Below are 56155 nucleotides of genomic sequence, written 5' to 3'. Positions count from 1 at the left end.
AACAAATGTCCGAAACTATTGAAAGACATGGCGCGGCCTCATGGTTGGCCGCTTTCTAGGCAGCGCAGCCCGGCAGGTCAATCGAGCCAGTTCTCCACCCGCAGATTTGGCACCCGGGCGAACTCGCGGACATTGGCAGTGATGAGGGTCAGGTCGAGCGAAAGCGCGTGTGCGGCGATCAGCAGATCGTGCGATCCAATCGGCGTCCCCCGCGCGTTCCAGCCCGGCTCGAAGCCGCCCATAGTGGTAATCCGCCGGTCCCCCGAATGGGAGAATAGTCAGGCTGCCGAGCAGCAATTCAAGATTGCGCTCAAGGCGCGACGAAGGTCTCTTGGCAAAGCCAAACTGAATTTCCGCAGATGTGATGATACTGATGCAAGCCCGGTCGACTCCATAGCCCACCAGCCGGGTGCGCGCTTTGCCTTCCTGCGGGCTGCGGATCAGGTCCGAGACGATATTGGTATCAAGCATGGCCTTTATCAGGCTCAAAGGATTACATCTCGCAATGGCGGAAGATCGTCATCGGTGATGTCAGGCCACTCCTCTATGGTGAGGGGCTCCATCTCATCGAGAGCCTCAAGCAACGACTTCCTTGGCTCGACGATGAGTCTGTCTCCATCGCGGCGGATATTCACTTCGCCCAAGGGCAACTCGAAACCTGGCGGCAAGACAACGATCTGCGCACCATCGTCCGTACGCTCCAGCCGCGCAATTGCCGACATTACTGGCTTGATCTCGTTCACTGGGCGCCTCCATCAGGCAGATGCCCAAATATAGGCCCGATGGCCGCCCCTCACAAGCTGGGTGCGCAGCGACCGCCCCCTACCCCCGCAGCAATTCCATCTTCCCCGGGGTAAAATGCATGATCGCGTCCTGCGGCGGGGCCCAGTTGATCACGTCGAGGATCGGCGCATGTTCGATCAGCACACGCAATGTGCGGGCGATGCCGCCATGGGCCACCACCACCGACGGGCCCTTGAGCACGGCGGCAAATTCGGCCAGCCGAGCTTCCACGTCGCGGTAGTTCTCGCCGTCCTGGGGACGATAGTCCCAATAGTCGGCGGTGCGCTCGCCCGGCGCGATGGCCATATTGGCCGGCAATTGCTCGAACAATTCGCCTTCCAGCACGCCGAAGGAAATCTCCATCAGCCGCACGTCATACTGAACATCGGGGAGATGGGTGGTGAAGCCGGCGCGCACCCGGTCCATGGTCTCGCGCGTCCGCCCCAGCGGCGAAGCGTGCCATTCGAACGCATTGGGGTCGAGCCCGCGTTCGGCGAACAGGGCGGCCAGGGCCACCCCGTTCTGGCTGGCCTGGCCACGGCCCTTGTCGTTGAGCGGAATATCCTTGCGCCCCTGATAGCGGCGTTCGGCATTCCAGGGCGTTTCACCATGCCGGATGAAGTAGATTTCCGGCCAGACCAGGGCTGTCATTGCACATTCCCGCGCCGCTGCCGACGCGTCCTATCGAAAGAGAGGGCCTATTCGTTGGCTGCAGGCTCGACATTGTCCAGCAGCTTCATGCCGACGACATTAAAGCCGGCGTCGACATAGTGGATTTCGCCGGTGACGCCGCTGGCCAGGTCGCTCAGCAGATACAGCGCCGAGCCACCGACATCGTCGGTCGAGACGTTCTTGCGCATGGCCGAATTGGCTTCCTGCCAGTGCAGCATGTCGCGCAAGCCCGAAATGCCCGAGGCGGCGAGGGTCTTGATGGCGCCGGCCGAGATGGCGTTGACGCGAATGCCATTCTTGCCCATGTCGACGGCGAGATAGCGCACCGAGGCCTCAAGCGCTGCCTTGGCCACGCCCATCACGTTGTAGTTCGGCACATACTTCACCGCGCCATAATAGGTCAGCGTCAGCAGCGCCCCGCCCGGCTTCATCAACGCTTCGGCGCGCTTGGCGACGGCGGTGAAGGAATAGACCGAGATATTCATGGTCATGGCGAAGTTGGCGGCGCTGGTGTCGATATAGCGGCCTTCCAGCTCGTTCTTGTCGGAAAAGCCGATGGCGTGGACGACGAAATCGAGTTCGCCCCACTTGTCCTTGATCTGGCGGAAGGTCTCGTCCATCGCCGCGTCGTCGGTCACGTCGCATTCGACGAGGAAATCCGAGCCGACTTCGGCGGCCAGCGGCTCGACGCGGCGCTTCAGCGCTTCGCCCTGATAGGAGAAGCACATTTCCGCGCCCTGCGCATGCAGCGCCTTGGCGATGCCCCAGGCGATCGAGCGGTTGTTGGCGAGGCCCATGATCAAGCCGCGCTTGCCTGCCATCAATCCAGTGGCCATTGTTGTGTTATCCCTTGCTGGAGTCGTTGCGCCGGTTGTGGCACATGGCGGCCCGTTGGGGCAAGTTCGCCGCCCGCAATAGCCCGCCAAACTCCGGTTTTTCCATGACAGTTTCCGCCGCCGAGATCGTTACCCAGCTCACCGCGCTCTTGGGGAGCAATGCCGTGATCGGCGAGCTCGGGCAGATGGGCGCCTATCTCGAGGAGCCGCGCAAGCGCTTCCACCAGAAAGCCGCCGCCATCGCCCTGCCGGCCAGTGTGGAACAGGTGCAGACCATCGTCCGCTGGGCTGCCGAACATGGCGTTGGCCTCATCCCCCAGGGCGGCAATACCGGGCTGGTCGGGGCGCAGGTGCCCTTGCGCGGCGACGAAGTGATCGTCAGCCTGTCCAAGCTAAATCGCATCCGCACCATCGATGTCGCCGCCGGCACCATGACCGCCGAAGCCGGCGTCATCCTCGAACATGCCCACGCGGCGGCCGAAGCCGAAGGGTGCATTTTCCCGCTCTGGCTGGCCTCGCAGGGGTCTGCGCGCATTGGCGGCGTGTTGTCGTCCAATGCCGGCGGGGTCAATGTGCTGGCCTATGGTAATGCCCGCGAGCTCACCATGGGCGTCGAGGCGGTGCTGGCCGATGGGCGGCTGTATCAGGGCCTCAATTCGCTCAAAAAAGACAATACCGGCTACGATCTCAAGGATCTGCTGGTCGGGGCCGAGGGCACGCTGGGCATAATCACCGCCGCCACCCTCAAAATCTTCGCCAAGCCGGAGGAGTATGAGACAGCGCTGGTCAACATCACCGGCCCCGAGGCGGCACTCACCCTGTTCCAGCTGCTGCGCGCCCGCATCGGCAGCCGCCTCAATGCCTTCGAGATCGTCCCGGAGCTGGGTCTCGAGATGCAGTTGCGCCACGGCATGCTCGACCGCGACCCCAGCGCCGGCCCCTCCCCCTGGTATGCGCTGATCGAAGTCTCGCGCATGGCGGGCGGTCAGCCCGGCACGCTGCAAGCCGCCATCGAAGCCGCTTTTGAGCAGGGCCTGCTCGACAATGCCGTGTTCGCCGCCTCGCTGGCAGAGCGCAACCGCATGTGGGCATTTCGCGAACAGATGAGCGAAGTCCAGTCCAAGGAAGGCGCTTCCATCAAGCATGACGTCTCGGTGCCTATCGCCGCCGTACCACAGCTGATCGCCGAAGGTAGCGCCGCCGCTATGCGCCTGGTGCCCGGCATCCGCCCGGTGCCGTTCGGCCATATGGGCGACGGAAATATCCACTTCAATTTCAGCCAGCCCATCGGCGCCGACGCCAAGGCCTTCATGGCCGCCTCCGACGAAAAACTGCATGAGGCCATCTACGAGATCGTGCTGAAACTCGGCGGTTCCGTCTCCGCCGAACACGGCATCGGCCAGCTCAAGGTCGACTTGCTCAAGCAGGTGAAAGACCCGGTGGCGCTGGACATGATGCGCGCCATCAAGGCCGCGCTCGACCCCCAGGGCATCCTCAACCCGGGCAAGATGCTGGGCTAGTTGGCCGTCCCACAGTCACAACCATGTGCCGTCTTGCACCCGGCCCTCACCACCGCCATCTATGCGCCATGCTGCTCAACATTGCTTTTCTCGACGACGCCACGCGTCCCCCGGTGCAAAAACTTGAAGGTCTGACCGACGCCCAGCGTGGCCCCGGCCTGCACCTCAAGCAGATTCACGACCATCTGCGCCACAATATGAAAACCCTTAGCGCGCTGATCGAACGCGCCAATGCCGGCACGGTCACGCCCGCCGAAGTCGCCGCCGAAACCGGCGATCTGGCGATGATCGCCAATTACCGACGCTTCGGAAACCTCTGCGGCCAGTATTGCCAGGTGGTCAACACCCACCATTCCATCGAGGATCACCACCTGTTCCCGGTGCTCGCACAAAAGGGCGACGCCTTCCGCAAAATCGCCGAACGCCTGCAGGCCGAACACGTCGTGGTGCATGAATTGCTGGTCCGGCTGGTCGACGCGCTGAATGCTTTGGCGCGCGAACCTGGCCCCGACAATTTCATCGCCGCCCGCACCGTCTATGAGGCGCTGGAACGCGTGCTGCTGTCCCATCTCGGCTACGAAGAAGACGCCATCGGCGACGCGCTGGGCTATTTCGAGATCATGTAGGGCAATTACCGCCTCTCCCAACCACCGGCCTCACCCTCCCCCTTGCGGGGAGGGAGAGCGAGATAGGACTTAGCCCTTCGCTAAGTCCGTCATCGAGCCGGGAGGGGGGCGGGAGCCCCAATGATCGTGGCTAAACACCCCCACCCTTGATCCCTCCCCGCAAGGGGGAGGGTGTCGACTGAGAGTTCAGTCCCTCAAAACAAGCTCAGCTGCCGCGTCGCCTTTTTCGGCGCCGGCTTCTCCAGCGTCGCCGGCTCGATCAGCCCGGGATCATCTTCCCGGGCCGAATTCACCCGCGTCGACACCGGATGAAATTTCAGCGCTCCATCAGCCAGCGGCAGCGCCAGTTGCTGGGCGTCGGCGGCCCGGATTTCGCGCACATTGAGCCAGTCATCAATCGCCGCACCATCCAAAATCACCGGCATGCGGTGATGGATTTCCGATAATTGCTGATTGGCCGGCACAGTGATCGTCGCCACGCTGTCGATTTCCTCGCCATTCGGCCCCATCCAGCTGGCGTAAAGCCCGGCCAGCGCCATCGGCCGGTCGTCTTCCATGGTGATGTAATAGGGCTGCTTGGATTTATCGGGATTGGTGTGCCACTCGTAATAGCCACTGGCCGGGACGATGCAGCGGCCATGCTTGAGCGTATCGCGAAACGCCGGCTTGTTGGCCATCGATTCGGCGCGGGCATTGACCAGCAGCGAAAATTCGCGCGGATCCTTCACCCAGCCGGGCACCAGCCCCCAGCGGGCAAAATGGCCTTCGCGCCGGCCATGAGCTTCCCAGATCGCGGTAATCGGCTGGGTCGGCGCGATATTATAACGCGGCACCACCGGCACCGAGCCGAGCAGCTTAAACAATTCCGCCATCATTTCGGGGGGAAGCGTTGAAGCATAGCGTCCGCACATGGTCCTGCCTCCTGAATCAGTGCAGTAGAGGTAGTCTCTGCGGGATCGAATCGCAAATGAGTCCCAAGTGACTGATGAAACTCCAAATGCGGCCAGCGTGGCCATCGTTCGGGACGGCAAGGTCCTGCTGATCAAGCGCGCCTATGCGCCCTACCAGAATCTGTGGACCCTGCCCGGCGGCCGCCTCGAGCCCGGTGAAACCATCGAGCAATGCGCCATCCGCGAAATCTCCGAGGAGGTGGGGCTGGTCATTCGCAATCCGCGCCCGGTGATGGTGCAGGCCCTGGGCCGTGACAGCACTTTTCGCCTCGCGGTGTTTGCCACCGGCGATTTCACCGGCCAGGTCCGCGCCTCCGATGAGGTGGCCGACCATATGTGGATGGACCCCGTCGCGCTGATTGCCCTGCGCACCACCACGCGGCTCGATGACGTCTTGGCGAAGGCCTTCGCAGTTCTGGCGCAAAACTGATAAGAACAGGCACCACGCTGCGGACCGCCATCTTGACCCTGTTTCGTCCTGCCCTCCTCGCCCTGCTCTTCGTCCTGACTGCCGGGCCGAGCCTGGCCATCGATCCGCCCTATCAGCGGCGGATGGAGCGGCTGGCCGAGATCATGGGGAGCCTGTATTTCCTGCAACCGCTCTGCGCCGCCGGCACCGAGGATTGGCGCGCCCAGATGGCCGAGCTGATCACGCTCGATGAGCCCGACGAAGACCGCCGCCAGCGCCTCGCCGGGGCCTTCAATGTCGGCTACACCGCCTATTCGCGCTCGCACCGCGCCTGCACGCCCGCCGCGCGCGAAGCCCTGACGCGCCTGCTGAATGAGGCCGAGCGCACCGCCCGCGACATCCATACGCGCTTCGCCGAATAGGCCCGCCTGGGGGCCACTCGCTACAATCCCCTACGTGCCGTTAACCTTCGGGTTACTTCCTGCGCGCCTGTCAAATAACAGCGTGCTAATTCCAGATTCATGACTTCCAGCAAAACCATGTTTGAGCCCGCCTCCGGGCGTGGCGTCTTCGACCGTGATCAGGGCGAGCGGCAGCTGGCGCTCGAATATCTGGCCGAGGCGTGGAATCATGCCGAAGATGATGGCGTGCAGAGCGCCGCCTTGGCCCATGCCTCGCTGTTTGCCGCGCTCGCCACCTTCGTCAAAATGCATGGCGACGAAGCCACCGCCGACCTCATCGCCCTCCTCCCCGACCGCATCCGCTCGGGCGAATACAATCTAGACCGCATCTTGCAGTAACCCCCTTCTTCCCCTCGCCCCTTGTGGGAGAGGGACAGACCTGACGCGTTCAGCGGAAGGTCAGGGTGAGGGGTGCTGCGCCCGCCTATGCTTCAATGCTCGTGGCCCCACCCCACCCTCATTCCCTCCCCATCGAAGGGGAGGGAGGCGCAGGTTGCGATGGTAGTGTTCATCGTCTCCCTCCCCCTTGTGGGGAGGGATCAAGGGTGGGGGTGTCACACCCACCGGCCTCAGGGGAGAGGGAAGCGCCTTACGCTTCCGCCAGCGCCTCGAGAAACCGCATCGGCTGCCCCACCGACGGCGTCACCAGCTCCCCCTGCCACATCACCCGATGGCCGCGCACCACCGTACCCACCGGCCAACCGGTCACCGTCACCCCATCATAGGGCGTCCAGCCGGCGCGCGACTTCACCCACTCATTGGTAATCGTCTCGCGGCGCTTCATGTCCACGATGGTCAGATCGGCGTCATAACCCACCGCGATGCGCCCCTTATTGGCGATACCGAACAGCCGGTTCGGCCCGGCGCTGGTCATATCCACGAAACGAGCCAGGCTCAGTTTCCCCGCATTCACATGGTCCAGCATGGTCGGCACCAGCGTCTGCACCCCGGTCATGCCGGAATGGCTGTCGGGATAGGGATGGTCCTTTTCCTCGCGCGTATGCGGCGCGTGGTCCGAGCCCAGAATGTCGGCCACGCCATTGGCCACCCCGCCCCAGATCGCCGCGCGATGCTTGGCATCGCGCACCGGCGGGTTCATCTGCGCATAGGTGCCCAGTTTCGTATAAGCCGTCTCGTCCAGCGTCAGATGATGCGGCGTCACTTCGACACTCGCCACATCCTTGTGGTCGGCCAGATAGGCGATTTCCTCGCCGGTTGAGATATGCAGCACATGGATGCGCTTGCCGGTCTTGTGGGCCAGCCCGACCAGGCGCTTGGTGCAATTGAGCGCCACCTCGGGCGAGCGCCACACCGGATGGCTCGACGGATCGCCCGGCACCCGCAAATGCTTGCGCTCCTCGAGCATGAATTCATCTTCCGAGTGGAAGGCGGCGCGGCGTGAGATCGCCCGCAAAATGGCTTCCACGCCATCATCATCCGCCACCAGCAGCGAGCCGGTGGACGAGCCCATGAACACCTTGATGCCGGCGCAGCCCGGCAGCTTTTCCAGTTCGGCCAGCTCGCCGACATTCTCATGCGTGCCGCCGATATAGAAGGCGAAGTCGCAATGCATGCGGTTGGTGCCGGCGGCGATCTTGGCCTCGAAGGTCTCGCGCGTCGTGGTCAGCGGATTGGTGTTGGGCATTTCAAACACCCCGGTCACGCCGCCCATCACTGCCGACAGCGAGCCCGATTCCAGGTCTTCCTTATGGGTCAGCCCCGGCTCGCGGAAATGCACCTGCGTATCGATGACGCCGGGCAGGATATGCAGCCCGGTGCAGTCCACTATTTCAGTCGCCGAGTCGCCAACATTGCCCAGCGCCACGATCCTTCCGTCACGCACCGCGATATCGGCCAAGCCCTCGCCGTCCTGGTTGACCAGGGTCGCGTTCTTGAAAATAGTGTCGTACTGCGCCATGTCTGGTCCCCGCCTGTCTATCTCTCAGGCCGGTTTAGCGGACGCTCCGTCCGGGAAGCAAGTAGATCATGACCATCCATCTCCGCGCCGATCGTGCCGTGTTCCGTTTCTCCGGGCCCGATGCGCACAAGCTGCTTAATGATGTGGTGACCGGGCATATCCCCACCGCCGACGAAATCGGCACCGCTGCCGCCTGGGCACTGCTCTCGCCACAGGGCAAGATCCTGGCCGAGGGGCTGGCCGGCCAGGCCGAGGACGCCATCTGGGTCGATGTCCACCAATCGGTCGCCGATGATTTCTTCAAGCGGATGAAAATGTACCGCCTGCGCGCGCAGGCCGTGATCGACGATCTGCGCGACAGCCACCGCGTCGGCTTCGCCACCACGGCCGAACCCGCTCTGGTCAGCCACGCCGACAGGCTTGGCCCAGTCCAGCTCGGCTGGCGCGTCATCGCCCCGGTGGCGGCCAGCGCAAGCTGGATGCAGGACGATCACGCCTATCAGGCTGCCCGCATCGCCGCCGGCATCCCGGTTCAGGGCAATGACTTCCCCGCCAATGACGCCTTCGCCCATGATCTGGGCCTCGACATCACCGAGGGCATCGACTTCGTCAAAGGCTGCTATGTCGGCCAGGAAGTGGTCAGCCGGATGAAGCATCGCGGCACCGCCCGCCGCCGTCCGGTCATCGTCTCGGGCATCACCGCCCCCGCCGGCAGTGCCGTTACCGCCGGCAGCCGCGACGCCGGCACGATCGGGCAAGTGGTCGATGGCAGCGCCGTCGCCATCCTCCGCCTCGACCGCCTCACCGATCTGGATGCCGTCACCGTCGACGGCAAACCGGTCACCGTCACCCTGCCCGCCTGGGCCAGCTACGCCTTCGGCGAGACCACCCCGGCTGAGGACTGATCACCTAGTCAGCTTTGGCGTATCGGTTCCTGCGCCTCCCTCCCCCCTGAGGGGAGGGATTGAGGGTGGGGGTCGTCCAGTTAGCCACGATGCCACCCCCTCCCCGGCCCTCCCCTCAAGGGGGAGGGAGGAAAAGAGCCGATTGTCTCAGACAGACATGACGTCGCTTTAGGGGCGAAAGTGTCAGTGAACACGCCCCCTTCCGCCGATTACGTTTTAGCGAATCGTGTGCTTTGGCTACTCTCGGCGCTGACTGTCCGTTAGCATTTGGGATCCCATGACACGCAATTCCACGCGCGCCTGGCAACGCATGTTGTCTGGCCGCCGGCTCGATATTCTCGATCCTTCACCGATGGATGTCGAACTCTCCGACATCGCCCATGGCCTCGCCCGCGTTGCCCGCTGGAATGGCCAGACGCATGGGGATTACCCGTTTTCGGTGGCCCAGCATTCGGTGCTGGTGCTCGAGCTGTTCCGCGCCCACAATCCCGATTGCGAGCCGGCGGCGCAGGCCCAGGCGCTGCTGCATGACGCCCCCGAATATGTGATGGGCGACATCATCTCCCCGTTCAAGGCGGCGATGGGCGGCAATTACAAGGACGTGGAAAATCGTCTGCTCTCGGCGATCTATCTGCGCTTTTCGCTGCCTGCCAGCATGCCCGCGACCCTGGCCAAGCAGGTCAAGAAAGCCGACCGCGAAGCCGCGTTTTTCGAGGCCATCCATCTGGCCGGTTTCGCCGAAGCCGAGGCCCGCAAATTCTTCGGCGCCCCCAGCCTGCCGGCTTTCGATGTCGACGCCTTCGACCGGCTGATCCGCCCCTGGCCGACCCGCGAAGCCCATGACCGCTTCATCGCCGCCTTCGAGGCCATTGCCGCCTGACCGTCGCCGTCGGCGCTGGGGACATTAACCTTAACAAGCAATTAACTTTGCCCGGTTCAGGCCATTATGGTTTCTGAGTGGTTAAGACAATGCCGCCATACGCTTCATTTCGGGACGGACCGCCATGAATCTGCCAGATCGCCATCTATTGCTCGGCATGACCTTGGGGGCCGTCTGCGCCACCGCCCTGGCCGCCGTCGGTCCCGGCGTGGTGCTGCAGGCCTTCGGCGATGAATCAGCCATCCATGGCGTCGACCCCTCGCGCCTGGTGCGCTTCGAGGAGCGCGACTATCTCGTTGATTATGAGGACTGGGTGGCCACCGACCCGCTGGCCACCGCGCGCGTCAAAAAGGTCGAAGCCGGCAAGGTCAGCTATGTGACCATCACCACCACCGATACCGGCACCTATTCCTCCGACGCCATGTTCTCCCGCCACGTCCAGTATCCGGGCATCAGCGTGCAAAGCGCCGAGCCGGACCGGAATTTCTTCCGCTACTGGAGCCACGGCGCCTGGTCAGGCTTCAGCACCGGCGTCGCCGGGTCCTTCACCTATTACCAATCCAGCCGGAACTAGCCGAACAGCCAGCCGCTCTTGAACTTGTAGAACACGTGCAGCCCGATCTGGGTGACCTTGGTCATGCGCGGGGCCCAGGCTGGGCGCACGTAAGTGGCATGGTAATGCGTCGCGTCGGCCACTTCGGTCAGATAGAGCGAACCGGCGGTGAAGCGCTGCGCAATATCTTCGGCCTGCGCCCAGGACTCGCGGTCATTGATGGTTTCGGGGATGCCGTCGCAGGCAAAGGAGAACTGGCAGGCATTGCGCTGGGCCTGGTTCTGAAACACCACGCCGCAGATGGTGCTGGGATAGCGATGATCCTTGACGCGGTTGAGCACGACCTGCGCCACCGCCACCTGACCGCGATAGCTCTCGCCGCGCGCTTCAAAATAGATCGCCGTCGCCAGGCACCAGAGTTCCTTGTCGGACACCTGCATGGCGCTGCCGGTCGAAAAGCCCCCGGTGACCGGGTTATTGGCCCTGGCATAAGCCAGCTGTTCGGAAGCCATGGCCGGCAGCGGCAGCGCCGCTGCGGTGGGGGCAATCCCGGCAATGGCGTCAAGCGCCGCAGCCGTCGAGGGGTTGATGGACGCCACCGACATGCGCGGCCCGATTTCCACATCGCCCGTCGCCGGAATGGCCGCCAGTCGCGACTGGCCCAGATCGGTCGGATCGAGCGGGGCGCCACGCAAGGCGGCGAGCCTGGTGCGGACTTCCTGAAAGCTGCGTGAAATGGCCAGCACGTCAGCCTTGGGGCGCAGCCGGTCGGTCTTGGCGGCGCGGTTGGGGCCGGTAAAGCTGGCGGTCTGGAACAGATGATCGACCGAGCCGGTGATCACCGGATCAGCGCCGGAATAGGAAATCGAGGCAGCTACGAGATCGACGTCGGACGGCAAAGCATCGCCAAGCTCGGCCGCAGGGCCAAACGCGCCATTGGTGAGCCCGGCATAACCGAGACCACAAAAAATCCCGACAGCCAGCAACCTGGTGAAGGGATGGCGGCGAACCGCTCGGGCCGGGCGCGAACGCACCGACCGGTGGGAAGAAGCCATTAAACGCTACTCAACGCTACGCAACAAAACTACTGATCGGCGAAAGTGACGCTAGAATGCCGACAAAGGTGATGATGTCTGATTAGGGTTAGCAGCCGGTAAACAGGCATTGCGGCACGGCCATGGGTTAACCATGGCCAGCTTCGGGCAGGATTGTGATTGGCGGATTTGTCGCAGGGATGTCTAGCGGAACACGCGATGTCATTCCACACTCGATGTCATCCCGGCCTTGAGCCGGGACCCATCCTGAGATCTCGAGATGGGCCCCGGGTCGAGCCCGGGGTGACACCGTGGTTGGGACTGGGTTAGCGAACGACCCGGCTAACTACACGCCGCAACCACGGGCGCGACTTCCTCGACGAAGCTATCGACCCGGAACCGCACGCTCAGCGAGCGTGAATTGACCGGGGTCACCCGCACCGTGAGATTGGTGGCGCCGTTGAGGCCATCGAGGAAAGTGGCCGCGTCCGCCGTGGTGTTGAGCAGGATGGCGGTGTTCTCGGGATTGACCGGCAGCGTGCGGCTGCGCCCGGCCTGCAGATCATATTGCAGGGTAATGCCCGCATCGCGCCCCAGCGCCGACATGGTGTTGCCGGCAAAGCTGAACGCCACCCGCAGCACGCCATCATCGCCGCAGGAGACGGTCATGGTGGCCGGGGCTCGCCCGCTGGGCCGCGCCGGAATCAGTTGCTCGGATTGCAGCGAGACGCTGAGCGCATTGGCCCCGCCATCGCCGCTCAGGAAGATCGCATCATAGCAGGCCAGCCGCTCGCCATCGGTGGCGATAGCGGTGCATTGGGCGACGCCCGATTGGGCCAGCACGGCGGTTGAGGGCATGGCAAACAGTGGCAGCAGCGCTAGAACCGGCAATAATTTCACGTCGGTATCGTCCCCATCCCATTGCGCCGGCATATAATTCCGGCCTGTCCCCTGCATATAGGGATCGTCACGTCGTTGTTTAAGCCGAAGCCTGCGCCAGCGCCAGCCGCGCCACCGGCACACGATAGGGTGCGCAACTCACATAGTCGACGCCCAAGCCGGCAAAGAATTTCAGCGAGGCCGGATCGCCGGCATGTTCGCCGCAAATCCCGATCTTGAGATTGGGGTTGGCCGCCCGGCCCCGCTGGATGGCGATGGCGATCATTTCCCCGACCCCCTTCTCGTCGATCGAGACGAAGGGGTCGCGTTCATAAACGCCCTTGCGCTGATATTCGGCGAGGAAGGTCGGCGCATCGTCGCGCGAAATGCCGAAAGTGGTCTGGGTCAGATCATTGGTGCCGAAGGAGAAGAAATCGACCAATTGGGCGATATCGCCGGCCCGCAGGCAGGCGCGCGGCAGCTCGATCATGGTGCCGAAGGAAAATTTGGCCCGCTCGCTGCGCAACAGCCCCGAATTGGTGGCGATCTGCATCACCCGCTCGCGCACAAACGCGACTTCGGTGGCGGTCGACACGAACGGCACCATCACTTCGACGGCCACCGGCGCGTTCTGCGTCTCGCTGGCGGCGCGCACGCCGGCCATCAGCGCCTGCATCTGCATCGAGAGGATTTCGGGATAGGTGATGGCCAGCCGCACCCCGCGATGGCCCAGCATCGGATTGCTTTCGGCCAGCCGCTCCAGCCGCAGCCGCAGCGTCCGCACCGCCAGCCCCAGCGAAGCGGCGGTTTCTTGGATATCTTCCTCGGTGCGTGGCAAAAACTCATGCAACGGCGGATCAAACAGCCGCACCGTCACCGGCAGCCCCTGCATCGCCGAAAACAGCGCCGAATAATCCCCGGTCTGATAATCCACCAGCCCGGCGATGGCCCGGCTGCGGTCCGCCTCGTCCTCGCTCAGGATCATGCGGCGCAGCGCCACCATGCGTTCGGTGGAAAAGAACATATGCTCGCTACGCGCCAGCCCGATGCCCTCGGCGCCAAAGCTCAGCGCCGTCATCGCCGATTCGACGGTTTCGGCATTGGTGCGCACCGAGATGGTGCGGCTGGCGTCCGACCAGCCCAAGAGCTTCCCGATAGCGCCGCCAATATGGGGCTGGGCCAGCGGCAGCATGCCGACATAGACCGCGCCGTCGCTGCCATCGATGGTGATCCGGTCGCCGCTGCGGAATTCGCGGTCGCCGATGCGGCAGGTCATTTCCGCCGCATCGACCGTCAGGGTGCGCACCCCGGCGACGCAGGGCTTGCCGGTGATACGGGCGATCACCCCGGCATGGCTGGTCATGCCGCCGCGCGCCGTCAGAATGCCGGTTGCGGCCTTCATGCCCTCGATGTCAGTCGGGCCGGTTTCGGTGACCACCAGAATGCAATGCTTGCCTCGTGCCCGCAGCCGCGCCGCGTCCTCGGGGGTAAAGACGATGGCCCCGCTGGCCGCGCCGGGCGATACGCCCAGCCCCATGGCGATGGGCGCCACGCCTTCGGCTGAACGGAGCCTGGGGTGCAGCAATTGCGCCATGCGGGTGGGGTCGATGCGGCTGACGGCATTCTGCGCCGACCACACCTTGCGGTTGACCCGATCCACCGCCGCTTCAAGGTCGGCCGCCGCCGAGACCTGCGACGGACGAGCGGAGATAAACACCACCTGGCCGCGCTGGATGGCGACACTGCAGCACATATGCCTTCCAGCCTTGGCATCCATCAGCGCCACTAGCGCCTGCACCGACTCGGGCAGTCGGGGCAGCGGCGAGACATCCACCGGGGCTGGCCCCATGGCGCCCGTCGTCGCGTTGCGGGTGAGAAACTGCTCGATCGCGCCAGCGGCCAGCGCCTGCACCAGCACGATCTGCTTGCCGCGATCTTCGTCCTGCCGCCCGGTCCAGCCGGGACCGAAGCCATAGGAGTCGAAGGCATTCTTGATCGCCTTGGCCAGCGGCTTGGTCGGATCGACCGAATCTTCGGGATTGGCGGGCGCAGCAATGCCCAGCTTGGCCGACATCAGCCCGCCATTATGCTGGGCGGCGGAAGTCCGCACCACCAGCGCCGGCGGCGTGCCATCCTTGCCGACGAGGCGGAACAGGCAACCGACCCAATGGGTGCGCAGCCTTGCATCCTTGCGCAGGCGTTCGGCCTGCAAAGCCTCCCAGGCCGCCCTTGTGATGGCGATGGTCGGCACGGTGGGAAAGCCGGCTTCACCGACGCGGAAAATCCAGCGTGCCTTGCCGGCCAGCAGCTTAAGCTGGCTGGCGGACAGGTTCGCCTCCCCCAGAGCCGGGGCAATCGCGAACATTTCCTGCGCCAAACTCACCGTTAAGTCCTTGCCATATTTGAAGGGCCATATTGCCTATGACCTCGTGCGACCGCAACAAGGCTTGACTTGCTGCACCAGCGAAAGCATCTGACTGATATGGAAAAGCGGCCACAACTAGACATTCTGCTCTGCGCTCCGCGCGGATTTTGCGCCGGCGTCGACCGGGCGATCCAGATCGTTGAGCTTGCGCTCGAAAAATATGGCGCGCCGGTCTATGTGCGCCACGCCATCGTTCATAACAAATATGTGGTCGATGGCCTCCGCGACAAAGGTGCTATCTTTGTCGAGGAACTGAGCGAGATCCCCGAAACCGGGGCGCCGGTGGTGTTCTCGGCCCATGGCGTGCCCAAATCGGTGCCGGCCGAGGCCAAGACCCGCAACATGTTCTTTCTCGACGCCACCTGCCCGCTGGTGAGCAAGGTTCACGTCGAGGCCCAGCGTCATTTTGCCGAAGGTCACGAGATCGTGCTGATCGGCCATAAGGGTCACCCCGAAGTGGTCGGCACCATGGGCCAGTTGCCCTCTGGCTCGATCACCCTGATCGAAACCGTGGCCGATGTCGCCAGTTTCACCCCGCGCGACGCACAGAACCTCGCCTTCGTCACCCAGACCACTTTGTCGGTCGATGACACCCGCGAGATCGTCACCGCCCTGCAGCAGCGCTTCCCGGCGATCACCGCGCCGCACAAGGAAGACATCTGCTACGCCACCACCAACCGGCAGGAAGCGGTCAAGGCCGTCGCCCCCGAAGTCGACGCCATGATCGTGGTGGGCTCGTCCAATTCCTCCAATTCCCTGCGCCTGGTGGAAGTCGCCGAGCGCGCCGGCTGCAAAATCGCCATGCTGGTTGACCGGGCGTCCGAGATCGACTGGAGCCGGCTTGAGGGCATCAAGAGCCTCGGCGTGTCGGCCGGCGCTTCCGCCCCGGAAAAGCTGGTGGATGAGGTGATCGAGGCCTTTGCCCAGCGCTACGACATCAAGGTCGAAGCCCGGGTGACGGCCAAGGAAAACATCGCCTTCAACATCCCGCGCGAACTCCGCACCATCGAAGCCGCCGTTCCCCGCTAGGCACTTATCCCCGCATTGCCCAAGCCCCTAGTGTTGGCCAGCAGCACGATTCCGGAAATTTCCATGACCGATACAGTCATCATCCACACCGACGGCGCCTGTTCGGGCAATCCCGGCCCCGGCGGCTGGGGCGCCATCCTGCAATATGGCGACAAGACCAAGGAACTCTGTGGCGGCGAACAGCTGACCACCAATAACAAGATGGAGCTGACCGCCGCCATCGAAGCGCTCAACGCCCTCAAGCGCCCCTGCACCGTCGAACTCCACACTGATAGCCAATATGTCAAAAACGGCGTCCAGAGCTGGATGCATGGCTGGAAAAAGAACGGCTGGCGCACTGCCGACAAGAAGCCGGTGAAAAACCTCGAACTCTGGCAAGCCCTGGACGAAGCCACCAAGCGCCACACCATCACCTGGAAATGGGTCAAGGGCCACGCCGGCCACGAACTCAACGAACGCGCTGACCAACTCGCCAACGAGGGCATGGCCCCCTACAAGACGAAGCGCCGCGATCCCCTGATGCCGCCGGTGTAGCCTTCATCTCTCCCAAAACTCGATGTCACCCCGGCCTTGAGCCGGGACCCATCCTGAGATCGTCCCACCGGCGCGATCGGGGGATGGGTCCCGGCTCAAGGCCGGGGTGACACTGTGGGTGGGGTGCGCTCTAGGAAAGCCCCCGCTTCGGCAACAACCCCTTCATCCCATGCCAAGCCGGCACGATCACATGCTCCACCAGCGGGATCAGCAGCGCGCCGACCACAATGCCGACAACGAGATCCTGCGCCGCCTGAGCGGTCCAGTGGGTGATGCCCGCCATCCCGGCCGGCACCAGCCCCACCACCCATTCCGCATTATGCTCGATAAAATGCTCGACATGGTCGAGGCCAAAACTGGCCAGCCCATGGATCACAATCGACCCACCCACCCAGATCATCGCCGCCGTACCGACCACCGCCAGCGTGCTCATGAAACGCGGCATGGCCCGCACCAAAAACCGCCCAAACGCCCGCCCAGTATGGGTCCGGCCCTTGCGCGCCAGCGCCAGTCCGACATCATCGGCTTTGACGATCAGCGCCACCCCGCCATAGACCACCACCGTGATGCCGATGCCCACCAGCGCCAGCACCATCGCCGTGACCCAGATATTGTCGGTCGCCACCGCGCCCAGCGCGATGGTCATGATTTCAGCCGAGAGAATGAAGTCGGTCTTGATCGCCCCGCTCACCCGTGTCTCTTCCAGCGACGTCGCCGTCTGGACCACCGGCTCCACTTCGGCCTCGACGCCATGCGCGGCATGCGGAAACCAGGCCGCAAACACCTTCTCAGCGCCCTCGAAACATAGATAGGCCCCGCCAAACATCAGCAGCGGCGCAATCAGCCACGGCAGAAAACTGCTCAGCAGCAGCGCCACCGGCAGCAGATAGATCAGCTTGTTCTTGATCGACCCCAAAGCGATCTTGCCGACGATGGGCAATTCGCGGTCGGCGGCAAAACCATCGACATAATTCGGGGTGACGGCCGCGTCATCGATCACCGCTCCCGCCGCCTTGGTGCCGGCCTTGAGCGCCTGCCCGGCAATGTCGTCCAGCGAGGCCGCTGCGACCTTGGCGATGGCCGCGACGTCATCCAGTAGAGCGAGTAATCCGACCGACATGCAGTCCCCCATCACGCCTATGCGGCGTGATGGATAGTGCATGAAAGCCGAAAAAGTTTCAGCCCGTCAGAAAATCACCAGAAAACCGCAAGAAATCTGCCAGCATGCTGGCAGAAATCAGCCAGCAATCTTGGAGAAATCTGCCACCAGATGCATGGTGTCGCGCAGCCGCGCCAGCAGGTTCAGGCGATTTTCCCGCACCGCCGGATCGGCGTCATTCACCAAAACGGCGGTGAAAAACGCATCCACCGGGCCGCGCAAAGTCGCCAGTTCAGCCATGGCGCCCTTGTAGTCATCGGTGCCGACATGGCGGGCCACGGCGGCATGAACCGCATCCACCGCCAGCGCTAGCGCTTCCTCTTCGGGCAGCCGCAAAGCCGCCTGATCGACGGCGCCAGCATAGGCTTTGCCGTCCTTTTTCTCTTCTGCTGCCAAGATGTTAGCGCCGCGCTTATAGCCGGCGAGCAGGTTCTGCCCATCCGCCGACGACAGTAGCGCCGACAGCGCTTCGGAGCGCTGCACGATCTGCAGAATGTCGTTGCTGTCGGCCGAAATCACCGCATCAACCAGATCATGCCGCGCCCCGGCATCGCGTAAAGTCACCTTGAGCCGGTCATGGAAAAACGCCAGCAAATCCGCCTCAACCTTGAGCGGGAAGCGCAGCGAATTTTCCGTGATAATCCGGATCACCCCCAGCGCCGCCCGACGCAAAGCGAAGGGGTCGCGCGACCCGGTCGGCTTCTCATCGATGGCCCAGAAGCCGGTCAAAAGATCGAGTTTATCGGCCAGCGCCACCGCCATTGACGTCGGCTCGGTGGGCACAATATCGGTTGGCCCCAATGGTTTATAGTGCATCTCCACCGCAGTCGCGATGTCCGCCGGCTCGCCCTGGGCGGCGGCGTAATAGCGGCCCATCAACCCCTGCAATTCAGGGAATTCACCGACCATGCCGGTGGTCAGATCAGCCTTGGCCAGCATCGCCGCACGCTTGGCGCGCTCGGGATCGGCCCCCACCTGCGGCGCGATTTCAGCCGCCAGTTTGACCAGCCGCTCGACCCGGGCAAACTGGCTGCCCAGCTTGGCGTGGAACACGGTTTCTTCGAGCTTTGGCAGGCCATGCTCAAGGGGCAACGCCAGATCGCCATGATAGAAAAACGCCGCATCGCTGAGTCGGGCGCGGATGACGCGCTCATTGCCGGCGGTGATCACCACGCCACCATCGCTGGCTATGGTATTGGCAGTAATGATGAAATTGGGCGCCAGCTTGCCGGCGCCATCGCGCAGGCAGAAGCATTTCTGGTTGGCGCGGATGGTGGCGATGATCACTTCCTCGGGCAATTCGAGGAAGGCAGGATCGAACGCACCCATCATCACCACCGGCCACTCGACCAGCCCGGCAACCTCTTCGAGCAGGCCTTCGTCCGCGATGACGGTCAGGCCCTGGGCAAAGGCCAGCTGCTCGGCATCGCTCTTGATGATGTCCTTGCGGCGGTCGAGATCGAGCACCACCTTGGCGCGCTCCAGCGCCGTCACATAGTCATCGAAGCGGCGCACGCGGATGGCGTCGGGCGCCAGGAACCGGTGACCATAGGTGGTCTGCCCGGCGGAAATTTCGTTGGAGGCGAAGGGGATAACCACCGGCTCTTCATTTTCCGCGCCGAAGGTCGCGGTGATGGCGCGCAGCGGGCGCACCCAGCTAAAGCTGCCGCTGCCCCAGCGCATCGACTTCGGCCAGGGGAAATCGGCCAGAATTTTCGGCAGGATGGTCGCCAGCAAATCCACCGCATCGGCGCCCGGCTTGTTGATCTGGGCGATATAGAAATCGCCCTTTTTCGGGTCGCTTTCGATCTTGGCCTGATCAATGGAGGTCAGCCCGGCCGAGCGCAGGAAGCCGTCAATAGCCGGCTGCGGGGCGCCGACCTTGGGGCCCTTCTTTTCTTCGCGCGTATCGGGCGAGCGAGCCGGCAGGCCGGTGACGGTCAGCGCCAGCCGGCGCGGCGTCACGAATGCCTTGGCACCCTCGTAAACCAGACCCGCATCGACCAGCGCATTGGTCACGGCCTTCTTGAGGTCGTCCGCCGCGCGTCGCTGGACGCGGGCCGGGATTTCCTCGGAAAAGAGTTCGAGCAGCAGTTCTGGCATAGCGGATACCGAAGTTGGAGGCGTGGTCTGATTAGCTTGGGGCGTAGGCGATGTCCATTTCCAATGTGGCAGCCGGCGTTACCAGCCGCCCCCACCACCGCCACCGCCGCCGCCACCTGAGGAACCACCGCCGCCGCCACCGCCGGAAAAACCCGACGAACTGGCCTGCACCGGCTGGGCCGCGACCATGGCGGCGGTCATGCCGGCCGAGGCGGCGCTGACGGCATTGGAAATCTTGCCCGGCGAGAAGGACGAACTGCCCGAATACCACAGTGGCCGATAGACCATGCCCGGCGTCACATCGCTGACCGCATTGCGCGCCAGCTCGGCATCGAAATGCGCCGACCACGGCTTTTCCACGCCCAGCGCAATGGCATAGGGTAGGATGCGCTCGAAGCGATTGATCGTCATCGGCGGCTCGCCGACAATGTTCAGCCGCTCTTTCTCGGCGGTTTCCAGATACAGTTTGAAGCCGTCGATCTGGTCCATCACCTTGCGGCCCTGGATGGTCGGCGCGCGCATCAGCACGGCAAACACCACGGTGATCAGCACGATTGAGCCGGCGGCAATAGCGGCCGAATTGATGCTCACCTGGGTGAAGATTTCCAGCCCGCCCCCGATCAGATTGAAGCCGATAATGCCGACCCAGAGGATGAGGAAGAAGCGGCCAAAGCCGCTGCCCTTCCACAGCGCATTGCCCACCGTGCCGACCACGCCGAGCACGATGCCGGCGACGACGCCCACCACCAGCCATTCCGGCTCCAGCGCCTCGAACCACACCATGGCCACCAGCGCGCCGATGGCGATCAGGAAGCCGAGCGCGGCGAAACCAAAATTATGGTTGAACCAGACGCGGCGGTTCTCGCTTTCAATCGCCGTCACCAGTGCGGTGCGTTGCTTGGCCAGTTCGACGCCATTCGTCTTATCGACCGTCACAGTGCCCTTGAGGCGCAGATAATCGAGCAAAGTCTGTTCGCCGGCCGGCAATGTCTCGGTCGGCGACTTGCCGGTCACCGAGACCGACAGCCCGCTTTTGGGATTGTCGATCTTGGCCAGTCCCTTGACGCCTAGGTCAAACAAAGTGGCGGTAAAAGCCGTCCAGCCCTGAAAGCCCCAGTGATGCACATAATGGGTCAGCGCCGGCGAAAAATCCTTCGGCGGATGGAACAGCGGAATGATGGTGCCCTTGGGCGGATCGCGCCCGACCCGGCTCCACGCCGTCACATTATAGCCCAGCACCAGCACCACGCCCAAAATCGGCAGCAGGGTTTCGCGCATATCCGAAAGCCAGGCCAGCAACGCATCCATGCCCTCGGGCGCGACCAGAATGCCCTTCTGGAACTTGATGGCAAAGCTCATGCCTTCGCCGGCCCCCAGCACCCGGTCGGTGCGAAAACTGGCGCTATTGTCGGAATTGCGGGTGACGGTCACCGCCTGCTCTGTCGAGCCAGCCGGGCCGGTATAGCCGACCAGATCGGAAATCACCGCGCCCTCGGGCAGCGTCACCCGCGCGACGGAGCGGACAATCGGGAAAATCCAGTAATTGCCGGTGGCGTTCCAATAGAGTTCGTCATGGTCGGCAAAGCTGCGCGCCATGCGGTCCATGGTGTAGCTCACCACATAGCGATGCTGGCCGCGCCCGATCAGCTGGCTGCTGTCGCCGATCCAGATGCGGATGAAATTGCCCATGCGCTCGGTGCGGAACGGCTCGGGCGCCCCATCGCGGGTAACGGACTGCACCGACAGGTCAGCACGGATTTTCTGGCCTGAGGGCGACAGCTGCACCGTGGGAATATCGCGATAAATGCCGCGCCGGATTTCGATGCCCTCGGCGTTCACCTCGATGGTCTCGGCTACCGAAACCGAACCATCAGTGCGCAAATTGACATCGGCGATGAAGCCGGAGATTTCCTCGCGCGCCACCGCCGGCAGCGCCAGGGTCAGCGCCAGCAGCGCAAGGACAGCAAAGCGAAGCAGCAGGCGCATTGTCGGCTCAGAACTTGACGCTGGGGACCGCGCGGTCCGCCTCGTTCTCCAGCTCGAAATATTGCGCCTTTTGGAAGCCGAACGGGCCGGCGATAAAATTAGACGGCACCGATTCGACCATCACATTCAGATTGCGCACGGCGCCATTGTAGTAGCGACGGGCCATCTGGATTTCGTCTTCCACCGTCTGCAAGGCGGCCTGGAATTCGAGGAAGGTGGTGTTGGCCTTGAGGTCGGGATAGGCCTCGGCGGTGGCGATCAGCCGACCCAGCGCCGACGAGAGCTGGCCTTCGGCCGCGGCGCGCTGTTCGGGGGTGCCATTGGCAGCGCTGGTGGCGGCGGCGCGGGCATTGGTCACCGCTTCGAGCGTCTCGCGCTCGTGGCCCATATAGCCCTTCACCGTTTCCAGCAGATTGGGAATGAGATCGGTACGGCGCTTGAGCTGCACATCGATGCCCGACCAGCCCTCTTCGACCATCTGCCGGTTCTTCACCAGCCCATTATAGATGCTGACGGCATAGATGGCGGCCACGACGACCAGGCCAAGGATGATCCAACCGATCATGTGCGTGACTCCCTAAAGCGCACCGAGAAGAGGGCCGACACTGGCATTGTGGTGGCCGTGGCGCAATGGGAAGGCCGGCCATGCCCAAAACTCGGTGTCATCCCGGCCTTGAGCCGGGATCCATCTCGAGATCTCAGGATGGGCCCCGGCTCAAGGCCGGGGTGACATCGGGGGTGGGGAAGCGTCTCAGCCTGGCGCGGAGAGTCGCGAAAACCCTATTCCGCGCCGCCGCCGGCAGTCTGCAGCCAGGCTTCGCCGCAGCTGCGGGCCAGTTCGCGGATGCGCAGGATATAGCTCTGCCGCTCGGTCACCGAGATGACGCCGCGGGCGTCGAGCAGGTTGAAATTATGCGCGGCCTTGAGCACCTGCTCATAAGCCGGGATCGCCATGTTCTGGCGGTTGGCGGTCGCGCCCTTGGCGAGCACGGCGCGGCATTCCTGCTCGGCGTCGGCGAAATGGCGGAACAGCATGTCAGTGTCGGCGGCTTCGAAATTGTAACGGCTGGATTCCTGCTCATTCTGCAGGAACACGTCGGCATAGGTGACCTTGTCGTCGCCGCTGCCGCCGTTGAAATTCAGCTCCATGATGGAGTCGACATTCTGCAGATAGCAGGCCAGGCGCTCGAGCCCATAGGTCAGCTCGCCAGCGACGGGATTGCATTCAAAGCCGGCAACCTGCTGGAAATAGGTGAACTGGCTGACTTCCATGCCGTCGCACCACACTTCCCAGCCCAGGCCCCAGGCACCCAGAGTCGGGTTTTCCCAGTCGTCCTCGACGAAGCGCAGATCATGCAGCGCCGGATCGATGCCGATGGCATAGAGCGACTGCAGATAGAGGTCCTGGATATTGTCCGGCGAAGGCTTCAGGATCACCTGAAACTGGTAATAATGTTGCAGCCGGTTGGGGTTTTCACCATAGCGGCCATCCTTGGGACGGCGCGAGGGCTGCGCATAGGCGGCCTTCCACGGCTTGGGGCCGAGGGCGCGCAACACTGTGGCGGTGTGGGACGTACCGGCGCCCATCGGCATGTCATAGGGCTGCAGGATCACGCAACCCTGCGCCGCCCAGAATTCCTGGAGCGTCAGGATCAGACCCTGGAACGAGTTCTTGGGGTCCATATGTGGCGGGCGATTGGTCATTTGGCAGTCCCTAACATGCGGGACAACCTCTAGTTTGGCCGTCCCCAGCGGTCAACGTGGTTTGTCGTCGTCGCCGGGGCGGAAGGTCCCATCTTCGTCGCGCTTGAGGTCGATGATGCCGGGCTGGGCCCGTTCGCGCTGGTCGCGTTCGCGGCGCAGGCGGCGGGCCTCTTCGTCATCGGCCTTAAACTGGCCGGTCCAGTCGCGCCAGATCTTGCGCAGGCCGAGCCAGATGACGAGGCCGATGATGGCAAAAATCAGAACGCGCAGCAGCATGCCGGTCATAGCCCAAACCTCGCCCAAAGAGCCCGGTCCTCGACCGTCGCCGCCAGCTCGCCACTCAGCCCCGCCAGCGAAAAGCCGATGCGCGGCAGGCCGAACCAGCTCCGCTTCGGCTCGATCACCTTGAGCACCACGTCGGCGCCATAGCGGCTGGTCAGCGTTTCGTGCAGGTCGCCGATAGCGTCCACCAATCCCAGCTCCACGCCGCGCAACCCGGTCCACCACTCGCCGGTGAACAACACCTCATCGGCCGCTTTGAGACGCGCGCCGCGATGAGCCTTCACATGATCGATGAACACCTGATGGATGTCGGTCTCAAACTGCTTGATGCGCTCGATATCGCTGTCCTTCTCCGGCAGGAACGGGTCGAGCGTCGATTTATTGCTGCCGGCGGTATAGACGCGCCGGTCGATGCCGAGCTTTTCCAGCGTGCCGACAAAGCCGAAGCCGGCCATGATCACCCCGATCGAGCCGACGATGGAGCTGGGATCGACAATGATTTCGTCGCCGGCCACGGCGATGAAATAGCCGCCCGACGCCGCCGCATCCTCGACAAACACCAGCACCGGCTTGCCGTGCTCGTTGGCCAGATCGCGGATGCGCTTGGAAATCAGCCGGCTCTGCACCGGGGAGCCACCTGGCGAATTGACGATGATCGCCACCGCCGGCGCCGATTTGATGGCAAAGGCACGTTTGAGCAGCGGACCAACCGTGGCGATATTGAGCCGGCCCTGCCGCTGTTCGGCGGCGATGACGCCATGCAGGCGCACCACCGGGATGACGGTCTTGCCGCGGCCGGTGAGGCGGCGCAGCCAGTTCCTGGTCGGCGTGGTCAGTTCGGCCATGCTGGGTCCTTCTTGCTTGGCTGCCAGATTTAGGGCCTACCCGCCCTGATTACCAGACAAGCCGGGCGCTGCCGCGAAAGATCGCGTCGAACTCGGGGGCGAAGGCCCGCCCTTCCCGCTCATGGAGGGCCCGGCTGGCCAGCAGGGTCAGCGGCGCGCGCGAGCCCTTGATGCCGCGCAGCAGCACGCGGCTCGCCGCCTCATCGGGACGCGGGCTCAGCGGCAGCACCGTCACCGCCCCGAAACGCTGGGTGAACCCAGCCAGCAGCGGGGCGAGGCTGGTGGCGGGATAGACGAAGATCACCTCACCACCAGCGGCAGCGGTGCCGGCGGCGGTCTTGATCCACAGATCGAGCATGGCCGCGTCCATGTGCCGCGCGCCGGCCCGGCCGGCATCGGCGGCCAGCGTGCCATCGGCAAAGAAGGGCGGATTGGCGATGACGCTGTCAAAACCATTGTCGACCAGCCCGGCCGCATGGCGCTCGGCGCCCTTGCCGGTCACATCCGCCACCACAATTCGTGCGCGGTCGGCTAGGCCATTGTCGGCCGCATTGGCCGCTGCCAGCGCCGCCATCTCGGCATTCTGCTCGGCCAGCGTGGCGCTGAGGCCGGCATGATGGGTCAGCGCAACGAAGGCGGCCGTGCCCACCCCACAGCCCAGATCGAGCAGCGTTCGGCGATTTTCGGCCACCGCCGCACCGAGCAACACGCTGTCCAGTCCGGCGCGAAAGCCGTGCTTGGGTTGCGACAGAGTGAGCCTGCCACCTAAAAAGGCGTCGCGCGTTATGGTTTGGTGTTTTACAAAGGCAGTAGGCTGGTCTAGGGACATCGCACCCTTAAAGGCCGGTTTTGCGCGACCTTATTGCGCACATGCAGCAGGCTCAACCAGATTTGCCGATAGCGGCGAACGAGGACGGAAAAACAGTGTCAGTTCTGACGCAAGTGAGAGAAGCGCCGGAGATCAATCCGGTCGAGCGTTTGCTCGTGGCGACGGCCGCCGACATGGCCGAGGTCAATGCATTGATTCTCAGCCGCGCCGATTCCCATGTCGAAATGGTGCCCGAGCTGGCCCGTTACCTCATCGAGAGCGGCGGCAAGCGCCTGCGCCCGATGCTGACGGTCGCCGCGGCCCAGTTGTTCGGCAAGGGCCAGGGCAGCGCCATCAATTTCGCGGCCGCCGTGGAATTCATGCACAACGCCACTTTGCTCCACGACGACGTGGTCGATGAGAGCGACATGCGGCGCGGCAAGCCCGCGGCCCGCATGGTGTGGGGCAACAAGGCCTCGATTCTGGTCGGTGACTTCCTGCTCGGCCAAGCCTTCATGATGATGGTGGAAACTGGCGATATTGGGGCGCTGGGCGTGCTGTCATCCGCCTCTGCCGTGATGGCCGAGGGCGAAGTGTTCCAGCTCGCCAAGACCGGCGATCTGACCACCACCGCCGCCGACTATGCCGAAGTGATCCGCGCCAAGACCGCCGTGCTGTTTCAGGCCGCCTGCGAAGTGGGCGCCATGTCGGGCGGCGCCGATCCGGCCGGCCGCGCGGCACTGGCCCGTTTTGGGCTCGAACTTGGCAATGCCTTCCAGCTGGTCGATGACGTGCTCGATTATGGCGGGCAAGATGGCACGCTGGGCAAGAATACCGGCGACGATCTGCGCGAAGGCAAGATGACCCTGCCGGTGATTCTGGCTTTGGCCGAAGGCAGCGATGCCGAACGCGCCATCATCACCACCGCGCTGGGCGATGCCGACGCGACTGCGGAACAGGTCGCCTCAGTCGTCGCTATCCTTGAGCGCCATAAGGTGCTGGCCCGCACACTGGATCTGGCTCAGGCCCATGCCCGCGCCGCCCAGCAGGCGCTGGAGATCCTGCCCGAATCCGATATTCGCTCGCTGCTGAGCGATGTGGTCGAATTCAGCGTAGCGCGCGCTTTCTAAGGCAGAATCAGCGGCGCTGCCGCCACCCAATGGTCGGGATTGGCGGCGCGCATGACCTGCGCCGCCTGATGGGCTTGCCCCGACGAGCCGAACAGGCCGAACACCGTGGCGCCCGAGCCCGACATGCGCGCCAGCATGCAGCCCTGCGTTGCCGCCAATTGCATGATGATCTCCCCAATCACCGGCACCAGCTGGACGGCCGGCGCTTGCAAATCATTGCGGGTCTCGGCCAGCCACAGCGCCAATTGCGCCGGCCGCGTCAGTGGCGCGGGGAGTTCGGGCAGCTTGTCATTGTCATGGCTCACCAGCTTGCGGAACACATCCGCGGTGGCCAGCGGCACCATGGGATTGACCAGCACGATATGACAGGTGGGAAAATCCGGCAGCACTGTCAGCTTTTCGCCGATCCCACCCATCAGCAACGGCGTCGAGACGAGGCAGGCCGGCACATCGGCGCCCAGCGTCGCCGCCAGCTCGGTCAGAGCGGTGAAGTCGATCGCCTGGCTGGATAGCCCCGCCAGCAGGCGCAGCGCCGCCGCGGCGTCGGCCGAGCCGCCGCCAATGCCGGCCGCGACCGGCAGGTTCTTGGTGAGGTGCAGGGCCAGCCCCGTGGCGACAGCATCGGGCCAGCGGGCGCGGAATGCCGCCACGGCACGCGTCACCAGATTGGCCTCACCGCCCCCCAGCCCCTTGGCAAAGGGGCCGCTGATGCTGAGCGTATCCGCCTCGGCCGGGCGCGCCGTCAGCTCATCGGCCACATCGGCAAACACCACCAGGCTGTCCAGCTCGTGATAGAAGTCGGCGCGCCGGCCGGTCACATGCAGTGCAAGATTGACCTTGGCTGGTGCGAATTGGACCTGCGGTTCGACCATCAAGCTATTCGGTGGCGTTGGCGTCGGTCAGCCCGTCCACCAGCTTGGACGCTACGCGTTCCTTGACATTGCCTTCCTCATCCACCGACGACGCCACATTCCACTGGAACTTGGCTTCCAGCCGGCGGCCGGCGCGCCAATAGGCATCGCCCAGATGGTCGTTGATTTCGGCATCATTGGGGCGCAGCAGCACCGCCTGTTCGAGCGTCTTCACGGCCTCATCGAGGCGACCGAGCTTGTAGAAAGCCCAGCCCAGCGAATCGACGACATAGCCATCCTGCGGCTGGGCCGCGACGGCCTTCTCGATCATTTCGAGCGCTTGCTCGAGATGCATGTCCTGGTCGATCCAGCTATAGCCGAGATAGTTGAGCACGGCGGGCTGATCGGGATTGAGCTCCAGCGCCTTGAGGAAATCCGTCTCGGCCTTGGGCCATTCCTTGGCCCGCTCATAGGCAATGCCGCGCACATAATAGAAGCGCCAATCGGTGGGGCCGTCGCCGCCGGTCAGCTCAAGCGCCTTGCTATAGGCCTCGGCGGATTTGACGTATTGCTCGTCATAGCGCAGCAGATCGCCCAGCACCGCGATGGCGTCGAGGTCGTCGGGACGGCTGGTCACGATATTGTTGAGGCGGCGCAGCGCCTCGGCGCGGTCGCCGGTAACGTCAAGATTTTGTGCTACCCGCACCACCGCCGTCGGCTTCATTGGCGATGTCGCCGGCACGGCTTCATAGATGGTGTTGGCGGCATTGTGCTGGTTGGCGCTGTCGAGCAACTGCCCCAGCGCCAGCGCGATCACGTCGGCCGACGGATCGAGATAAAGCCCCATGCGCAGGAACACCAGCGACAGGTCGAGGCTGCCATCGCGTGACAGCGCCACCCCGATTCCGTGGAACATTTCGGCGGCGCCGACCTGCACATTGGAGGCAAAAATCCCCGGCCGCTGGCGGGCTTCAACCTGCTTTTTGACGATGGTGACGACCGGGTGGCTCAGACCCTGGTTCTCGAATTCGGCAATGACATCCAGCGCTTCATCGAAGCGCCCGGCATTGGCCAGTATACGGGCATAGACCTCGACGATTCGGGCGACATAGGGCTCGGTGTCAAAGGCCCGCCCGGCTAGCTCTATGGCGGTATCGGTGTCGCCAGAGGCTTCCGCCATCAACGCCCGGTGGAACACCAGAAAATCTTCGAGGCCAGTGGCGCCCAATTGGTCCAGCGCCGCATCGGCTTCAGCCTTGCGATTCTCGCCCACCAGCGCCCAGGCCCGCAAAATGCCGGCGGTGATTCCGGTGAAACTGTCCTGTCCGATCGCGCCCAGCAACCGTTCGGCCGCGCCATAGCGCCGCTCCTTGAGCGCTTCGGTGGCGATGATCAGTTCGGCCAGCTCACTATTGGGATCGAGTTCGAGCAAATGCTTGGCGGTCGAGGCGGCCTGGCCGATCTGCCCGTCCGCCGCATAGGCGATGAAGGCGCGCTCGACCAGCACCGGATTGTCCCAATCGCCCTGCGCGGCCTGCGAAAAATAGCGCGCGGCTTCGTCGGTGCGCAGATCCTGCAGCGCCTGCTGGCCGGCCATATAGGCGCCGGTGACGCTGGTGCGGAACAGCGGCATCAGGCCGAAGCTGGCGAAAGGATCGGATTGCGCGGTCCGCACAGGCTGGGCCGCTTGTCCCGCCTGGAGGGCCGATGCCGAGAGCAGCAAGGCAACACAGGCCGGGCGCAGGAAACGGTTCAGAAGCGATGTCACGAGGCTGAATACTCCCTTGGCCTATCAAGGCCCGTTCTCGGCGCAAAGATTGTCCGTTTTGGGACTGCGCCGCAAGGGCGCGCCACATAGCGTGATTGCCCATCCTCCAGCGGCACGACTGGCCGCGCGAAACGGGCTGTGACATAACAGACAACATGGATCAGACGCGACCGCTAAATCACGACGAAATGCTCGCCGTGCTCGATTGGTATCGAGCCGCCGGCGTGGATATCGCCGTGGGCGAAGATCCCGTGGATCGCTTCGCCCAGCGCCCGCCGCAGCGTGTCGCGCCACCAGCCGCCGCAATGGCGACAGCGCAACAGCCGGCGCCCCGCGCCGCCGAACCGGCTCCGCTGGGTGGCGACCCCACCGAAGCGCGCAGCCTTGCCGCCTCGGCGCAGACGCTCGACGAATTGCGCGCCCTGCTCGACAGCTATGATGGCTGTGGTCTCAAGCTGCGGGCGACGCAGCTGGTGTTTGCCGATGGCAATCCAGAAGCCAAGATCATGCTGATCGGCGAGGCCCCGGGCGCCGAAGAGGACCGCCAGGGCAAGCCGTTTGTCGGCCGCTCCGGGCAATTGCTCGACCGCATGCTGGCCGCCATCGGGCTCGACCGCAGCAGTGTCTATATCGCCAATACCGTGCCGTGGCGTCCGCCCGGCAATCGCGCCCCAACGCCGGAAGAAATGACGCTGTGCCTGCCCTTTCTCTATCGGCAGGTGGAGCTGGTGGCGCCCAGGCTGGTGATGACGCTGGGTGGCTCGGCCATGCAGACGATATTTTCCACCACCAGCGGCATCATCAAGATGCGCGGCAAATGGTCCAATATCAGCATCGGCACCCATCAGGTCGACGCCATCCCGACGCTGCACCCCGCCTATCTGCTGCGCACCCCTGCCGCCAAGCAGCAAGCCTGGGAAGACCTGCTCAGCCTCAAGCTGAAGATCGACGCGCTGGGGCTGGGTTAGTCCGGACGCCGAATGGTGCAAAACACTCGATGTCATCCCGGCCTTGAGCCGGGACCCATCCTGAGATGATTTGAGCGGCGTGATCTCGAGATGGGCCCCGGCTCAAGGCCGGGGTGACATTGTGGTTGGGGCGAATCCATACTGTGCCCCCAGCCCTAAATTCCCATCCCGCCGCATTTCCGCCGTTCCAATCCCGGAACCCTGGGCTATGGTCACCCTTGCGTGATTTGCAACGTTCTTCCGCCCCTCAATTGCCGAAAGCGTCATGGCCTCCGTAATCAAGATTTATGCCCTGTTTCTGGGTTCCGCGCTGTTGATGTTTGGCGGCGGCTTGCAGGGCCTGCTGCTGTCGGTCCGTGGTGCCGAGGAAGGGTTTTCGCTGCTGTCGCTGGGCCTGATCGGCACCGGCTGGTCGGTGGGGTTCGTCGCGGGTTCGCTCACCGTGCCGCTGGTGGTGCGCAAGGCCGGCCATATCCGCGCCTTCTCGGTGATGGCCGCCATCGGCACCATCACCATCCTGCTCAATTTGCTGCTGATCAACGATATCAGCTGGATATTGCTGCGGGCGCTATCGGGCTTCTGCTTTGCCGGCGCGGCGATGATCGTCGAGAGCTGGCTCAACGAAGTGGCCGAGAACAAGAGCCGCGGCACGATCTTTTCGATCTACACCACCATCAACATGGCCGCCTCCACCATGGGGCAGATCGCGCTCTCGATCACCGGCGTCGCCGGTTATCTGCCCTTCGTCATCGGCGCCATCAGCTTTATCTGTGCGGTGCTGCCCACCGCGATGACCTCGAGCCCGCAGCCGCGCCCGCTGTCGTCGGCCAAGCTCGATCTCGGCCTGCTGTATAAAACCTCGCCAGTCGCTGCCATCGCCGCCTTTTCGGTGGGCATGGCCAACGGCGCCTTCGGCACTTTGGCGCCGGTCTATGGCTATAAGCAAGGGCTCGACGCAAGCGGCATTGCGCTGCTGTTCGCCGTCGCCGCCATTCTGGGTGCGGTGGCACAAATTCCGTTCGGGCGGCTATCCGACCATATCGACCGCAGGCTGGTGCTGATCGGGCTGGCCGGTTCGGCCGCCGTCGTGGGCGCGCTGACCGTGCTGATCAATCCGACTGCCGGCTGGATGATGTATGTGCTGTTTGCCCTCTACGGCTTCTCGGCCAATCCGATCTATGCAGTGGCGGTCGCCCATGCCAACGACTTCGCCAAGGATGGCGATTTCGCCAAGATCGCCGGCGGCATGCTGCTGACTCTGGGCATCGGGCTGGCCATCGGTCCGACCGTGGCCTCGATGATCATGGAAGTCTGGTCGCCGGTTGGGCTGTTCGTGGTCACCGCCACCTTCCACGCTCTGCTGGCGATCACCGCCTTCCTGCGCATGCGCCTCCGCAAGAGCCGCGACGCCGCCCACCGCACACCGTTCCAGCCGATGGGCGATGACCGGCAGGCGACCCCCGAATCGATTGTGCTCGACCCACGGACTGATAGTGATGAGTTCGAGTTGGGCGAGGCCGAAGCGCCGGTGCCCGAAGAGCTGTCGACGCAGAATGAGGATCGAGGCGATGTTCAAGACCGCACGGTTTGAAGACCGGGCTTTCAAGCCCCTATCCATCGCGGTGATCGCGGTGTCCGACTCGCGGACGCTGGAAACCGATACCGGCGGCGCACTGCTCAAATCGCTGCTCGAAGCCGATGGCCATCATTGCGCCGAGCGCCTGGTGATCCGCGACGATATCCAGCTCATCCGCCAGGCGGTGCAGGGCTTTGTCGCCGACCCCACCGTGGATGTCGTCCTCACCACCGGCGGTACCGGCTTTTCCGGCCGCGACGTGACGCCGGAGGCGGTCGAGCCGCTGTTCGACAAGCGCATGGAGGGCTTCTCCGTGCTGTTCCACCAATATTCGGCGACCACGGTGGGCACCAGCTCACTTCAGTCGCGCGCTACGGCCGGGCTGATCGGCACGACATTCGTCTTTTGCCTGCCCGGCTCGCGCGGCGCCTGCCGCGACGCCTGGGAGGGCATTCTCAGCCACCAGCTCGATTACCGGCACAAGCCCTGCAATTTCGTCGAGCTGATGCCGCGCCTCGCCGAGCGCTGAGTCCACCCCCTATCCCCAGAACAAAAACGGCGCCCCTCACGGAGCGCCGTTTTCGATTCATATCACCACGGCTTAGTGCCCGTGGCTCATCGCCGAGCCGCCTTCGGGCTTGCGGATCATGAACGCCGCTACCACCGCGAAGAGCGAGATGATCGCCCCGACGAAAAACGCCGAGCGAATACCACCGGCCAGGGCCGCGACTTCGTCCAGTCCGCCGGCAGCCAGCGCCGCCGTCTGGATGGTCATTACCGCCACGAACAGGGCAATGCCTGCCGCGCCGGCCAGTTGCTGGACCGAACCCAGCGTGGCGCTGGCGTGGGAATAGAGGTCCTTGGGCACCGAGCTCATCGAGGCGGTGAAGATCGGCGTGAACAGCAGCGCCAGGCCAATGCTCATGGCGATATGACCGGCCATCACGGCCCAGGTCGGGGTATCCTGACCCACCAGGGTCAGCGCCCACATCACCGCCGAGACGATCATCGCGCCGGGCACCGCCAGCACCGTGGGACCGACCCGGTCATAGAGACGACCGACCACCGGACCCATAACGCCCATGATCAAGCCACCGGGCAGCATCAGCAGGCCGGTCTCCAGCGTGTCGAGGCCGAGCACCTTCTGCGTATAGATCGGCAGCAGGATAATGGTGCCCAGCAACGCCATCATGGCGACGAACATCATGCCGATGGAGACGCGATAATTGGCAGACTTGAAGGTGCGCAAATCAAGCAGCGCCTTGTCGTCGCGCTGCAGCATCAGCTGGCGGGCGATGAAGGCCACCATTGCCACCACACCAACGACGAGCGGCGCCCAGACCGGGATCAGCGGCGCGTCGCCGACATGGCCGACCGCCTCGCCGAAGCTCGACAGCCCATAGATCAAGCCGCCAAAGGCCAGTGCCGACAGGATCACCGAGACCACATCCAGCGGCGTATAACGCGGGGTGGAGACATTCTGGATCTTGCGATAGCCCAGCACCAGCGCCCCGACGGCAATCGGCAACACCAGGATGAACATCCAGCGCCAGTCCATATGGGCCAGGATGAAGCCGCCAATGGTCGGGCCAACGGCCGGCGCCACCGACATGACAATGGAGATATTGCCCATGGTCTTGCCACGGGCGTCCGGGGGCACCAGCGACATTACCGTGGTCATCAGCAGCGGCATCATGATGGCGGTGCCGACCGCCTGCACGACACGACCAAAAATCAGCAGCTCAATGCCCGGTGCCACGGCGCAGATCAGCGTGCCGGCGGTGAAGATGGACATGGCCAGAATGAAGATCGGCCGCGTGTTCATGCGCTGCAGCAGGAAGCCGGTGATCGGAATCACTACGGCCATGGTCAGCAGGAATGCCGTGGTCAGCCACTGAGCTACGCCGGCCGTGATCCCCAGATCGGTCATTAGATGCGGAATCGCCACGCTCATGATGGTTTCGTTGAGAAACACCACGAAAGTGGAAACCAGCAACAGGGCGATCACCAGCCTGTTGCGGGCGGCTTCGCTCTGGTTGAGCGGTGGGGTGCCGGCTAGTTCGGCGTCAAAATTGCTTGTGTCGGTACTCATGATATTCCTCGAACCCAGATGGCACTGGGGCTACGGATGACGTCGATAATTTTCGACCGCATCGTGAAAAAATTCTGCGACAGCCGGTGTCAGCAGCCTGATTGTTAAGTGCAAATGTCAGACGACAGCCGCTGCCGAGGCGGCCAATGCAAAGTCATCAATTTAAACATCGCCCGAGCGCATAGCGCCCGCGAAAGGTTGGCAGGTGTAGGCCCGCCCCCTGGTTCCGTCCACCCACACAATTGCAATTCTGGCCTGCAAATTTGGGCCGCCGCCCCTTCTCCCGCATGGCCGGAGCCCCCATATGTAGTCCAGGCCGCCATACAAGTTCTTGTTTTGTTCTCAAAATACTGCTATTTCCTTAATGGCGTTCTGCAGTGACGATTCGACTGCGGCGCGCCCGGCAGGAGATGTCTCATGGCCCTTTATCAGGCCCCCTCGTTCGAAGCCCTCGAAATGCTCAGCCGCAGCCGCGACGCCGATCTGGCGCGGCGTGAACTGCTTGATCCCGACCGCATCCGTGGTCGTGGCGCTCAGAGCAATCGCAGTGGGCGCTTTGAAAAGCAGAGCCGCGAAAGCTTTGATGATGGCTGGGACAATGTCGAGCCGCTCTCGATCTTCGAGACGGTCGAGCATATCGAACGCGCCAAGACCATCATCACCTCCAATGACAGCCCGGATATCAATTTCGATCGCTCGATCAATGCCTATCGCGGCTGCGAGCATGGCTGCTCTTATTGCTTTGCCCGCCCGACCCATGCCTTTCTCGGCCATTCGGCCGGCATCGAGTTCGAGCGCGATATTTACGTCAAGGTCAATGCCGTCGAGACGCTGCGCGCCGAGCTGGCGGCCAAGAGCTATCGGGTCAAGCCCATCGCCATGGGCACCAATACCGACCCCTACCAACCGGCCGAGCGCAAGCACAAGCTGACGCGCGGCATCCTCGAAGTGATGCTGGAAACTCGCCATCCGGTGATGATCACCACCAAATCGGCGCTCATCATCCGCGACCTCGATCTGCTGACCCAGTTGGCCGAATTGGGTCTGGTCAAGGTTGCCCTCTCGATGACCTCGATGGACCACAAGCTCAGCCGCCGCATGGAGCCGCGCGCCTCCTCCCCGGCCCGCCGGCTGGAGGCTATCCGCCTGCTCAGCGAGGCCGGCGTGCCGGTGGCGGTCTGCGCCTCGCCGATGATTCCGGCGATCAACGACATGGAGCTGGAGCGCATTCTCGATGCCGCCGCCGCGCAGGGCGCAAAAAGCGCCTCAATGATCCTGCTGCGCCTGCCCGGCGAAGTGCGCGACGTGTTCCGCGAATGGCTGCTGCGCCATTTCCCCGACCGGGTCCGCCACGTGTTGTCGCTGGTGCGCGACACCAGAGGCGGCCGCGACAACGACCCGCGTTTCGGCTCGCGCTTCACCGGCGAAGGCCCCTACGCCACGCTATTGCGCCAGCGCTTCGACAAGGCGCGCGAACGCTATGGCCTCGACGCCAAACTGCCCGGCCTGCGCAATGACCTGTTCACCGCCCCCCACCTCGAAGAGCGGCAGATGAGTTTGTTTTAGAGGGCCGGTCCCCTCTAATACTGCGCCACCTTGCGCGCATGGCTGGCCATGAAGTCGAGCGACGCCATCACCCCGCGCAGGGATAGCCATACCTGTTTGCTCGCCCCATCGCTCAATGGCACCGTCAGCAGCAGCGCATTGCGCTCCTTCATCCGCTCGATCAGCGCCGCTGTGCGCCCGGGATCAGCGACGAAGAACTGATTTTCGGTATCGTAGCGGGTCTCCAGATCTTCGGTGAAGCTGAACTGGTCCGGGCTCATTCCGCCAAACGCCAGCACCAGCGGCCGGCCGGTATCGATGGTCACCCCATCAGCCGCCACGGTAATGGCCACGTCGAGATCGCCGGTCAGCCGGTTGCGCATCAGGGTCAGCTTATAGGCGGGCAGGCTGGCGCTGTTCAGCTCCTGGCTGCCGGTGCTGGCGAAGCAGGAAAAGCCATAATAGCTGGTGGCGCTCTCATCGATCACATCCGGGCAGGCGGCCAGCCAGTCCCGGTGATATTCCCGCCATTCGCCAAACGGATGGTGGAAGGGCTCGGCTGCCGCCGGCATGACGCTCAAGGCAAGAACAACAAGGACGCTGCCAATTCTGGCGATCATCAAATTCTCTTTGTCTGGCGCCCCCCGGCAGAAGCGATTATAGCAACCGGCCCGCGCCCGGCACAGGGCTAAAGCACGGAGATCGTCATGCATGTCACCCAGCACAAGGGCCTCGTCATCTGCGAATTGCCACCGCAGGGTGGCCTATTGGGCAGTGACCTGACCGCGCCTGGCCTCATCGGCGACGTCTATGACGCCAACCCCGACCTCATCGTGGTGCCGATCTCCCGCCTCGCTCCCGGCTTTCTCGATCTCAGAACCCGCATCGCCGGCGAAGTGTTCCAGAAAATGGAGCAATATGGTCAGCGCCTCGCCATCCAGGGCGATATCGCCGCCAACGTCGCCGCCAGCACAGCGCTGCATGATTTCGTCTATGAGACCAATCGGCGGGGTCATCACCTGTTTGTGCCCGACCGCGCGGCGCTGCTGGCCCGCCTCGGCGATTGACTTGATCGGCGCCAGGATGATGCTGGCGCCATGTTGTTCGATTCGACGCTACAGACCGAGCCTGACTATTCCCATGAGCTGGCGCTCCTGGCGCGGGGCGCCCGTGTCGTTGCCGGCGTCGACGAAGCCGGGCGCGGGCCGCTGGCCGGACCGGTCGTCGTCGCCGCCGTGGTGCTCCACGCCGACGCCATTCCGCTGGGCCTAAACGATTCCAAGAAACTGAGCGAAGATCAGCGCGAAAGCCTGTTCGAGCAGGTGATGGCCGTGGCGCTGGCCGTATCGGTGGTCGTCGCCCCGCCCTCGATCATTCTCAGCCGCAATATTCGCGGCGCCACCCTATGGGGCATGGCCCAGGCCGCCTGTAGCCTCAGCCTGCGCCCCGATCGCGTGTTGATCGATGGCCGCGACGTGCCGCTCGGCCTGCCCTGCGAAGGACTGGCGCTGATCGGTGGCGATGGCCGCAGCGTCTCCATCGCCGCTGCCTCCATCGTCGCCAAGGTCACCCGCGACCGCATGTGCCGCATCATGGATGGCGATGCGCCCCAGTTCGGCTTTGCCGGCCACAAGGGCTATTCCACCGCCAAGCATATGCGCGCTCTGGTCGAGCATGGCCCCTGCCGCCACCACCGCGAAGAATTCGCCCCCGTCGCCGAAGCCTGGGCGCGGGTCCGGGTCGCCTGACCGCCCCTCTTAACCTCCCGCTAACCCCTTAAAAACGCTCCATTAACTCTGCCGCGCTATAACGGGCTTGTTAGTACTGCGTTAGGGTTAAGTGTATGTTGAGTACCGCGCGTAGGGTCGTTCAGGCCACTGCGGAGGAGACCCAGCGTCTCCCCATCGACACTATTCTCGTGGGCGATTGCATCGACCATATGAATAGTTTGCCGGCCGGCTCCGTCGATCTCATCTTTGCCGATCCGCCGTATAATCTGCAGCTTGACCAGAGTCTGACGCGCCCCGACCAGTCCAAGGTCGATGCGGTCGATGACGACTGGGACAAGTTCGACAGCTTTGCCCATTATGACGCCTTCACGCGCGGCTGGCTCAAGGCCGCCCGCCGGGTGCTCAAGCCCGATGGGGCGCTGTGGGTCATCGGCAGCTACCACAATATTTTCCGCGTCGGCACCGCGCTACAGGATCTCGACTACTGGATGCTCAACGACATCGTTTGGCGCAAGGCCAATCCGATGCCGAATTTCCGCGGCACGCGCTTCACCAATGCGCATGAAACGCTGATCTGGGCCGCCAAGAGCCAGAAAAGCCGCGTCACCTTCAATTATGAAGCGATGAAGCTGGCCAATGACGACACGCAGATGCGCAGCGACTGGCTGTTCCCGATCTGCACCGGCAATGAGCGGCTCAAGGACGAGGACGACGAAAAGGTCCATCCGACCCAGAAGCCGGAAGCCCTGCTGTTCCGCATCCTCAATGCCACCACCAAGCCGGGCGATATCGTGCTCGACCCGTTCTTCGGCACCGGCACCACCGGCGCCGTGGCGCGCAAGCTGGGTCGCCATTTCATCGGCATCGAGCGCGAGCAGAGCTATATCAATGCGGCGTTGAAGCGGATTTCCACCATTCGCCCCGGCGTGTTCGAGGCGCTGCAATCGGTAACGCCGAAGCGCAAGGAAACCCGCATTCCGTTTGGTTCGCTGATCGAACAGGGATTAATCGAGCCGGGCGCGCAACTCTTCGACGCATCGAAGCGTTACTTCGCCATGGTTCGTGCTGACGGCTCGCTGATCTCGGGAACCCATCAGGGCTCCATCCACAAGGTGGGGGCGCTGGTTCAGGGAGCGGAAGCCTGTAATGGCTGGACGTTCTGGCATCGCGAACATCTCGGGCAGGTTAGCCCGATCGACGATCTACGCACGGGCATCCGTGCAAAACTTGATTTGCTTTCTGCCTGATCCTGACCTCCAATCAATCAGGCTCTTACCTCGGCCGCCGGTTTGCCCCGGCGGCCTTTTTCTGTGTCAGGCCATCAGTGTGAGGCGGCCCGCTTGCTGGCCGGCCGGCTCTCGCTTGCTTCAAAGCTGAGCGCCCGATCCCCCGCTTCATCGCGAATCCGCGTCGGCAGGCCCATGTCGTTCAGCAGCGCCAGGAACGGCTTGGCCGGCAGTTCCTCGACATTGACCATGCGCTTGGCATCCCAGAGGCCCTTGGCCACCAGGATGGCAGCCGCCACCGGCGGCACTCCGGCGGTATAGGAAATCGCCTGGCTGCCGACTTCGGCATAGCTCTCTTCGTGGTCGGCGACGTTGTAGATGAACACTTCGCGTTCCTCGCCGTCCTTGCGCCCCTTCACCAGATCACCGATGCAGGTCTTGCCGCTATAGGTCGGGGCCAACGAGGCCGGGTCCGGCAACACGGCTTTGACAAGTTTGAGCGGGATCACCTCCAGCCCCTCGGCGGTCATGACCGGCTTTTCCGAGAGCAGGCCCAGATTGTTCAGCACGGTGAACACATTGATGTAATGCGCCCCGAACCCCATCCAGAACCGGACATTGGGCACGTCGAGATTGGCCGAGAGCGAGTGCACCTCGTCATGGCCGGTCAGATAGGTCGTCTGCTCACCCACGACGGGCAGGATATCGCTGCGCTGCATCTCGAACATACGGTTCTCGGTCCAGGCACTATCCTGCCAGCTCCACACGTTGCCGGTGAATTCGCGGAAATTGATCTCCGGATCGAAATTGGTGGCGAAATACCGGCCATGCGAGCCGGCGTTCACGTCAATGATATCGATCGAGTCAATGCTGTCGAAATAGTCCTCGGCAGCCAGCGCGGCATAGGCATTGACCACGCCAGGGTCGAATCCGGCCCCCAGAATGGCGGTAATGCCCTTGCGTTCGCATTCGGTGCGGTGGGTCCATTCATAATTGCCGTACCAGGGCGGGGCTTCGCAGATCCGCTCGGGGTCTTCATGAATGGCGGTGTCGATATAGGCCGCGCCGGTATCCATACAGGCCCGCAGCACGGACATGTTGAGGAAGGCGGAGCCCACATTGATGACGATGCCGGCACGAGCGCGGATGATGAGAGCCTTGGTGGCTTCCACATCCATGGCGTCGAGCTGGTGCGCTTCGAGCACCCCCGGCACCTTCAGCGCGCGTTTGTCGATAATGCTGGCAATGATGGCATGGCATTTATCCACGGTGCGCGAAGCGATGTGGATGGAACCAAGGATGTCGTTGGCCTGGGCGACTTTATGCGCGACGACCTGCGCCACACCCCCGGCCCCGATAATCAGGACGTTCTTTTTCAATTGGCACGAAACACCTAGTCAATACGCGAGCAGCGAGACCTCAGTCAGCACTCTGAACGCGTTCCAATCGGCACCGGCGCCTGAGCGGCTCCCGGCAGTGGCTACGCTGAACCAAGTCGCCCTCTCTAGGAGAGGCTGTCGACATAGTCCGTGTAGGTGAAGCTCTTGACGAGCCGCACCCGACCGTCCAATTCCCTGACCGCAATCGAGGGCATGTGGACGCCGTTGAACCAGTTCTTCTTGACCATGGTGTAACCGCCCGCATCCTGAATGGAGATGCGGTCGCCCACGCTCAAGGGGTTTTCGAACTGGAACTCCCCGAAGATATCGCCGGCAAGGCATGACTTGCCGCATATCATATAGGTATGTTGCCCCATATTCGGGGCGATCTTGGCTTCGATCCGGTAGATCAGCAGATCCAGCATATGGGCTTCGATCGAAGCGTCCACAATGGCGAGTTCCTTGCCATTGTGCAATGTATCCAGCACGCTCACTTCCAGCGTGGTGGAATTGGTAATCGCCGCTTCGCCCGGCTCCAAATAGACTTGCACGCCCCAGCGTTCGGCAAAAAGCTTGAGCCGGTCGGCAAAATCATCGAGCGGATAGTCGGCGCCGGTGAAGTGAATGCCACCGCCCAGGCTCACCCAATCGAGCTGTTCCAGCACGCTGCCGAAGCGCGTTTCGATCTCGCCCAGAATGGCGGAGAAGCTGGCGAAATCATCATTTTCACAATGGCAATGGATCATCACGCCCGAGATCAGCTCCAGCGCCGGCTCGATCCGCGCCAGATCCCACTCCCCCAGCCGGCTATGCGGCCGCGCCGGGTCGGCAATCAGGAAATCGGAGCTGCTGACCTGCGGATTGAGCCGGAGCCCGATCTGCTTGCCCGCCGCCTTGGCGTGAAACCGCTGCAACTGGCCCAGCGAATTGAAGATGATCTTGTCGCAATTGGCCACGACCTCATCGATCTCGCCATCCGAATAGGCGACCGAATAGGCATGCGTTTCGCCGCCGAATTTCTCGTAGCCGAGCTTCACTTCGTTGAGCGAGGACGACGTGGTGCCATCCATATGCTCGGCCATCAGGTCAAACACCGACCAGGTGGCAAAGCATTTAAGCGCCAGCAGGCACTTGGCACCCGAGCGCTCGCGCAACCGCGAAATTTTCTCCAGATTGGAGAGCAAAGCCGTCTTGTCGACGAGATAATAGGGCGTGTTTAACGTCAATGAGCCTGTCGCACCTCTATTGGGGGTGGGCGCCAAAGGCCCGATAGCACCAGTGCGCCATGGCGCGAGTGGATCAGGCCTACCTAACTGCTAACGACCGATAGCTCAAGATACGCTCATGCATTCCAGCCCCGCAGTGAGCAAAACTGCCCTGCCCTTGAGCGCCCGGTGCCCACCATTGTAGATCGTGTCCATGAAACATCTCGCCCTCTGCCTGCTCGCCCTTGTCATGTCCGTGGCCCCAGCCAGTGCCAAAACCATTTGCACCGTCATTGCTGATGCGGAGACCGGGGTGGTGCTGCTGGAACGAGGCGATTGCCGCTCGCGGGTAACGCCGGCCTCGACGTTCAAGCTGGCGCTGAGCGTGATGGGGTTTGACGCTGGCGTGCTCACCGACGCCAGCACGCCCGCCCTGCCCTTCAAAGCGGGCTATGCCGATTGGGGTGGCGACAATTGGCAACAGCCAACAGATCCGACGCGCTGGATGAAATATTCGGTGGTCTGGTTCTCCCAGCAGCTCACTGCCGCGCTGGGCGTCGAAACCTTAGAGCGCTACGCGTTGGCGCTGGGCTACGGCAATGCGGATTTCGCCGGAGATGCGGGCAAGAACAATGCGCTTGAACGCGCCTGGATCAGTTCATCGCTCAAGATCGCGCCTGTCGAGCAGGTGGCGTTTCTCCGCAACCTCCTCAACCGCTCTTTGCCGGTCCAGCCCCACGCCATCGACATGACCCTGGCCATTGTGGAAACCACCCCGGCCGACGAGGGCTGGATGATTTCCGGCAAAACTGGTTCCGCCTATCCGCGATTGGCCGATGGCGCGTTTGACCGCAGCAAAGGCTGGGGCTGGTTCGTGGGCTGGGCCAAGAAGGGGGATCGCACTTTGGTCTTCGCCCGACTCGCTCAGGATGAAAAACGCGAAAGCATCTCCGGGGGGATCAGGGCGAAAGACGCTCTATTGCAGGAATGGCGCGGGCTCGTCGCCGCGCCATAGTCCGCCTTACTCCAGCCCCGCCGCTGCCAGCACCTTGCGGAACAATGTCGGCAGCGCCTCGCCCTTGAGCGCCCGGCGCTCGCTCCACCAGCCGCCATCCATGCCAGTCGCGTCCACCTCGGCCGACCACACTTCCAGTTCCAGCCGGAAATGGGTGAACACATGCACCACCTGCCCGCGATGCTGCCAGGCGCCGGTGACGGGATAGTCCGCGTCCGGCAGCGAAGCTGCCCAGTCCGAGCCCGGCACTTCGGTCATGCCGCCGAGCAGCCCCTTGGTCGGGCGGCTTTGGAGGAACACGTCACCATCGCCGTCGCGCATCACATAGGCATGGCCCTTGCGCACCGGGCGTTCAGCCTTGGCCGGCTTGACCGGATAGATGGTCGGATCGCCTGCCTTGGTCGCCACGCAGCCGGGCTGGATCGGGCACAGCATGCAGGCGGCAGTCCGCGGCGCGCAGATCGTGGCGCCCAGATCCATCATCGCCTGGGCGAAATCGCCGGCCCGCTCCGGCACCGAGGCCTGCAGCGCCGCCCGCAATTCGTCCTTGGCCTCGCGCACCGGCACCGGCAGCGCATAATAGCGCGCCAGCACCCGGTCGAGATTGCCGTCGAGCACCGCAATGGGCTCGTCAAAACAGATCGCGGCGATGGCCGCGCTGGTGTAGGCGCCGATCCCCGGCAGGGTTTGCAGCGCCACCGAACCGGTCGGGAACACGCCATTATGCTGGTCCACCACCGCCTGCGCACAGGCATGCAGATTTCGCGCCCGCGCATAATAGCCCAGCCCCGCCCACTCCTTGAGCACACTGTCGAGTGGCGCGGCGGCGAGATCGAACACCGTCGGCCACAGGCTGGTGAAACGGACGAAATAGCTCTTCACCGCCGCCACGGTGGTCTGTTGCAACATCACTTCGCTGAGCCACACCCGGTATGGATCCGGCCGCACCCCACGCGCCCGCTCCCCCGGCGCGACCCGCCAAGGCAGATCGCGCGCATGGCGATCATACCAGGCAAGAACAGCCGGCGCGTCGATGGGAGCGGGATTGGAGAGGTACATCAGCATCGGATACCCCCACCTCAGCCCTGCCCACAAGACCTGTTTGCGCAAGTCCTGCAACAAATCGCGGTGTCATCCCAGCCTTGAGCCGGGACCCATCCTGAGATGGGTTCACCTGCACGATCTGGGGATGGATCCCGGCTCAAGGTTGGGGTGAGGCAATGTCAAAGAACACCACGGTCGTGGCGCTCAATTGCACAACAGGCTCTTGTGGGCAGGGCCGGGGTGGGGGTATTCCAAGACCCATGGCCAAAGACGACCTTCCCGAGCCCAAGCGCCGCAACCGGACCATGAGCGTGGCCGACGTTTTGTCGGGCGCGCTCGATCCGGTGCTGAAAAAGCGCGGCTTTGCCAGCCGGGACATCATCACCCATTGGTCGGTGATGGCGCCAAAACCCTATGACAGCGTCGCCATTCCCGACAAGCTGAGCTGGCCGCGCGGCGAGCGCAGTGCCGAAGGCGCGACCTTGGTGCTGCGCTGCGTGCCCGGCCATGCGCTGGCCATTGCCCATGAAGGGCCCAAGATCGCGGCGGCGGTCAATCGCTATTTCGGCTTCGTGCTAGTGGGGGCGGTGCGCCTCTCACCCGAGGCATTCACCCCCGGTTCAGCCAAACCGGAGCAAACCTTCCAACCGGCCCCCGAGGTCGTGAGCAAGGTCGGGGCCATGGTGGCCGAGATCGAAAATGACGATGTAAGGGAAGCCTTGCGGAGTCTGGGTCACGCCATGTCCAGCCGGTCAGAGAAAAAATAGGGCCAGTGTTCACCTTAGGTTGATGGATGTGCCCACTTGCCCACACATTTGCCCGGTGTAGTGTCCGCACATTAAAACAGGAGCGTTCGAAGTGAAATTTACCCGCCGTGACACCCTTATGCTGGCTGCGGCCGCGTCGGCCCTGAGCCTTTGCGGGGTTGCCACCGCCAGCGCAGCCGAAGGCGACATGATCGACGTTGCCAAGCTGATGGCGCCCGCCGGCGGCGTAGCCGACCATGCTCGCGGCAGCGAAACCGCGCCGGTCACGGTCATTGAATACGCTTCGCCGACCTGCCCGCATTGCGCGACCTTCGCCAATAACGTCTCCCCCGCCTTCGTCGCCGCCTATGTCGATACCGGCAAGGTGCGGTTCATCACCCGCCCCTTCGTGCGCAACGTGCTCGACGCCGCCGTGTTCATGCTGGCCGAAGCCGCCGGCCCGACCAACTACCACAATGTGCTGTCGACCTATTTCAAGACCCAGGCCACCTGGGCCGCTTCGCAGACGCCGCGCGACGCCATTCTCGAAATCGCCAAGCAGTTGGGCTTTACCCAGGAAACTTTTGATGCCGCATTGACGAATCAGGAGCTATTCACCGGGATGGAAGCCTTGCGCGAACAGGCGCTCGATGAATTCAAACTGACGGGTACGCCGACATTTTATGTCAATGGCAAGACGCTCACCGGTGACAAGACGCTCGAGGAACTCGCGGCCGCGATCGATCCGCTTGTGCCTGCCGATTTCGTCGCCACCGAACCCGCTGCTGCCGTCCCCGCAGCCGATGCCATGGCGCCGGCTGTCGACGCGATGGCTCCCGCTGGTGGCGCCATGGCCCCAGCCGCCCCTGCTGCGCAGTAATTTCCGCAAGCACAATCAGCACCTCCCCCATGATGGGGGAGGTGTCGCCTTTTGCATGGGGGGGCAGCGATGAAGTTCTCCCGCCTCAAGCTGCACGGCTTCAAATCCTTCTCCGATGAGACCACCCTGGTCATGGAGCCGGGACTGACCGGCATTGTCGGGCCCAATGGCTGCGGCAAGTCCAACCTCGTCGAAGCCATGCGCTGGGTGATGGGCGAAAGCTCCTACAAGGCCATGCGCGCCTCGGGCATGGATGACGTGATCTTTTCCGGCTCCGGCAATCGCCCGGCCCGCAACAGCGCCGAAGTCACCCTCGTCCTCGACAATTCCGACCGCACCGCCCCGGCTGCCCTCAACAATGCCGATGTGCTCGAAGTCACCCGCCGCATCGAGCGCGAGGCCGGCTCGGTCTATCGCGTCAATGGCAAGGAAGTGCGCGCCCGCGACGTGCAATTGCTGTTTGCCGATGCCTCCACCGGCGCCCATTCCCCCTCCATGGTGCGGCAGGGCCAGATCGGCGAGTTGATCGCCGCTAAGCCCACCGCCCGCCGCGCCCTGCTCGAAGAGGCCGCCGGCATTTCCGGGCTGCATTCGCGCCGCCATGAAGCCGAGTTGCGGCTGCGCGGCGCCGAGACCAATCTCGAACGCGTCGATGACGTCATCGCCCAGATCGACACCCAGCTCGAAACCCTCAAGCGTCAGGCCCGTCTGGCCACTCGCTATCGCGCGCTGTCCGGCGATATCCGCCGCGCCGAGGCGACGCTCTATCATATCCGCTGGGTGGCGGCCCGCTTCGCCGAAAAGGAGGCCGAGGCGCAGCAGGCCGTGCTCATCCGCGACCTGGCCGACGCCACCCATCTGCAATTTGAGGCGCAGAAAAAACTCGAAGCCGCCGATGCCGCGCTGCAACCCTTGCGCGACCGCGAAGCGGTGACCGGCGCCGTGCTGCAGCGCTACACCATTCTGGCCGAACAGCTGGCCGAGGAAGCGCGCCGTGCCGGCCAGCGTCAGGCCGAGCTGGAAGACCGCATCCGCCAGCTCACCGCCGACGGCGTGCGCGAGCGCGAACTGGTCGAGGAAGCCGAGCTCACGCTGGCCACCTATGAAGAGGAACAATACGGTCTCGCCGCCGAGGGCGAAGCGGCACAAGGTGATTTCGACCAGGCCCGCATCGAGGCCGACACCGCGCGCAACGCCGTGGCCGAGGCCGAGACCCGGGCCCGCGCGGCCGCCGACACGCTGGCGCAGGTGCGCGCCCGCAGCGCCCAAGCCAGCCGCAGCGCCCAGGAAGCCGCCACCCGCATTCAGCGCCTGAGCCACCAGCTCGCCGAAGTCGAGCAGGAAGCCCGCACCGTTACCGCCAGCCTCGACGCCGACGAAACCCTCAGCGCCAAGCGCGCCGAACTGGCCGCCGCGCAGGACACCATGGCCGGTGCCGAAGAGCTCACCCTTGAAGCCGAGGACGCCACCGCCGACGCCCAGGCCAGGCTCGACGCCGCCCGCCCGCGCCTTGCCGATATCGAGGCCGCACTCAATCGGCTCGAAGCCGAAGCCGCCACCCTGGGCAAAATGCTCAATGTCGGCGCCAGTCTCTGGCCGGCCATTGTCGATGAACTCAAGGTCGCGCCCGGCTATGAAACCGCGCTCGGCGCGGCGCTGGGCGATGATCTTGATGCCAGCTCCGACGCCGGCGCGCCGATGCACTGGTCGGTGCCGGTCGATCACACCGATGACGCCGCCCTGCCCCAGGCCGCCGAACCACTGTCGCGCTACGTTACCGGCAGCCCCCTGCTCAAGCGCCGCCTCGACCAGATCGGCCTGATCCACGCCGTCGATGGCCCGGCGCTGATGCATGCGCTCAAGCCCGGCCAGCGGCTGGTCACCATGGATGGTGCGCTGTGGCGCTGGGACGGTTTCATCGCCGCCGCCGACGCGCCAAGCGCCGCCGCCCAGCGACTGGCCCAGCGCAATCGCCTCGCCGAACTCGATGAGGAAATCGCCCGCGCCAAGGGCGAACGCAACGCCCATAAGCGCGATGTAGAGGCCCTGACCGCCACGCTCGAAGCCGCCCGTCAGGACGAGCGCGGCCGTCGCGACGCCTGGCGCGCCGCCCAGCACGCCATCGGCGCGGCCCAGTCCGAAGTCGACAAAGCTCAGCGCGCCATCGGCGACCTGACCACCCGCCAATCGGCGCTCGACGAAGCCCGTACCCGCCTCGCCACCAGCCTCGAGGAAGCCGAAGCCAGTCGCGACGAGGCCGAAAACGCCTTGCATGAGGCCGGCACCGAGGACGAGGCCGCCGAACACGCCGAAGCCCTCCAATCACTGCTCGACACCGCCCGCGACCGCGCCGATCAATCCCGCCTGAAGCTGGGCAGCTTCGAAACCGCCGCCCGCATGCGCGAGAGCCGCCTCTCCCAGCTGGACCGTGACGCCCAAAGCTGGCAGCGCCGCCGCGACGGCGCCCTGGCCCAGCTCGCCACGCTCGACCAGCGCAGTGCCGAAGTCAGCGCCCAGCTGGCCAGCGTCGCCCAAACCCCCGATGGTTTCGCCGCCCGCCGCGCCCAGCTTGAAGACCAGATCGAGACGGCCAAGATCGAGCATCAGGCCGCTGGCGACAGTTTCAACGTCGCCCAGACCGGCTTTCGCGAGGCCGACCGCGCGCTCAAGACCGCCAGCGATCTGCTGGCCAATGCCCGCATCGAGCTGACCCGCATCGAGGAGCGCGCCAAGGGCTTCATCGCCCAGCGCCAGCAGATCGAACGCCAGATCGAAGAATCACTCGACATTCCGGCGAGCAAGACGCTGGAAGCCTCCGGCATTCGCCCCGAAGAGCCGCTTCCCGCCGAACACGCCACCGAACAAAAGCTCGACCGCCTCAAGGCCGAGCGCGAGCGGCTGGGTGGGGTGAACCTTTCCGCCGAAAAGGAAGCCATCGAGATTCAGGAAAAGCTCGACCTGATGGTCAAGGACAAGGACGATTTGGTGGAGGCCATCGCCAAGCTGCGCACCGGCATCGCCTCGCTCAATCGCGAAGGCCGCGCCCGGCTCAACGAGGCCTTCGTCAAGGTCAACGCCTATTTCCAGGAGCTGTTCACCAGCCTCTTCGGTGGCGGCACTGCCGAGCTGAGCTTTGTCGAAAGCGACGACCCGCTCGAAGCCGGCCTCGAAATCATCGCCCGCCCGCCCGGCAAGAAGCCACAGACCATGACGCTGCTGTCCGGCGGCGAACAGGCCCTCACCGCCATGAGCCTGATCTTTGCCGTGTTCCTGACCAATCCGGCACCGATCTGCGTGCTCGACGAAGTCGACGCCCCGCTCGACGACGCCAACGTGGAACGCTTCTGCAACCTGCTGGAATCCATGCGCCAGCGCACCAACACCCGATTCATGGTCATCACCCACAACCCAATCACCATGAGCCGCGTCGACCGCCTGTTCGGCGTCACCATGGCCGAACGCGGCGTGAGCCAGCTGGTCTCGGTGGATTTGACGACGGCGGAGAGGTTTCTTGAGGCGGGGTAGAGCCTGAAAGAAGCTGGATTGCCCGGACAAGCCGGGCAATGACGAATGAAAAATCCTCTCTCCCCACCGTCATCACCGGGCTTGTCCCGGTGATCCATCTTCCGGCATGCTGGATAGATGAAGGGGTATGTCTACATCCTGGCATCCAAGAAAAATGGGACGCTCTATACCGGCGTCACATCCAATCCATCACGCCGGCTATTCGAGCATCAGCACGCACTGACGCCCGGCTTCACCTCGCGTTATGGCGTCAGAACCCTGGTCTGGCTCGAAGAGCATGATCTGGTGGTTGATGCGATCCAACGCGAGAAGTCGATCAAAAAATACCCCCGACAATGGAAGATCAATCTGATCGAAGCCATCAATCCCGACTGGGCTGACCTCAGTTCGTGGCTGTTCGACGCGCGGTGATGGCAAGAAGATGGATTGCCCGGACAAGCCGGGCAATGACGATAGGGGAAAGATAACCGCCCCCTCCCCACCGTCATCACCGGGCCCGTCCCCGGTGATCCACCTTTCCACCCCCACTTATCCATCTTATCCCCGCCCCCAATTCCCGTGCCATACTCCCCCCATCTTCCGGGATACGAGCGGCGCTGCAGCGACCGGTGTCCGGATTGACGGTCGGGAGGGTGGAGGTCGCGCTTCGCCCTGGGCTGTGCGGATGGGGCATTCGGGCATGGGGCTACGGGTCCATGCTGGGGCTTGCGGTCTGCCTTCCGAGAAAAACCCGACGCCCCGAGGCGACTATCACCTCATTTTTTACTATCCATCGAGGCGACAGCCACCTCGGGGCTCCGCTCGTCCTTTCCCTCCGTTCGGCTGGCGCCGCGCGGTCGCTGGCCGTGCCGGAATGCGACAGAATCCCCCCGTCACTGCCTCGACTTCGCCATGATCCCCTGTGGACAGCATGCCGCACCCCCGTCGCACGCTGATTTTACATTACATACCAATGACTTACAGCCGACAAGGCCGTCTTGACACTCTCCAACCCCACTACTATGTTGCGCGCGACTTAAGAAGGTGTCCCGGAAATGCCGGGCAGGGTCGACCGAGGCAGGCAAGCGGATGACAAAACCGCCGAGTGGCAAAGGTCAGCCAGACAGCACCAAAGAGGTGACGCGCGATCTCGCATCGCGTATTGCCTCGGCCAAGCGGGTACGCGATATCGAGGACAACAAGGCCTCGGCTAGTGCAACCCCGGAGATGAGCGGTATGGCGCGCGGCATGCGCATCGGCACCGAATTCATCGCCGCGATATTGGTGGGGACCGGCTTCGGCTATCTCATCGATCTTGGCCTGGGGACCAGCCCCTGGGGCTTGCTCACCATGTTCCTGGTGGGCTTCGCCGCTGGAATACTCAATGTCACCCGTGTGGTGGCACAAATGAATGCCGCATCGCCTCCCCCGCCGGGCTCCGATCTAGGACCCGACGTGGAAGACGAAGATGTAAATTGATGACGTTTAGAGGGCTCTATCTTGGCCGGTACTGATCCGATCCACCAGTTCGTCATCGAGGACATGTTCCCGCTATTCACCCTTGGTGGTGATGGTACCGAAGGGTCCGGCGTCCACTTTGCGTTCACCAATTCGTCGCTGTTCATGGTGGTGACGATTGCGATTATTTCGCTCTACCTGATCCTGTCGACCGGCGCGAAGCGCGTGGTGCCCAGCCGGGCCCAGTTGGTCAGCGAGCTGGTCTACGGCTTCGTCGCCAATATGGTGCGCAGCGCTGCCGGCACCGAGGGGATGAAGTTCTTCCCGCTGGTGTTCAGCCTGTTCACCTTCATTTTCGTGGCCAACATGCTCGGCATGGTGCCGTATTTCTTCACCGTCACCAGCCACATCATCGTCACCTTCGCGCTGTCGATGCTGGTGTTCCTGACGGTCATTGTTTACGGCTTCCTCAAGAACGGCCCCAAATTCCTCAAGCTGTTCGTGCCCTCCGGCGTGCCCGGCTACATTCTTCCCATCGTGGCGCCAATCGAGTTCATCTCGTTCATGAGCCGCCCGATCTCGCTTTCCGTGCGTCTGTTCGGCAACGTGCTTGCCGGCCATATCACGCTAAAAGTCTTCACCGGCTTCATCGTCACCATGAGCAGCCTGGGTTTCCTTGGCATCCTGGGTTCGGCGCTGCCGTTGATTATGGGCGTTGCCATCACCGGACTGGAATTCCTGGTTGGTGCTGTTCAGGCCTATGTCTTTGCGGTGCTCACCTGCATGTACCTCAACGACGCGATCCACCCGTCTCACTAATCTACCCAGTCACGGCGGGCTGTTCCGCCAGAACCCCCGCTTAAAAGTCGCTTGAAAGGACTAAAAAATGGAAGCTGAAGCCGCAAAGTACATCGGCGCCGGTATTGCTTGTTTCGGTATGGCTGGTGCCGCCATTGGCGTGGCCAACATCTTCGGCAACTTCCTGTCGGGCGCCCTGCGCAACCCGTCGGCAGCACCGAGCCAGTTCTCGAACCTGATCTTCGGCTTCGCCGTGACCGAAGCTCTGGGCATCTTCTCGTTCCTGGTTGCCCTGATCCTGCTGTTCGTCGTCTAATATTCGACGTCACACGCCTGTCTTCGCGGCCGGGACTCGTCCCGGCTGCGTATATTTATCCGGCTACTCGCCGGCTGACCGGATTTAACGGGACCGCACCTGATGGTAACGCAAGCCTATGCCCAAGAAGCGGCTGCACCGGCCGAAGTCCACGTAGAGGGCGCTGATAGCGTCGTTGATGTGAACCTCGCCGATCCAACCGCTGACACCCATGCCACTACCGAAGCCTCGGCTGGCGAGCATGATTCAGGCGTATTCCCGCCCTTTGATCCGGCAACATTCCCATCGCAATTGCTGTGGCTGACGATCACGTTCGCCGCGCTCTATCTGCTGATGAGCCGGATTGCACTGCCCCGCATTGGCGGCATTCTGGAAGGCCGCAAGGCCATCATCGACGCCGATCTGGCGGCCGCTGATGCGTCGCGCCAAAAGACCGACGCTGCCATCGCTGCCTACGAAGCGGCTCTGGCTGCAGCCAAGTCCAAGGCACAGGGCATTGCCAGCGAGACCCGCGAATCGATCCAGGCCGATCTGGCTGCCAAGCGCAGCGCCGTCGAAGCCGACCTCACCGGCAAGGTGACGGAAGCCGAGGCGCGGATCAACACCACCAAGACCGAAGCGCTGACCCATGTCGATGAAATCGCCACGGAAACCGCGCAGAGTGTCGTGACCCAGCTGGTGGGCGACGTTTCGGCCGATAGCGTCCGCGCCGCGGTCGCCAAGGCATCGAAGGAGTAAGCGCCATGGAATGGTTGGACAACAGCTTCTACGCCTTCCTCTCGCTGATCATCTTCATTGCAGGGGCGATGTATTTCGGCATCCACGGCATCATCGCCAAGATGCTCGACGCCCAGATCCAGAAGATCGCCGACGACCTGGCTGCTGCCAAGCAGCTGCGCGAAGAGGCCGCTGCCCTGCTCGTTGAATATGAGCAGAAGCGCGTCGCCGCCGAGAGCGAAGCCGAAGGCATCATCGCTGCCGCCAAGGACGAGGCCACCCGCCTCACCGCCGAGGCTCAGGTATCGCTGGCCGATCTGATCGCCCGCCGCACCAAGTCGGTGGAAGACAAGATCGCCCAGGCCGAGGCCCAGGCCGTCGCCGAAGTGCGCGCCCGCTCGGCTGACGTCGCCATCGAGGCAGCCCGGCTGGTGCTGACCGACGAAATGAACCGCAAGGGCGGTTCGGTCGTCGACAACGCCATCGCCGATGTCGGCAACCGGCTGAACTAAGCTTCAGCCACAGAAATTGAGAAAAGGGCGGGCAAGTTATGCCCGCCCTTTTCGTTTGCGCTATACTGATCTTGCCTTCCCCTCGCCCCTTGAGGGAGAGGGACAGACCTGACGCGTTCAGCGGAAGGTCAGGGTGAGGGGTCCTGCGCTCGCCCATGCTTTGACGTTGTTGCACCAACCCCTCATCCGCCCCTTCGGGGCACCTTCTCCCTCAAGGGGAGAAGGAAAAGCGGTGGTGAGGCAATTGACGCCTTTCAGATTCTCCACCATGGTGCCCCGAACTGCGGGAGAGACTGGTTTTTCTCCGGCGCCGAAGGAGCAACCGCCCCGGAAACTCTCAGGCAAAAGGACCGCAGCACCACTATAACTCTGGAAAGCGGACCGGCACCTTGCCTGGTCCCACCGAAGGAGCAACCGGCGCTCAGCCGGGAAATCTCTCAGGTGATCAAGGACAGAGGGGGCACGGAATTCGCCGCAAGGCGAGTGTAGTCGTGTCGCCTTGTTCAGTTCCAGGATGTGTTGATGGCCCAAACCTCAGCCGAAGACCTTAAATTCACGCCGCTCTACGAGCGTCACCTTGCCGCCAGTGGTCGCATGGTGCCGTTCAGCGGCTATTCGCTCCCCGTGCAATATCCCAGCGGGATCATGGGCGAGCATAAATGGACCCGTGAACAGGCCGGCCTGTTCGATGTCAGCCATATGGGGCCGAGCTTTCTCGTGCTCAACAATCCCAGCGGCGACGCCGATGCCGATCACGCCGCCGTCGCCGCGCTGATCGAGCCGCTGATCTGCGGGGATATCGCCGGGCTCAAGCCCGGGCAGATTCGCTACACCCTGCTGCTCAACGAGGAAGGCGGCACTCTCGACGATCTGATGATCGGCCGCTCGCCACTGTTCGGCGGCGCGCTCTATATCGTGGTCAATGCCGGCACCAAGGAGGGTGACTTCGCCCGTATCCAGGCTGCCGCCGGTGACGCTGCCAAGTTCGGCCGCGTCGATGGCGACAATGCCCTGCTGGCGCTGCAAGGCCCCGAAGCCGTCAATGTGATGGCGCAAATCGCTCCCGGCGCCATCGAACTTGGCTTCATGCAATATGCTGCCTTCGACTGGGGCGGCGAGAAGCTGATCGTCTCCCGCGCCGGCTATACCGGCGAAGACGGCTTTGAAATCCTGGTCTCGAACGCTAATGCCCTCCTGCTCTGGGATGCGTTGCTGGCCGATGACCGGGTCAAGCCCGCCGGCCTCGGCGCCCGCGACAGCCTGCGGCTGGAAGCCGGCCTGCCGCTTTATGGGCACGAACTGAACGAAACCATTTCCCCGATCGAAGCCAATCTCGGCTTCGCCATCGCCAAGCGCCGCCGCGAAGCCGGTGATTTCCCCGGCGCCGCGCGCATTCTGGCCGAACGCGAAAACGGACCATCCCGCATCCGCGTCGGGCTGCTCGTTGAAGGCGCCCCGGCCCGCGAAGGCGCCGAGATCCTTGATGCTGACGGCACAGCCATTGGCGTCGTCACCAGCGGCGGCTTTGCCCCCTCGCTGGGCAAGGCCATCGCCATGGGCTTCGTGCCGCCCAGCCACGCCGAGCACGGCACCAGACTGCAGGTCTCGGTCCGCGGCCGAGCCCAACCGGCAGAGGTGGTCCCCACGCCCTTCGTGCCGCATCGCTATTTCCGCAAACCCACCGCTAGTTGAGAGCGCAAATCATGACCACCAAGTTCACCCCTGACCACGAATATATCCGCGTCGAGGGCGCGACCGGCATTATCGGTATCACGCCCTATGCCCAGGAATCGCTCGGCGACATCGTGTTTGTCGAGCTGCCCAGCGTCGGCAAGGTGCTCAAGAAGGGCGACGAAGTCGCCGTCGTTGAATCGGTCAAGGCCGCGTCGGAGATCTATGCTCCGGTCGCCGGCACCGTGACTGAAGTCAACGAAGCGCTGTCCGCCAATCCGGGCCTGATCAACACCGATCCCGAAGCCGCCGGCTGGATCTACAAGCTCGCCATCGCCGATGCCTCCGAGCTGGACACCCTGCTCGACGCAGCCGGCTACGCCGACCTGACCAAGTAAGCCAAGCCCCCTCCCTGCCCGCTCCGCCACGGCGGGACAGGGAGGGGGTGTCCGCCACCCACTGGAAGCCTCCTCCCCATGCGCTACCTCCCCCATTCCGATCACGAACGCGCCGAAATGCTCGGCGTCATCGGCGCGGCCAATGTCGATGCCCTGTTCAGCGCCGTCCCGGCCCGCGCCTTCAAGAGCTTTGATCTCGGCCTGCCCGCTCACAGCCCCGAATTTCTCGTCGAAGCCCATATGAAAGCCCTGGCCGGCAAGAATCAGGCCGGTGCCGATGGCCCGTTCTTCGTCGGTGCCGGCGCCTATCGCCATCACGTGCCGGCCACGGTCGATCATTTGATCCAGCGCTCGGAATGGCTCACCGCCTATACGCCGTATCAGCCGGAAATCTCGCAGGGCACCCTGCAGATGCTGTTCGAGTTCCAGACCCAGGTGGCCAAGCTCACCGGCATGGATGTGGCCAATGCCTCGCTTTATGACGGCTCCACCGGCACTGCCGAAGCCGTGCTGATGGCCCGTCGCCTCACCCGTCGCAACAAGATCGTGCTATCGGGCGGGTTGCACCCGCATTACCGCGACGTGGTCCGCGCCTACCTCAAAGACGACGCCGATCTGGTCTGTCTCAGCGCCTCGCCCGAGGGCCAGGGCGACATTCTCGACCATATCGACGAGACGACCGCTGCCATCGTCATCCAAACCCCCGATTTCTACGGCCATCTGCGCAATATGCAGGCCGCCGCCGACGCCGCCCACGCCAAGGGCGCGCTGCTGATCGTGGTCATCACCGAAGTGGTGTCGCTGGGCCTGCTCGAAGCACCCGGCGCGCTCGGGGCCGATATCGTGGTGGCCGAAGGTCAGTCGATCGGCAATGCCCTCAATTTCGGCGGCCCCTATCTCGGCCTGATGGCCACCCGCAAGGAATTCATCCGCCAGATGCCGGGCCGGCTCTGTGGCGAGACCGTCGACGCCGAAGGCCAGCGCGGCTTCGTGCTGACGCTGTCGACCCGCGAGCAGCATATCCGCCGCGAGAAGGCGACGTCGAACATCTGCACCAATTCGGGGCTCTGCGCTCTCGCCTTCTCGATCCATATGGCGCTGCTGGGCGAAGCCGGCTTCACCCGCCTCGCCCGTCTCAACCACGCCAATGCCTGCAAACTGGCCGATGCTCTCTCTGCCGTGCAGGGTGTCGAAGTGCTCAACAAAACCTTCTTCAACGAGATGACCATTCGCACCAGCCAGCCCGCCGCCACGCTGATCGAGCGTCTGGCCCGACGCGGCATTCTGGGCGGCGTCCCGGTCAGCCGGCTCGAACCAGACGATCCGACGGTAGAAAACCTCATCGTGCTGGCCGCCACCGAACTCACCACCGATGCCGATATCGCCGCACTCTGCGCCGCCCTTTCGGAGGAACTCGCATGAGCATGAACACGCAAGGCCGCCCCACCGGTATCGGCACCTCCGGCTTCGCCTCCAGCTCCGGCTCGGCGCTGCTGCCCAATGAACCGCTGCTGTTTGAAATCGGCGATACCGAGCATTCCGGCGTCGACCTGCCGGATGTGACCATCTCCGCTGACCGCCTCGGCGGCTTCGAGCGCAAGCTGAAGCTCGATCTGGCTGGCCTCACCGAGCCCGAGGCGATGCGCCATTATGTGCGCCTCTCCCGCCTCAATCATTCGATCGATAGCGGTATGTATCCGCTCGGCTCGTGCACGATGAAGCACAATCCGCGCCTCAACGAGAAGATCGCCCGCCTGCCCGGCTTCGCCGACATCCACCCGCTGCAGCCGGTCTCCACGGTGCAGGGCGCGCTGGAGATGATGAACCAGCTGTCGCACTGGCTGATGACCCTCACCAACACCGCTGCCGTGGCGCTCTCGCCCAAGGCCGGCGCGCATGGCGAGCTGCTTGGCATGATGGCAATCAAGGCGGCGCAGGACGCTGCCGGCCAAAGCCATCGCAATATCGTGCTGGTCCCCGAAAGCGCCCACGGCACCAATCCGGCCACCGCAGCCTTCCTCGGCTACACGGTGAAGGCCATCCCGGCCCGCACCGACGGCACCGTCGACGTACAGGCGGTCAAGGATGCGCTGTCGCCCGACGTCGCGGCGATCATGCTGACCAATCCGAACACCTGCGGGTTGTTCGAGCCGCAGGTCATCGAGATTGCCCAAGCCGTGCATGACGCCGGGGCGTTCTTTTACTGCGACGGCGCCAATTTCAACGCCATCATGGGCGTGGTCCGTCCCGGCGATCTCGGCATCGACGCCATGCATATCAACCTGCACAAGACCTTCTCGACGCCGCATGGCGGCGGCGGCCCGG

At 63.6% G+C, this 56155-nt stretch carries 57 protein-coding genes, 1 pseudogene and 1 riboswitch (2 of these 59 cut by a window edge); of the genes and pseudogenes, 32 read left to right on the top strand and 26 right to left on the bottom strand.

Annotated elements, in window-relative coordinates; all coding sequences use genetic code 11:
- From aroC to fabI, 6 genes and pseudogenes are all read right to left on the bottom strand, one after another.
- A protein-coding gene (gene aroC, locus ACX3OZ_RS05145; RefSeq protein ID WP_459103959.1) for a chorismate synthase crosses the window boundary here: on the bottom strand, window positions 1-29 show its start. 1087 nt of this gene lie to the left of the window's left edge; the window shows 29 of its 1116 coding nt (coding positions 1-29); it begins with the start codon at window positions 27-29; the stop codon falls past the left edge of the window.
- Window positions 30-77: 48 nt separating this feature from the next.
- Window positions 78-242 carry a hypothetical protein gene (locus ACX3OZ_RS05140; RefSeq protein WP_459096744.1) on the bottom strand — a complete coding sequence of 55 codons (165 nt, stop codon included), beginning with the start codon at window positions 240-242 and terminating at the stop codon, window positions 78-80.
- 25 nt (window positions 243-267) lie between these two features.
- Window positions 268-471 (bottom strand): annotated as a pseudogene (locus tag ACX3OZ_RS05135) (PIN domain-containing protein); the annotation flags it as partial.
- Window positions 472-485: 14 nt separating this feature from the next.
- A complete protein-coding gene (locus ACX3OZ_RS05130; protein ID WP_459096704.1) occupies window positions 486-743 on the bottom strand; it encodes an antitoxin in 258 nt (85 codons plus the stop codon).
- Between the two features lie 79 nt (window positions 744-822).
- Window positions 823-1434 carry a histidine phosphatase family protein gene (locus ACX3OZ_RS05125; RefSeq protein WP_459096703.1) on the bottom strand — a complete coding sequence of 204 codons (612 nt, stop codon included), beginning with the start codon at window positions 1432-1434 and terminating at the stop codon, window positions 823-825.
- 47 nt (window positions 1435-1481) lie between these two features.
- A complete protein-coding gene (gene fabI, locus ACX3OZ_RS05120; protein ID WP_459096702.1) occupies window positions 1482-2291 on the bottom strand; it encodes an enoyl-ACP reductase FabI in 810 nt (269 codons plus the stop codon).
- Between the two features lie 104 nt (window positions 2292-2395).
- Between fabI and ACX3OZ_RS05115 the strand changes: the two genes are divergently transcribed.
- Together ACX3OZ_RS05115 and ACX3OZ_RS05110 are read left to right on the top strand one after the other, a co-directional pair.
- The gene (locus ACX3OZ_RS05115; RefSeq protein WP_459103968.1) at window positions 2396-3811 is read left to right on the top strand and encodes an FAD-binding oxidoreductase; all 1416 of its coding nucleotides are present in this window, start codon (window positions 2396-2398) and stop codon (window positions 3809-3811) included.
- A gap of 68 nt (window positions 3812-3879) precedes the next feature.
- Window positions 3880-4437 (top strand): hemerythrin domain-containing protein, encoded by a 558-nt coding sequence (locus ACX3OZ_RS05110; protein WP_459103958.1) that lies wholly within the window; start codon window positions 3880-3882, stop codon window positions 4435-4437.
- A gap of 194 nt (window positions 4438-4631) precedes the next feature.
- On the opposite strand, the gene ACX3OZ_RS05105 is transcribed toward ACX3OZ_RS05110, so the two are convergent.
- Window positions 4632-5348: an SOS response-associated peptidase gene (locus ACX3OZ_RS05105; RefSeq protein ID WP_459103957.1), complete on the bottom strand. Its 717-nt coding sequence runs from the start codon at window positions 5346-5348 to the stop codon at window positions 4632-4634.
- A 67-nt stretch (window positions 5349-5415) separates the two neighbouring features.
- Here ACX3OZ_RS05105 and ACX3OZ_RS05100 point away from each other — a divergent pair, with 67 nt between their 5' ends.
- The 3 genes from ACX3OZ_RS05100 to ACX3OZ_RS05090 all read left to right on the top strand — a co-directional run bounded on the left by ACX3OZ_RS05100 (window position 5416) and on the right by ACX3OZ_RS05090 (window position 6596).
- Window positions 5416-5817 carry an NUDIX hydrolase gene (locus ACX3OZ_RS05100; RefSeq protein ID WP_459096698.1) on the top strand — a complete coding sequence of 134 codons (402 nt, stop codon included), beginning with the start codon at window positions 5416-5418 and terminating at the stop codon, window positions 5815-5817.
- Between the two features lie 32 nt (window positions 5818-5849).
- Complete coding sequence (locus ACX3OZ_RS05095; protein ID WP_459103956.1) at window positions 5850-6218, top strand: TIGR02301 family protein; 369 nt, start codon at window positions 5850-5852, stop codon at window positions 6216-6218.
- Between the two features lie 99 nt (window positions 6219-6317).
- On the top strand, window positions 6318-6596 hold the full coding sequence (locus tag ACX3OZ_RS05090; protein ID WP_459096696.1) for a hypothetical protein: 279 nt from the start codon (window positions 6318-6320) through the stop codon (window positions 6594-6596).
- Between the two features lie 250 nt (window positions 6597-6846).
- On the opposite strand, the gene ACX3OZ_RS05085 is transcribed toward ACX3OZ_RS05090, so the two are convergent.
- Entirely contained in the window at window positions 6847-8175 is a 1329-nt protein-coding gene (locus tag ACX3OZ_RS05085; RefSeq protein WP_459096695.1) for a dihydroorotase, read from the bottom strand.
- Window positions 8176-8243: 68 nt separating this feature from the next.
- Here ACX3OZ_RS05085 and ygfZ point away from each other — a divergent pair, with 68 nt between their 5' ends.
- The 3 genes from ygfZ (at window position 8244) to ACX3OZ_RS05070 (ending at window position 10534) form a co-directional block, all read left to right on the top strand.
- Complete coding sequence (gene ygfZ / locus ACX3OZ_RS05080; RefSeq protein WP_459096694.1) at window positions 8244-9080, top strand: CAF17-like 4Fe-4S cluster assembly/insertion protein YgfZ; 837 nt, start codon at window positions 8244-8246, stop codon at window positions 9078-9080.
- Between the two features lie 277 nt (window positions 9081-9357).
- Window positions 9358-9960, top strand: coding sequence for a YfbR-like 5'-deoxynucleotidase (locus ACX3OZ_RS05075; RefSeq protein WP_459096693.1), 603 nt, complete (start codon window positions 9358-9360; stop codon window positions 9958-9960).
- 124 nt (window positions 9961-10084) lie between these two features.
- A complete protein-coding gene (locus ACX3OZ_RS05070) occupies window positions 10085-10534 on the top strand; it encodes a hypothetical protein (protein WP_459103955.1) in 450 nt (149 codons plus the stop codon).
- Here the strand turns inward: ACX3OZ_RS05070 and ACX3OZ_RS05065 are convergent.
- The 3 genes from ACX3OZ_RS05065 to ACX3OZ_RS05055 form a co-directional block, all read right to left on the bottom strand.
- Window positions 10531-11568, bottom strand: coding sequence for a cell wall hydrolase (locus ACX3OZ_RS05065; protein WP_459096691.1), 1038 nt, complete (start codon window positions 11566-11568; stop codon window positions 10531-10533). The two genes, ACX3OZ_RS05070 and ACX3OZ_RS05065, sit on opposite strands and share 4 nt — an antisense overlap.
- Before the next feature lie 321 nt (window positions 11569-11889).
- Window positions 11890-12447: a hypothetical protein gene (locus tag ACX3OZ_RS05060; RefSeq protein WP_459096690.1), complete on the bottom strand. Its 558-nt coding sequence runs from the start codon at window positions 12445-12447 to the stop codon at window positions 11890-11892.
- Window positions 12448-12526: 79 nt separating this feature from the next.
- Entirely contained in the window at window positions 12527-14791 is a 2265-nt protein-coding gene (locus ACX3OZ_RS05055) for a putative PEP-binding protein (protein WP_459103954.1), read from the bottom strand.
- A gap of 117 nt (window positions 14792-14908) precedes the next feature.
- Between ACX3OZ_RS05055 and ispH the strand changes: the two genes are divergently transcribed.
- Both ispH and rnhA read left to right on the top strand, forming a co-directional pair.
- Entirely contained in the window at window positions 14909-15880 is a 972-nt protein-coding gene (gene ispH, locus ACX3OZ_RS05050; protein WP_459096688.1) for a 4-hydroxy-3-methylbut-2-enyl diphosphate reductase, read from the top strand.
- 63 nt (window positions 15881-15943) lie between these two features.
- Window positions 15944-16414, top strand: coding sequence for a ribonuclease HI (gene rnhA / locus ACX3OZ_RS05045; protein ID WP_459096687.1), 471 nt, complete (start codon window positions 15944-15946; stop codon window positions 16412-16414).
- Window positions 16415-16544: 130 nt separating this feature from the next.
- Here rnhA and ACX3OZ_RS05040 read toward each other — a convergent pair whose 3' ends face one another.
- The 8 genes from ACX3OZ_RS05040 to ACX3OZ_RS05005 all read right to left on the bottom strand — a co-directional run bounded on the left by ACX3OZ_RS05040 (window position 16545) and on the right by ACX3OZ_RS05005 (window position 25202).
- The gene (locus ACX3OZ_RS05040) at window positions 16545-17534 is read right to left on the bottom strand and encodes a DUF808 domain-containing protein (RefSeq protein ID WP_459096686.1); all 990 of its coding nucleotides are present in this window, start codon (window positions 17532-17534) and stop codon (window positions 16545-16547) included.
- Window positions 17535-17651: 117 nt separating this feature from the next.
- Window positions 17652-19676 (bottom strand): glycine--tRNA ligase subunit beta, encoded by a 2025-nt coding sequence (gene glyS, locus ACX3OZ_RS05035; RefSeq protein WP_459096685.1) that lies wholly within the window; start codon window positions 19674-19676, stop codon window positions 17652-17654.
- Window positions 19677-19754: 78 nt separating this feature from the next.
- On the bottom strand, window positions 19755-21662 hold the full coding sequence (locus ACX3OZ_RS05030; protein WP_459103953.1) for a DUF2207 domain-containing protein: 1908 nt from the start codon (window positions 21660-21662) through the stop codon (window positions 19755-19757).
- A gap of 7 nt (window positions 21663-21669) precedes the next feature.
- Window positions 21670-22227, bottom strand: coding sequence for a LemA family protein (locus ACX3OZ_RS05025; RefSeq protein WP_459096683.1), 558 nt, complete (start codon window positions 22225-22227; stop codon window positions 21670-21672).
- Between the two features lie 215 nt (window positions 22228-22442).
- Window positions 22443-23366 (bottom strand): glycine--tRNA ligase subunit alpha, encoded by a 924-nt coding sequence (locus ACX3OZ_RS05020; protein ID WP_459103952.1) that lies wholly within the window; start codon window positions 23364-23366, stop codon window positions 22443-22445.
- Window positions 23367-23417: 51 nt separating this feature from the next.
- Window positions 23418-23651 carry a hypothetical protein gene (locus ACX3OZ_RS05015; RefSeq protein WP_459096681.1) on the bottom strand — a complete coding sequence of 78 codons (234 nt, stop codon included), beginning with the start codon at window positions 23649-23651 and terminating at the stop codon, window positions 23418-23420.
- Window positions 23648-24493, bottom strand: a complete 846-nt coding sequence (locus ACX3OZ_RS05010; protein ID WP_459096680.1) for a S49 family peptidase — start codon at window positions 24491-24493, stop codon at window positions 23648-23650. Before ACX3OZ_RS05010 ends, ACX3OZ_RS05015 begins: the two co-directional genes overlap by 4 nt.
- Before the next feature lie 49 nt (window positions 24494-24542).
- Window positions 24543-25202, bottom strand: coding sequence for a methyltransferase (locus ACX3OZ_RS05005; RefSeq protein WP_459096679.1), 660 nt, complete (start codon window positions 25200-25202; stop codon window positions 24543-24545).
- Between the two features lie 161 nt (window positions 25203-25363).
- Here ACX3OZ_RS05005 and ACX3OZ_RS05000 point away from each other — a divergent pair, with 161 nt between their 5' ends.
- Entirely contained in the window at window positions 25364-26431 is a 1068-nt protein-coding gene (locus tag ACX3OZ_RS05000) for a polyprenyl synthetase family protein (protein WP_459096739.1), read from the top strand.
- On the opposite strand, the gene ACX3OZ_RS04995 is transcribed toward ACX3OZ_RS05000, so the two are convergent.
- Both ACX3OZ_RS04995 and ACX3OZ_RS04990 read right to left on the bottom strand, forming a co-directional pair.
- Window positions 26428-27303, bottom strand: coding sequence for a 4-(cytidine 5'-diphospho)-2-C-methyl-D-erythritol kinase (locus tag ACX3OZ_RS04995; RefSeq protein ID WP_459096678.1), 876 nt, complete (start codon window positions 27301-27303; stop codon window positions 26428-26430). The genes ACX3OZ_RS05000 and ACX3OZ_RS04995 overlap by 4 nt on opposite strands.
- 4 nt (window positions 27304-27307) lie before the next feature.
- Window positions 27308-29050: a tetratricopeptide repeat protein gene (locus tag ACX3OZ_RS04990; protein WP_459103951.1), complete on the bottom strand. Its 1743-nt coding sequence runs from the start codon at window positions 29048-29050 to the stop codon at window positions 27308-27310.
- Between the two features lie 155 nt (window positions 29051-29205).
- Between ACX3OZ_RS04990 and ACX3OZ_RS04985 the strand changes: the two genes are divergently transcribed.
- The 3 genes from ACX3OZ_RS04985 to moaB all read left to right on the top strand — a co-directional run bounded on the left by ACX3OZ_RS04985 (window position 29206) and on the right by moaB (window position 32123).
- Window positions 29206-30018 (top strand): uracil-DNA glycosylase, encoded by an 813-nt coding sequence (locus ACX3OZ_RS04985; protein WP_459096676.1) that lies wholly within the window; start codon window positions 29206-29208, stop codon window positions 30016-30018.
- Between the two features lie 265 nt (window positions 30019-30283).
- Complete coding sequence (locus ACX3OZ_RS04980) at window positions 30284-31609, top strand: MFS transporter (protein ID WP_459096675.1); 1326 nt, start codon at window positions 30284-30286, stop codon at window positions 31607-31609.
- On the top strand, window positions 31587-32123 hold the full coding sequence (gene moaB / locus ACX3OZ_RS04975) for a molybdenum cofactor biosynthesis protein B (RefSeq protein WP_459096674.1): 537 nt from the start codon (window positions 31587-31589) through the stop codon (window positions 32121-32123). Before ACX3OZ_RS04980 ends, moaB begins: the two co-directional genes overlap by 23 nt.
- Window positions 32124-32195: 72 nt before the next feature.
- Here the strand turns inward: moaB and ACX3OZ_RS04970 are convergent, their stop codons facing one another.
- The gene (locus tag ACX3OZ_RS04970) at window positions 32196-33686 is read right to left on the bottom strand and encodes an MDR family MFS transporter (RefSeq protein WP_459096673.1); all 1491 of its coding nucleotides are present in this window, start codon (window positions 33684-33686) and stop codon (window positions 32196-32198) included.
- A gap of 417 nt (window positions 33687-34103) precedes the next feature.
- On the opposite strand from ACX3OZ_RS04970, the gene ACX3OZ_RS04965 reads away from it, so the two are divergent.
- Window positions 34104-35252: a PA0069 family radical SAM protein gene (locus ACX3OZ_RS04965; protein WP_459103950.1), complete on the top strand. Its 1149-nt coding sequence runs from the start codon at window positions 34104-34106 to the stop codon at window positions 35250-35252.
- A gap of 14 nt (window positions 35253-35266) precedes the next feature.
- Here the strand turns inward: ACX3OZ_RS04965 and ACX3OZ_RS04960 are convergent, their stop codons facing one another.
- Entirely contained in the window at window positions 35267-35851 is a 585-nt protein-coding gene (locus ACX3OZ_RS04960; RefSeq protein ID WP_459096671.1) for a hypothetical protein, read from the bottom strand.
- A gap of 87 nt (window positions 35852-35938) precedes the next feature.
- Between ACX3OZ_RS04960 and ACX3OZ_RS04955 the strand changes: the two genes are divergently transcribed.
- From ACX3OZ_RS04955 to ACX3OZ_RS04945, 3 genes are all read left to right on the top strand, one after another.
- Window positions 35939-36298: a DUF4180 domain-containing protein gene (locus tag ACX3OZ_RS04955; RefSeq protein WP_459103949.1), complete on the top strand. Its 360-nt coding sequence runs from the start codon at window positions 35939-35941 to the stop codon at window positions 36296-36298.
- Window positions 36299-36328: 30 nt separating this feature from the next.
- A complete protein-coding gene (locus ACX3OZ_RS04950) occupies window positions 36329-36979 on the top strand; it encodes a ribonuclease HII (protein WP_459096669.1) in 651 nt (216 codons plus the stop codon).
- Window positions 36980-37077: 98 nt separating this feature from the next.
- Complete coding sequence (locus ACX3OZ_RS04945; RefSeq protein WP_459096738.1) at window positions 37078-38208, top strand: DNA methyltransferase; 1131 nt, start codon at window positions 37078-37080, stop codon at window positions 38206-38208.
- A 74-nt stretch (window positions 38209-38282) separates the two neighbouring features.
- Here the strand turns inward: ACX3OZ_RS04945 and ACX3OZ_RS04940 are convergent, their stop codons facing one another.
- Together ACX3OZ_RS04940 and ACX3OZ_RS04935 are read right to left on the bottom strand one after the other, a co-directional pair.
- Complete coding sequence (locus ACX3OZ_RS04940; protein WP_459103948.1) at window positions 38283-39566, bottom strand: saccharopine dehydrogenase family protein; 1284 nt, start codon at window positions 39564-39566, stop codon at window positions 38283-38285.
- 125 nt (window positions 39567-39691) lie between these two features.
- Window positions 39692-40792 carry a carboxynorspermidine decarboxylase gene (locus ACX3OZ_RS04935; RefSeq protein WP_459096667.1) on the bottom strand — a complete coding sequence of 367 codons (1101 nt, stop codon included), beginning with the start codon at window positions 40790-40792 and terminating at the stop codon, window positions 39692-39694.
- Window positions 40793-40979: 187 nt separating this feature from the next.
- On the opposite strand from ACX3OZ_RS04935, the gene blaOXA reads away from it, so the two are divergent.
- Window positions 40980-41786, top strand: coding sequence for a class D beta-lactamase (gene blaOXA / locus ACX3OZ_RS04930; RefSeq protein WP_459096666.1), 807 nt, complete (start codon window positions 40980-40982; stop codon window positions 41784-41786).
- 6 nt (window positions 41787-41792) lie between these two features.
- Here the strand turns inward: blaOXA and ACX3OZ_RS04925 are convergent, their stop codons facing one another.
- Entirely contained in the window at window positions 41793-42851 is a 1059-nt protein-coding gene (locus ACX3OZ_RS04925) for an A/G-specific adenine glycosylase (RefSeq protein ID WP_459096665.1), read from the bottom strand.
- A gap of 239 nt (window positions 42852-43090) precedes the next feature.
- On the opposite strand from ACX3OZ_RS04925, the gene ACX3OZ_RS04920 reads away from it, so the two are divergent.
- The 13 genes from ACX3OZ_RS04920 to gcvPB form a co-directional block, all read left to right on the top strand.
- Window positions 43091-43597 carry a DUF721 domain-containing protein gene (locus ACX3OZ_RS04920; protein ID WP_459103947.1) on the top strand — a complete coding sequence of 169 codons (507 nt, stop codon included), beginning with the start codon at window positions 43091-43093 and terminating at the stop codon, window positions 43595-43597.
- Window positions 43598-43688: 91 nt separating this feature from the next.
- Window positions 43689-44456 carry a thioredoxin domain-containing protein gene (locus tag ACX3OZ_RS04915; protein WP_459096663.1) on the top strand — a complete coding sequence of 256 codons (768 nt, stop codon included), beginning with the start codon at window positions 43689-43691 and terminating at the stop codon, window positions 44454-44456.
- A gap of 69 nt (window positions 44457-44525) precedes the next feature.
- The gene (gene smc / locus ACX3OZ_RS04910) at window positions 44526-47981 is read left to right on the top strand and encodes a chromosome segregation protein SMC (RefSeq protein ID WP_459103946.1); all 3456 of its coding nucleotides are present in this window, start codon (window positions 44526-44528) and stop codon (window positions 47979-47981) included.
- Between the two features lie 117 nt (window positions 47982-48098).
- The gene (locus tag ACX3OZ_RS04905; RefSeq protein WP_459096661.1) at window positions 48099-48392 is read left to right on the top strand and encodes a GIY-YIG nuclease family protein; all 294 of its coding nucleotides are present in this window, start codon (window positions 48099-48101) and stop codon (window positions 48390-48392) included.
- 705 nt (window positions 48393-49097) lie between these two features.
- Complete coding sequence (locus ACX3OZ_RS04900) at window positions 49098-49439, top strand: AtpZ/AtpI family protein (RefSeq protein ID WP_459103945.1); 342 nt, start codon at window positions 49098-49100, stop codon at window positions 49437-49439.
- A gap of 21 nt (window positions 49440-49460) precedes the next feature.
- Window positions 49461-50237, top strand: a complete 777-nt coding sequence (locus ACX3OZ_RS04895; protein ID WP_459096659.1) for a F0F1 ATP synthase subunit A — start codon at window positions 49461-49463, stop codon at window positions 50235-50237.
- Window positions 50238-50304: 67 nt separating this feature from the next.
- Window positions 50305-50532: a F0F1 ATP synthase subunit C gene (locus tag ACX3OZ_RS04890; protein WP_108462026.1), complete on the top strand. Its 228-nt coding sequence runs from the start codon at window positions 50305-50307 to the stop codon at window positions 50530-50532.
- Window positions 50533-50631: 99 nt separating this feature from the next.
- Window positions 50632-51270: a F0F1 ATP synthase subunit B gene (locus tag ACX3OZ_RS04885; protein ID WP_459096737.1), complete on the top strand. Its 639-nt coding sequence runs from the start codon at window positions 50632-50634 to the stop codon at window positions 51268-51270.
- A 5-nt stretch (window positions 51271-51275) separates the two neighbouring features.
- Complete coding sequence (locus tag ACX3OZ_RS04880; RefSeq protein WP_459096658.1) at window positions 51276-51761, top strand: F0F1 ATP synthase subunit B family protein; 486 nt, start codon at window positions 51276-51278, stop codon at window positions 51759-51761.
- Window positions 51762-52035: 274 nt separating this feature from the next.
- Window positions 52036-52124: riboswitch (glycine riboswitch) on the top strand.
- Between the two features lie 159 nt (window positions 52125-52283).
- On the top strand, window positions 52284-53453 hold the full coding sequence (gene gcvT / locus ACX3OZ_RS04875; RefSeq protein ID WP_459096657.1) for a glycine cleavage system aminomethyltransferase GcvT: 1170 nt from the start codon (window positions 52284-52286) through the stop codon (window positions 53451-53453).
- An 11-nt stretch (window positions 53454-53464) separates the two neighbouring features.
- Window positions 53465-53830 (top strand): glycine cleavage system protein GcvH, encoded by a 366-nt coding sequence (gcvH, locus tag ACX3OZ_RS04870; protein WP_459096656.1) that lies wholly within the window; start codon window positions 53465-53467, stop codon window positions 53828-53830.
- A gap of 78 nt (window positions 53831-53908) precedes the next feature.
- Complete coding sequence (gene gcvPA, locus ACX3OZ_RS04865; RefSeq protein WP_459103944.1) at window positions 53909-55252, top strand: aminomethyl-transferring glycine dehydrogenase subunit GcvPA; 1344 nt, start codon at window positions 53909-53911, stop codon at window positions 55250-55252.
- Window positions 55249-56155, top strand: the 5' portion of a protein-coding gene (gene gcvPB, locus ACX3OZ_RS04860) for an aminomethyl-transferring glycine dehydrogenase subunit GcvPB (protein WP_459096654.1). It continues 641 nt past the right edge of the window; only the first 907 of its 1548 coding nucleotides appear in the window; its start codon is at window positions 55249-55251; its stop codon lies off the right edge, out of view. The genes gcvPA and gcvPB overlap by 4 nt, the downstream gene beginning before the upstream one ends.

It is taken from the genome of Devosia sp. A369, from assembly GCF_054489345.1.
Note: the sequence above shows the minus strand (reverse complement) of the source record. Positions and strands in the feature narration are given on the sequence as shown.

Bases quoted from the DNA above. Each gene is read 5' to 3' on its own strand.
- ACX3OZ_RS05115 (WP_459103968.1), top strand. From the start codon at position 2,396: ATGACAGTTTCCGCCGCCGAGATCGTTACCCAGCTCACCGCGCTCTTG.
- ACX3OZ_RS04995 (WP_459096678.1), bottom strand. From the start codon at position 27,303: ATGGTCGAACCGCAGGTCCAATTCGCACCAGCCAAGGTCAATCTTGCA.
- ACX3OZ_RS04950 (WP_459096669.1), top strand. From the start codon at position 36,329: ATGTTGTTCGATTCGACGCTACAGACCGAGCCTGACTATTCCCATGAG.
- ACX3OZ_RS04970 (WP_459096673.1), bottom strand. From the start codon at position 33,686: ATGAGTACCGACACAAGCAATTTTGACGCCGAACTAGCCGGCACCCCA.
- ACX3OZ_RS05140 (WP_459096744.1), bottom strand. From the start codon at position 242: ATGGGCGGCTTCGAGCCGGGCTGGAACGCGCGGGGGACGCCGATTGGA.
- ACX3OZ_RS04920 (WP_459103947.1), top strand. From the start codon at position 43,091: ATGGCCAAAGACGACCTTCCCGAGCCCAAGCGCCGCAACCGGACCATG.
- ACX3OZ_RS05010 (WP_459096680.1), bottom strand. From the start codon at position 24,493: ATGGCCGAACTGACCACGCCGACCAGGAACTGGCTGCGCCGCCTCACC.
- rnhA (WP_459096687.1), top strand. From the start codon at position 15,944: ATGACCGATACAGTCATCATCCACACCGACGGCGCCTGTTCGGGCAAT.
- ACX3OZ_RS04980 (WP_459096675.1), top strand. From the start codon at position 30,284: ATGGCCTCCGTAATCAAGATTTATGCCCTGTTTCTGGGTTCCGCGCTG.
- smc (WP_459103946.1), top strand. From the start codon at position 44,526: ATGAAGTTCTCCCGCCTCAAGCTGCACGGCTTCAAATCCTTCTCCGAT.
- ACX3OZ_RS05055 (WP_459103954.1), bottom strand. From the start codon at position 14,791: ATGTTCGCGATTGCCCCGGCTCTGGGGGAGGCGAACCTGTCCGCCAGC.
- ACX3OZ_RS05015 (WP_459096681.1), bottom strand. From the start codon at position 23,651: ATGACCGGCATGCTGCTGCGCGTTCTGATTTTTGCCATCATCGGCCTC.
- glyS (WP_459096685.1), bottom strand. From the start codon at position 19,676: ATGCCAGAACTGCTGCTCGAACTCTTTTCCGAGGAAATCCCGGCCCGC.
- fabI (WP_459096702.1), bottom strand. From the start codon at position 2,291: ATGGCCACTGGATTGATGGCAGGCAAGCGCGGCTTGATCATGGGCCTC.
- ACX3OZ_RS05070 (WP_459103955.1), top strand. From the start codon at position 10,085: ATGAATCTGCCAGATCGCCATCTATTGCTCGGCATGACCTTGGGGGCC.
- ACX3OZ_RS05090 (WP_459096696.1), top strand. From the start codon at position 6,318: ATGACTTCCAGCAAAACCATGTTTGAGCCCGCCTCCGGGCGTGGCGTC.
- ACX3OZ_RS05085 (WP_459096695.1), bottom strand. From the start codon at position 8,175: ATGGCGCAGTACGACACTATTTTCAAGAACGCGACCCTGGTCAACCAG.
- ACX3OZ_RS04925 (WP_459096665.1), bottom strand. From the start codon at position 42,851: ATGCTGATGTACCTCTCCAATCCCGCTCCCATCGACGCGCCGGCTGTT.
- gcvT (WP_459096657.1), top strand. From the start codon at position 52,284: ATGGCCCAAACCTCAGCCGAAGACCTTAAATTCACGCCGCTCTACGAG.
- ACX3OZ_RS04880 (WP_459096658.1), top strand. From the start codon at position 51,276: ATGGAATGGTTGGACAACAGCTTCTACGCCTTCCTCTCGCTGATCATC.
- ACX3OZ_RS05065 (WP_459096691.1), bottom strand. From the start codon at position 11,568: ATGGCTTCTTCCCACCGGTCGGTGCGTTCGCGCCCGGCCCGAGCGGTT.
- ACX3OZ_RS04955 (WP_459103949.1), top strand. From the start codon at position 35,939: ATGCATGTCACCCAGCACAAGGGCCTCGTCATCTGCGAATTGCCACCG.
- ygfZ (WP_459096694.1), top strand. From the start codon at position 8,244: ATGACCATCCATCTCCGCGCCGATCGTGCCGTGTTCCGTTTCTCCGGG.
- ACX3OZ_RS04965 (WP_459103950.1), top strand. From the start codon at position 34,104: ATGGCCCTTTATCAGGCCCCCTCGTTCGAAGCCCTCGAAATGCTCAGC.
- ACX3OZ_RS04985 (WP_459096676.1), top strand. From the start codon at position 29,206: ATGGATCAGACGCGACCGCTAAATCACGACGAAATGCTCGCCGTGCTC.
- ACX3OZ_RS04890 (WP_108462026.1), top strand. From the start codon at position 50,305: ATGGAAGCTGAAGCCGCAAAGTACATCGGCGCCGGTATTGCTTGTTTC.
- ACX3OZ_RS05110 (WP_459103958.1), top strand. From the start codon at position 3,880: ATGCTGCTCAACATTGCTTTTCTCGACGACGCCACGCGTCCCCCGGTG.
- gcvPA (WP_459103944.1), top strand. From the start codon at position 53,909: ATGCGCTACCTCCCCCATTCCGATCACGAACGCGCCGAAATGCTCGGC.
- ACX3OZ_RS05125 (WP_459096703.1), bottom strand. From the start codon at position 1,434: ATGACAGCCCTGGTCTGGCCGGAAATCTACTTCATCCGGCATGGTGAA.
- ACX3OZ_RS05025 (WP_459096683.1), bottom strand. From the start codon at position 22,227: ATGATCGGTTGGATCATCCTTGGCCTGGTCGTCGTGGCCGCCATCTAT.
- moaB (WP_459096674.1), top strand. From the start codon at position 31,587: ATGTTCAAGACCGCACGGTTTGAAGACCGGGCTTTCAAGCCCCTATCC.
- ACX3OZ_RS05000 (WP_459096739.1), top strand. From the start codon at position 25,364: ATGCAGCAGGCTCAACCAGATTTGCCGATAGCGGCGAACGAGGACGGA.
- ACX3OZ_RS05020 (WP_459103952.1), bottom strand. From the start codon at position 23,366: ATGACCAATCGCCCGCCACATATGGACCCCAAGAACTCGTTCCAGGGT.
- ACX3OZ_RS05105 (WP_459103957.1), bottom strand. From the start codon at position 5,348: ATGTGCGGACGCTATGCTTCAACGCTTCCCCCCGAAATGATGGCGGAA.
- ACX3OZ_RS04905 (WP_459096661.1), top strand. From the start codon at position 48,099: ATGAAGGGGTATGTCTACATCCTGGCATCCAAGAAAAATGGGACGCTC.
- ispH (WP_459096688.1), top strand. From the start codon at position 14,909: ATGGAAAAGCGGCCACAACTAGACATTCTGCTCTGCGCTCCGCGCGGA.
- ACX3OZ_RS04960 (WP_459096671.1), bottom strand. From the start codon at position 35,851: ATGATCGCCAGAATTGGCAGCGTCCTTGTTGTTCTTGCCTTGAGCGTC.
- ACX3OZ_RS05030 (WP_459103953.1), bottom strand. From the start codon at position 21,662: ATGCGCCTGCTGCTTCGCTTTGCTGTCCTTGCGCTGCTGGCGCTGACC.
- ACX3OZ_RS05040 (WP_459096686.1), bottom strand. From the start codon at position 17,534: ATGTCGGTCGGATTACTCGCTCTACTGGATGACGTCGCGGCCATCGCC.
- ACX3OZ_RS05075 (WP_459096693.1), top strand. From the start codon at position 9,358: ATGACACGCAATTCCACGCGCGCCTGGCAACGCATGTTGTCTGGCCGC.
- gcvH (WP_459096656.1), top strand. From the start codon at position 53,465: ATGACCACCAAGTTCACCCCTGACCACGAATATATCCGCGTCGAGGGC.